Source organism: Psychromonas sp. SP041, assembly GCF_000470315.2.
GTDB lineage: Bacteria > Pseudomonadota > Gammaproteobacteria > Enterobacterales > Psychromonadaceae > Psychromonas.
Map to the genome: position 1 here is coordinate 1 of NZ_CBRF02000038.1, position 48,009 is coordinate 48,009.

Sequence of the window (48,009 nt, forward strand, 5' to 3'; positions counted from 1 at the left end):
ATAATTGCCATCGTTAAACTATCTTTTATAAATGCGTGTTTTTGCATTTAGGAGGTAGTTTATTATGACTCAATCTCGCCAATCACAAGTATCATTATCTGATACACCTTATTACCACTGTATTTCGCGTTGTGTTCGCAGAGCTTACTTGTGTGGTGAAGATAAATACACCGAAAAATCCTTTGAACATCGCCGTCAGTGGGTTGTTGAGCGAATGCACTACCTCGCTTCTCTTTTTAATATTGATATCTGCGCTTACGCTATCATGTCCAACCATTATCACCTCGTACTGCACATAGATGAGCAACATAATGAAAGCCTAACGCATGAAGAAGTTTGTGAGCGTTGGTGTCAACTCTATTCAACACCTGTATTAGTTGAGCGTTGGCAATCCGAGCAAACCACTTCAGAAGCAGAAAATAAAGCCGCATTAACTATTATTAATGGGTGGAGAGGGCGATTAGCTGATATCTCATGGTTTATGCGCTGTTTAAATGAATTCATTGCGCGGAAAGCGAATAAAGAAGATGAGTGCTCAGGTCGATTTTATTCGCTGCCATCCATGGCGCTCACCTTTCAGGCCAGCTAAAGCTGTTCTAATTTGTTCCCTACAAATTAGTGGGAGGGAAGATTCAAGTCTCAAGCATTACTAGACGAAGATGCGTTATTAACCTGTATGGCCTATGTCGACCTAAATCCAATTCGCGCCAAAATGGCGGTTAGCGTTGAAACATCAGAATATACCTCCGCTTATGAGCGCCTATTACCTTGCAAAAAAGCTGGTGTTGCTCAGCAACAAGAAAAGCCACTAGAATACGCTTTTACTAAAAAACTTTTATTTGGTTTCGTCGGTGACGAAAATGAACAATCAACTCAAGGTATTCCATTTTCATTATTAGATTATATTGAGTTAGTGGATTGGAGTGGCCGTATCATTAGAGAAGATAAACGTGGTGCGATTTCAAGCCAACGTCCAAGAATACTCTCCACTCTTGGTTTAGATAATGATACTTGGTTATCACTAGCAAGTAGTTTTGGAAAAGATTATCACGGAGCGGTGGGCTCTTTAGAAGCATTAGCTGCTTATGCAGGTAACACAGGCAAACGTTGGATAGCCAGTAAAAACCAATTACGGCTGCATTAAGTCGCGTATTTTTATTTAAAACAAAATAAACACATTATTAGCAGCGGCTAACATCAGTCATACCTGAAAAAGCCATTATTTGCGTAAAACCTTTCTTAATTTATGATTTTCTGCTATCAAAATTTTTAGATTATCGTTTTAATAATGGAAATAGGATTATTTTTGATGGTTTAAGTCGATGGATGTCCGCATTTTTCCAGCTTGTAATATGAGGCGAGTGAAAGTATATGGGTATCTATGAGTTTTAACTGTATTGCTCTCATAAATAAATTAATTGAAGTTATTAGCAGTCCAGGTTTATAAATTAGTAAGTCGGCATGGCATTAATCAAGTGATTGTGGGAATTGAATCTCAAAAAATCAATATATTAAGGCTCTAAATGATCATGAGAATAATGATAATTAAAAATAAAGCATGTGTAAGCTTCAAGAATATTAAAAAATTATTAATAATAATTTTTTTAAGTTTAATTAGTACGAATAGTTTTGGAGACAGGATGAACTTAAATGATTTTTTCGATAAAAATACAACATTACTAATTAATGCAATATATAAGTTGGATAGAAATCAAGCTAATGATTTTATTAAAAATGGAATAGATTTAAATGTTCATGGTCATGAAGGTATAACTCCTCTTTTCTGGTTATTAATAAATGGCAATTATAATAGTATAAAACTTGCTCTCGAACTTGGTGCAGATCCTAACTATAAAGCTATTGATGGTCGACATACAGTTCCTTCAATTGCTGGTTCTAAAAATGATGATATTTTAAGTTTGTTGCTTGAATTTGGAGGTAACCCTGATGCATTAGATTTAGATGGTTATCCTGCAATTTTTTCATCGATTAGTATCGAAAATTGGGAACAAATTAATATATTAATTAAAGCTGGTGCTGATTTAAATAATACTAACAAGTCTAATGAAAATACCCCTCTTTATGCTGCTTTATTAAATAAATTTGAGATAAGCTATAAACTAATCGAAATAGGTGCTTCCTATAGAAACGCAAGTACTAGTGGAGGCACTATCGCTAATAGAATAGACCAAAAGCTTTCAAAAAATCTTCTTAGCCCTAAATTTAAAGCTTATGGTTGGGCCATTAAAACAAAAGAACTTTTGATTAGTAAAGGTGTTAGGTTCCCTCCATATCCACCGAAAGAAGTACGTGAAAGAATAAAGAATGGCCAATCTATTAATTAAATTAATAGATTATTTTATTAGTTGTAAAGTGCGTTAAATATGCGCCAGCAGTAGGGGGAAATTGGGGATTTACATAATAGTAAAGTTGAACAACCATAATTTTTACTGATTTAAATTTTTAAACTATCTGTTATTAATGCTTTTTGTATGTTGGAGGTCGTTTTTTATGACTCAATCTTGTCAATCATAAGTTTCGCTTTCAGATATCCCTTATTACCACTGTATTTCTCGTTGCGTTCGTCGTGCTTATTTGAACTAATTAAAGCTGGATACCCATAACTATTAACCTTATTTGCTAGTCATACTGGCAAACGTCAACATATTCCATACCTAAAAATTAGTACAGCAATCATCCTTTGTTTAATCCCAAACTTTACCGTTAGGTAGCGAACTCTTTCCATTAGTATTTTGATTTGCTAGCAATGAAAATAGTATTATGACGTGAGTGAAACTTTTTGGATGTCCAAGGTTTTTAAGGTGTCAAGTTTAGAAGTGTTTCATGGACTGAAACTAGCATAGAGCCTATACCAGTAGTACCTAAACCTGTTGAATTTTTAGGAGTAAAACTTGAAATGTCCTCCGTATTTTACAGTGGTTGGAAAAGTACTCTCGCTGTAGATAGTTTTCCTGATAGTACTGTTTTGGGCGGGGCTTATGGAACACCTATTGGAGTTTCGTTAGTTCCATCAAAAGGAACAATAGGAACCTTTGGACTATATGAATCACATTATGAACAGGTTGTAACAACAATCGAAAAACAAAATATATATTATGATCGTTTCTGTATAAATGGTAATTGGACAACATTAGAACCATCGGAAGTAATAATTGATAAAACTATAGAAATAATTGAGGTACAGGCTCCAGATACTTCATTTGGTATTTCTCATAGTAAAAGCGGTAACTAATATAGTTGGAATACCTTTTCCCGTTCCATAATTAAATTAAGGAGGTTATATGAAATTATTATTTTTAATCTTTTTATTAATGAGCCATTTAAACTCATATGCTAGTGTTGTTAAAGACTCTAATATCTGTGTTGAGGTTAATCAATTAGACAAATTACAAAATATTCAAGGACGGTTATCAAGCTTTATATTTGGCGTAAAAAGAAATGAAAGTGAAATTGCTTGGATAGCGAAAGTGCAAAATAAATTACTTAATGGAAAAATGAGTAAGGGATTCTATTTAGATTCACTGTCTTGCATCTTAACTCTAAAAAAAACTAATTCTCGTTTTAAAGAAGATAAAAACTTGGATGTTGTTCAAGTAGATTTATTTTTTGGTTATGCTAATAGTATAAAAAAAAGGTTTGATGTAACTGCGGACAAAAGTGATATTTATTATTTCTTATTTGATAACATTTATACTGATGACTATATTTTGAGCTATAGCGTAATTAGAGCGTTAGGTGTTTTTTCAACACCAAGATCTGCAGATACTCTTTTTCAATATGCCTTAGATAAAAATAACAGACTCACCAATAGAAAATTAGCTATGAATTCTTTAGGTTATATAGGAAGTAATTACTCCAAAAAAAATTAGAAGAAGCAAAGAAAATACTTAGCGCTCGTTCAGGAAAAGATAATGAAAATATTTTGAAATAAATCTTGTCTAAAACTCGTTTACACTAAATGTTGTTATTTGAGATAATTAAGTATTAGATAGCCATAAACTTTAACGACTAATATTTTCAGTTCTACCTTTTAATCATGTAGTTTTTTACATGCTAAGAAGTAATTGTTATGGCACAGTCTCGCCAATCTCAAGTTTATTCATTATTTACTTCTATTTATAATATATCCCCAAAGCTCAATTTACTTCACTTGTTCTATGATATAAAGTTTATCTAATTTAGTTATTTGGTTTATGGTTTTTAAAGTGGAGTTGATATAGATGGAAATTCATTTTTATCCAGGACAAGATCTTCTGGTTGTTAACAAGGATGGCAGTCGCTTTGCGCGGTTTGAAGCTATGGGAGGGCCTGCCAAAATTGGTAATGATCCTTATATGGCAGAAGAGCCAACTTGGCCAGGCCAATATATAATAGATAAAGCAGAAGCTTATCGTACTCCAACTTGGTCAACCTCGAAATTAGTTTGGGGAACAAAGTTAAGAGATATGCCTTCAAAGTTGGATGTTTGGTATGCATTACCGAGTGGAAAATGGGGTAGTTTGAATCAACTATTTGGAGGTAACGTCCGTGATGATATTATGGACATGTATAAAGAATTATATGGAAAAAGAAAAGTACCTGACACATGGGTTTTCAATGACTTTGGGCCTATTGCAATTCGTTGGTTTAAAGATCTTAATGGTAATAAAATACTAGATGGTAAAGAAACACTTTCAGGTCAAATGTTTCATACTACACCAAATAATGAAGCCGAAATTGCACTAAAAATGCCTGTTCGCTTGATACCTTCACATGGTTGTATACACTTAAAACCAAACGATCGTATTCGATTATTCACAATCGGAGCGTTTAAACGAGGAACTTCTTTTACGGTGCATAAATATAATGAACGTTACAAAAAGATTTAGTGGATATATCCGCGTAATATTATTCTCAACGGTGATTTTTTTCACTATAAATAGCTGTGTTATAGCTAATTCTGACTTTACTTCTCCGCTCGGTGAAAAAATTAATACAGAATTAGACAGTGTTAGTGTTTCTTTAAACTCCACACTTGGCTGGATATTAGGCGGTTATATAGAAGAGAAAGATGGTAATAACCTACCATATATAAGCCTTATACCTAATAACGGTACGGCTTCAAAACATTGGCCTCTAGATGAAGGATACGCATCTCAACTTTTTGAAAGAAAAGGTAAATACTATGCACTACTTTCTACTGGTAAGACTCTAAAAATTAATAATCTAGGACTATCTTTAGCTGACTTTCAATTTAAGCCTAACTCATTAATTATAACACAAGAGCCTAAATTAGTAGCTTGTACTAGAGTTGGTAGAACTAAATTAAGTTCATCAAAAATAGCAAGTTGTTATCAAATCGATAGAGCTTGGGATACGGATGTGTATTGGACACGTATGGACATTACGCCTGACGTCTGTGATGGGAATTTAAAAGTATTAGTAGGTGTAGATAAAAAACAAAATTGGGAAGTTATGACTTTAAATTTAGAAACAGGAAAAGAACTATCTAGTAAAAAAGTGATTAAACCTGAACTAGGGGCTGCCGTTTGTCAGTTGTAACCAAAGTAAAACAAAGTAGTGGAAGCCATAAACTTTGACGACTGACATTTTCAGTTCTATCTTTTTGGCATGTAGTTTTTTACATGCCAAGAGGCCATTGTCATGACACAGTCTCAACAATCGTAAATATCGTCATCAGATACCTCTTATTACTATTGTATTTCACGTTGAGTTTGTCGTGCTTATTTGTACTTACGGCCCTTTTATATAAACTTAGGTGTCGAATCATTGCTACCTCGTACTTCAATCAATGAACTGCATAACAACATACTCAGTTATCAATAAGCTTGCGAACGATGATGCCAACTTTACTCAACACCTGTTTTAGTTGAACGTTGGCAAAAAAGCAGACTACATCGGATATCGAAAAAAACTGCACTCAATATCATTAATGGTTGGAGAGAGTGGTTAGTTTATATTTCATGGCTTATGCGTTATTTAAATGAATTTATTACGCAGAATGGGAAGCCATCTACAATTATTTCAAACCATTCTATATATCTCAAAAGATGGCTCTTTCTCTTTTGTTTTTGAACAAATACCTTCCTGGTCATTTAAGTTAAATATCTAGTCTTTTGCATTAGTACTGATTACTGAGTAACTTTTACATGGTCACTTCTTAATATCAGTAGAAAATACAATATTCTCTTTTTAAGGATATTAACCTTTCATCTAAAGACTAAAATAAAGCTGTTATTTATCAGCCTCTTATGATTTTTATGAGTCTGTTTACAAATGTGGCATGGCTTTCGCAACGTTAAAAGAGAATAACAAGTATTTAGGGATGTTTATCTTAGCCACTTTCATTAGTAACGTTGATAGACAGTTGTATAACCCTATTGTTAGCATGAAATCATATTATACATTCTGTAATTAAGGAGATTTAAAATGGCTACACCAAAAGCAAAAACTCAAGAGTCACAACAAAAAATCGAAGAAGCATATCATTTAGCTGAAGAAGCGACTTCTGAAGCCGTTCACTCTTTAAAAAATAAAGCGCAAGAATCGTTAAGTGAAGGTTCTGAAAAAGTTAAGTCAGTGACAAACCAAGCTGAAAATATCATTAAAGAGCGTCCACTATTGAGCATCGGTTGTGCATTTTTAGCCGGATGGGCGGTTTCGAAATTGATAAAATAAATGAAGTCACCGGAGAGGTTTTATGATGGAAAATAAGCAAAATATGTCGAATCAAAATAAAACCTCTCAAGGTACTCAACAAGATGCTTTGTTAGATAATGATCAGTTAAATGAACAGTTAAATGAACAGTTAAATGATCAAGAGTCAGATAATGAATCGTTAGACAGTCAACAGTTAGGCTCTGAAAAGTTAAGTAATGAAAATGTAGATGCAGAAGTACCACATGCAGATACGTTCAATACTGAAAGTTTAGGCGTTAAATTTGATGAAATAACGGATGTATTTAACAAGCTCTCAAAAATAGCGCAAGAAGCTGGTCAGTGGTCAGAATCCACCATCAAACTGTTTTTTATTGAAATATTACGCAACGTTGAAGCAGCTAAACGTTTTGCAGTTTGCCAGCTTTTATTCATTCCTTTGCTGATTCTTTTTATATTTAGCATCTGTATCTGCATTGGGATTATTGCTTATAGCTTCACCTCTAATTTATTAATTGCAGTTGGCATGTTTTTATCTGCAATGGGGTTAGTGTTGGTCGCTCTAGCTTACTGGCAAAAATATTTAATGCGATTCTTTGGTTTCAAAGCAACGATTGCTCAATTAAAGGAGGGCGCTGATGTCATCTCTAAAGCAGCTAAATCATTCGATTAACTTAACACGGTTGGAAGGTAAAGATTCAGCGAGACAGTGTGAATTGAAGCTTAATTTATTGCTACACACCGTTAGAAAAAAAACACAAAAACATCCTTTTGGCGTGACGATTGGAGTAACCATCGCGACTGCTTTGCTCGCGAGATATCGAACGAAAATCAGATCTTTATATCCTATCGCTTCTTTAGGTTTAAATTACTTTAATCAACATTGTAGTTCCAATAGCACCGTTCCAAAAAGTAACGAGTAAACCAACTCTGCAAAGCACCTAAAGATAACGTGTTAAACATAGGTGCTTAAATAAAAGCGCTTAAGTAAAAAATATTAGGTAAAAATTAAGTAAAACGAACATTCTAATTAACCGCTTTAAGCGTTTAAGTTTGATAAGTTCTGATCTGCTCACCCAAGTAAAGCTAAATTAAACAAAGCTAAATTAAGCAAAGTTAAATCAAGCAAGGTTAAATCAAGTAAAGTAAAAATGGAGTAAATAATTTGAAGGACAAGCAAAATAACGATCAAATAAATGACTCCTCCTCTGCAGTTCAAATTAATGACGGTCAAGCTACCAACCCCAAAATCAGTTCATCTGAAAAACCATCTACAAATGAAAGTGAATCCTCTATTGATTCACAAGAATCAGCTACTGAACAAGATAAGTTAGATATAAAGCAAGATAATAAAGATAGAAAAACCTTATATAGCATTGGTTTTTGGTTCTTGTTTATTATCGTTCTTATTGGCTGTATCTACTTTGGTAAGTCTATATTATTACCCGTCATGGTCAGTACGTTTATTGCGCTGTTATGTAGCCCATTAGTTAATTATTTAGAAAAAATTGGCATTCCCAGAACAGTAGGGGTGTTGAGCGTTATCTTTTTGATTGTTGGTCTTTTATTTGGCGGAGTAGCAGTATTAACTGAGCCTGCTCAACAGTGGTGGTCGAAGCTTCCAGAGTTAGTGAAAGATATTTCACAAGAAGTGACTAATGCAACCAACAACGCAGGCACAAGTTCAGCATTAAATGAGGCAATTGTTAGTAGTTCTAATGTCGGTGAGTTTCGAAGTACAACCGTCGTTTCATTGGTTAAAAGTATTGCAGTAGCAACACCGACTGCTATTACTCAATTAATGATTTCGCTCTTTATGGCGTATTTTATGCTCAGTTATGGACGTTCTTTGTTTACTGGTTTTTTAATGCAATTTGACCATCTATCTAACAAGCGTAAAACAGTGGAATTGGTCAGAGTGATCCAAAAAGATCTCTCTCGTTATATTGGGACGGTGACGTTAATTAATATTGCGTTGGGTATCGTTGTTGGCTGTGTTTTCTTTATATTTGGTGTTGAAGACCCCTTTTTATGGGGAACATTAGCAGGCATTATGAACTTTGCGCCTTATTTAGGTCCACTCATTTCTATGATCTGTTTTGGTGTTATTACTTATGTTCAATTTGATTCAATGAGTTATGCATTCATTATTATTTCGACTTATTTAGTGATTAATATGGCTGAAAGTCAATTTGTTACACCTACTTTATTAGGCAGAAGGTTTAACTTAAATCCGTTGGTTATTTTTATGTGGTTAATTTTATGGGGATGGTTATGGGGTAGCATGGGGATGTTACTTGGTGTGCCATTACTCGTGTGCTTAAACACTTTATTAGAGCGATTAGATATATTTGGAAGAAGTCATTTAGTGCTGAGAGCAAGATGATTTAAGGCAAGTATATGTGATTGAAAATATTGAGTGCACTCAATTATTAAGTGCATGCAATATTTTAGTTATCCTAACTTTATAATGATTGTTAGTTAAGTCACTTCATACTTATCGAGTTTATTGTAGAGCGTTTTCACACTGATACCGAGCTCTTGAGCTGTTTTGGTTTTATTACCTTCATTGTTATCTAAGGTATTAACAATCGCTGCTTTTTCAATTGCGACTAAAGCAACACCAACCGGCACTAATGCGTTCAATGTTGAATCTTCACCGGTTACTTGAAGAGAATCAGAAACAATATGTTCTTCTTTAATGACATCATCAGACAGAATAAATGCTCTTTCTATCGAGTGTTTTAATTCTCTTACATTACCAGGCCAATCATAAGCTGCAATTTTATCTAATGCTGCTTCTAGAATAGTTTTCGTTTTGACTTCTTTAGCATTTTGATGAGCAATAAAATGTTTTGCTAAACCGACAATATCACTACCTCTTTCTCTTAAAGGCGGCACATTAATTGGGAAATGAGCTAAACGAAAGTACAGATCTTCTCTTAGTTCTTGCTCATCAATCGCGGTTTGAGGATCGCGGTTGGTTGCTGCAATAATACGTGTATTCGCTATATGTACAGTTTCTCCGCCAACACGACGATATTCCCCTGTTTCCAATACTCTTAATAATTTTACTTGATGTTCAATAGGCATTTCAGTAATTTCATCAAGAAACAAAGTGCCTCCTTCAGCGCGCTTAAAGACACCATCATGCGGTTTGTCAGCGCCAGTAAAAGCACCTTTATTATGACCAAATAATTCACTGTCCACTAAGTCTGGACTGATTGCTCCACAGTTAATGGCAATGAAAGGATATTGGCTTCGGTCACTTGCTTGATGAATGGTTTGGGCAACGAGTTCTTTACCTGCTCCACTTTCCCCAATAACAAATACAGATGCATCGGTTTTTGCCACGCGGCGTAGTGTTCTATATAACCTATGCATTGGGCTTGAAGAGCCAATTAATAAACCAAATTGGTCTAAATCGCTGGTGGATACTTGTTGTCCAACTGTACTTTTAGGTAAGTTGGATTGTCGTACGTCTTGTAATGTTTCAGCTAAGATTTCTATATCAACCGGCATGCGATAATGAAATATTGCCCCTAATTGCATTAATTTATCTAAATTAGGGTTAGGAGCACCAGAACTGATGATAATTAAATCCATTTCATTCAAGGCTTCAAGCTTAGATAGTGCTTGATAATCTTCAGAGCTAAAGTTGTTTACGCCAATAATTGCAACGGTAGGTGCTATGGTTTTGATCTCTGAGATCCAATCTTGGCTGGCCTCTAGCTGAATTGTATTGAACTGGGCTAATTCAGGATTATTTAATATAGCTTGGCGCAATGAGCTATTTTGGATGCTTAATAACAAGCTTAATTTATGCATTAATTGCTCTCACGATAATGAATTCATCATTTAATTTTTCAGGTGGGGAAGTTCATAATCGCGATGAATTTGAACTTTGTCAAATTTATAACTTATTACTATTTATTTGATATGCAGGAAGTCGTTTGTAAAGTAGTGTTCAGCCTATGTATGAAAAGAGGGGGCGTTAGGTAGAGCGGTATTATATTTTTTAAAAGTAGATTAAATAGACGTTTATTTATTGGTCTACATTATTCTCTTGAGAGTTATTGTTGATATGTGCGGCGATGTTTATATTATCGTTATACTAATCTGGGTAATAAATGGCTAGATAATGACTTAGATTGGTATTAAATATACTCGTCACCATTCAAGATGCAAAAATCAGAAAATCGTAAGGGAAATAAACTCTAGACATAGAAGTAAAGATCTAACGGGTTAAACCGAGACTTTATAACACTTTATAACATTTTATAACAGCGAAGGTGGTTGCCTAACGATTTGTTCTACGGGGCGCCAATACGACAACCAATACTGCGTTGTCACATTCGATAAGGACTCGCATTGTCATCATGTTACGAGTTGATACTATTTATTCGACGCCACAAAGACCTTAAGTGACGATGGCAATACGGTTATTTCAATATTTTGAGCGCGATAGTTTTCACCGTCTATAACATATTCTATTTCATGATCTGCAGAGATCGCTATCTTCTTACCGTCACAATATTGAAACTGATTTGCCTTATCTTGCAACCCTAAACTAGAGGCCGCTAAATCAGATAGCGCAATCACTGTTTCGGTAAATGAATCCGTATTATCTAAATAAGTCATGTGTAACTTACCGTCATCTGGTTCTGGTGCATCGCCACCATGTGCTAATAAAGTACTGAATGGGGCGGTATTAGCGACCATTAAGCTTTGAACATTTAAATCTTGGTATACTTTGTCATTAATTTTAATACTTAACTGTTGCGATTCACTTGAAACCACTGCATTAAAAAAACCATTTAAATAAGCAAACTGCCCATTTTCATTTTTATTCTCTCTGTTTGCAGACGAAATCATTTGCTGTTCAAAGCCAATGCCCATGGCTAATAACATCAATTGTTCATTACATTTTGCCGTATCAATCGTGCGAACTTGTTCAGATAAAATAGCGTTACAAGCTGCATTCACCGGAGAGTATTTTGCTGCTAACCCGTAAAGTACATGACATAAAGCGTTTGTGGTCCCAAAAGGGACAATCCCAAGCACTATATCTGATTCAATAAGTTGGCTTGCCACTTCAGTTACCGTACCGTCTCCACCACACACAATCACTTTATTTGCACCTGTTTCTTTAGCTTGCTTGGCGAGTTCAGTTGCTGAAATGTGTGGCATCGTTTCTACTATTTTTAAACGATGCTTTGTACTTAACTGTCGAATTAATTGCTGTTTATATTGTTGCCATTTACCGCCACCTGAAACAGGGTTAACAATCATCCACGTTGGCTCGGGTAGTTTTAATTTTTGTTGTTTACTAATTGCACTCAGTACTTTGTATTGTTTCTTATTTAAGTTCGCTGAGCTGCGAATAGAATGAATTTGAGTTAATGCTTGATCAACACTTAATGCAGGATCTCGACTTAACAAATAAGCGGCCATCACAAAGACAGATCGCCCACGACCTAAAGCACAATGAATAACTACAGAACGAGATTGTGATAGCTGTACATCAATCCAATAAAGCACATGGCGTAGTTTATGTAAAGAAGGGGCTTTGTGGTCTAACACTGGGATCGTTAAGTAATCAAAATGTTTATCTGTCATTGCACTTTCTAAGCCAGCGAATTCTGCTGTGACATCTACAATACAATCAATATTTTTTGACTTTAAATACGCTAAATCAAATGATAATAAACGTCTTGAAAGGTACAAATTATTGGTTATTTTTTGTATTGGTGGAACCTCATCATTCTTTCTTGCCCACGCGTTATAAGCTTTAACGCCAAGTAGAAAAGGGATGAAAGCCCATTGGATCCACCATAGTATTTTTCCGTCACTATTTTTTCTAAAAATAGAAGGAGTATCAAATAAATAAGCAAGGCTTACAATTGCTAAAGAAAGGGCTACCCATGAAAATAATATTTTCAGTATTAGCAGCGGAATAAACCAAGCTAACGCTAAGCTTAATAGCGAGCCAAATAGGTAATATTTAGTAATAAACATGGGATTTCCTTAGCGAATAAATTTAGTAAATAAATAAGAAAGGTAGCTGTGAATAAAATAAGGTTGGTATTAATAACGCAGCCTGAGTGATGTAATATTAGATCGCCATTTCCTCAATATATTCCTCCTTTATATTTTGTCTCTTTTACTTTTTTAGGGAGTTCAAGTTAATGCTGTGAATGTTTTAGATTTAAAAATGAAGAATGATAGAAGAAGGAATAATTTATATTATTTATTCGATCTTCTATTTATGGCAGATTTTAATTTATGACGAATATTAACAATCTTTATCGTCTGCACTAAGTGTGTCTTTTATGCCTTCACACGTATCTTCAATACTATTGCCAATATCAGTTGATGCATCATCAATCTTTTCGCCTACTTTTTTTGTAGAGCCATCAGTACAACCACTAAGGGCTAATACTAAACCTGAAATTGCTGCAAAGTGTCTATAAGATCTTATCTTAGTCATTTTGTTCTCCTACTATTTCTAGCGTTTTATTACATTGGCGACAATCGAGACAACAAACAACACTGCAAACAGATAAAATATGATTTTAGCAATACTAGCGGCTGCGCCAGCGATACCACCAAATCCGAATACAGCTGAAATTAAGGCAATCACGAGAAATAAAAATACCCAGCGAATCATGTCATCTCTCCTTACTTATATGGGGTGTTATATACGTTATAAAAGTACATTAAAAAAATAAGGCGAATATTGATTATTTAATGACTTCAAGTTTATCAATAACCTTAGATACATCTTCAGTATTACGCGCCATATTCATTGCCAAGTCGTGTTCTGTATCTGATATCACTTTACCGGTTAACAGTACAACGTTATTGGTTGTGTCTACTTCAATATCCATTGCGCTAACGTCTTCAGCCATCAACAATCGTGTTTTTAACACCGTCGTGATTTTGGCATCTGTTAATGCAGACAATGCTTTATCATCCAAGCCCGCTTCGTTATTTTTGTCTAAAATAGATAAGTCATTCTCTACCTTTTCGACGCCATCTAACCCTGCGATTAATTCGCCAGCTAATGATTTTTCGATGTTGCTGTCAACGACGCCAGTTAAGGTAACGACACCACTATGGACATCAGTATTAATATCGAATGAGTTTAAGTTAGTGTTTAACAATAATGTTGTTTCAGCTTTCCCATCTATCCACGCATCAAGAGATTCATTTTTCCAACTTTGTTGATCTGCTAATGTAATAGTTGATGAAGTCAGTAGTACAGTTGAAAGGGCAATTGTTTTTATGCTCTTCATATTGTTTCTCCTTTATTTGATGTGTATTAAGTATATTGCCATTACTGTGCCAGTTTTTTATCTTGTTGTTTTTATTGGTTATTTTTATTTTAATGAAAAATAAAAAGCGTAAAGTGTGAATTATTTACAGAGTGAGAATGTAATAATGATTTGGTTATTAAGTGGAGACGGGAGTATTGAGAGTGTTAACTAATACCAAAAGAATTAATAAGGTGATCATTCTTGCTGGTTAAAATCACCCCTAACTACGTTCTGAGTTTTGAAGTGAGAACAACTATCTTCTACAACTCACGCCTTATTAGTGTTAATTTTTCCTGCACAATTTCTGATCACTTATTTAATTCCATTGGTATAAATGGTTGTTATGTTTATGATATTAATAAATTAATATTATTTTTTTTGAAAATATTAGAGATAAAAGAGACAAACCATTATTGGTTTACCTCTAGATTTAATGGTTTTGTTAGGTTTATTTATAAAAAAGAATCTCTTATTTTATATTGTTTCAAACAACCATCATTTTATCTTGGGCTAAGATCTTTACCTGATGTTGCTTGATAAAGTTGTTCAAAGTTTGGAATGGCTTCTTCCCAAATTGGTTTTTGTTTGCCTAAATATTCGGATACAGCATCAAAAAATAATCGTGTTCTAACGGGGAGATCGCGATGTGGGTAAACAGCATAGATAGGGTAGTAATCCAGCAATGCTAAGTCGGTTAATATAGGAATGAGTAAACCATCTTTAATTTCGTTATTAACAAGGAATGCTGGCGTAATGAAATAGGCACTACCAGATAGTGCTTTCATTAATAGAACATCTGCATCGTTGCTTCTAAAAACACTTTTCATTTTTTGCTCTGTTTGCTTCCCATCCTCATTTAAATAGCTAATTTCTTCCATTCTCGAAGCCGCAGTAGCAAAGGTTGCTGCTGGTAAGTCAGCTAAGTCTTCTATTTTAGTGGGGAGCCCATAACTTTTAATAAATTCTGGAGCCGCTAAAATGAGTAAACGATTACGCGCGATAGGCCTTGCGATTAAAGAAGAATCTTTAGGTTTACCGATGCGAAAAGCTAAATCGAAACCTTCTGAAATGATGTCAACAACGCGCTCGTCTAAACGCATTTCAACTTCTACCTGTGGGAAACGTTTTTGAAAGTCATTAATGACTGGCTGTAAATAACGGCGTCCAATAATAGATGAGCTTGCTATCTTCAATACACCACGCGGTTCTTGGTGGTAATTTTCAGCTAAACGAAGCGTATCACCCAGTAAATCACGTATCTCAATGGTTTTTTTGACCATTTCGGCACCCGCAGCCGTTAAAGAAAATGAGCGAGTGGAACGATTAAGTAATCGTACACCTAATTCATCTTCTAAACGTCCTATCTGCTTTGAAACGACTGAACGGTCTATATTCCTAGCATCTGCCGCTTTAGCAAAAGAGCCTTGCTCAACGACTTCAAGTAGCATTAATAGTCTACTGGTGATGTCCATTTTTGATCCTTAATAGGGTTTAAATGATATCGTTAATCATTATAAAGTCACTTTTTTAATCTTTATTGGTGCTATTTTGGCATTAATGAATTTAAAAAACGATGCTTTTTTTGCACTAGTTTGTTCCGTAAAATCTGCGGCAATTAGAAAAGGAGCGTCATCATGAATAAATATTTAATTGCTGCAATTTTTAGCGTGGCAAGTCTTACATTAATCGGTTGTGTAGAAGAGCCAAGTGAACCTGCAAGTCAAAGACCTTTACAGGCAATAGATGTTGCTGAAGTGTTAGTAACTCCGACTCAAAAATGGCATACCTACACCACGCGTTTAGAAGCACCTGAACAAGTTTCATTAATGCCGCGTGTCTCGGGTGTGATAGAACAAGTCTCATTTCATGAAGGTGATCAAGTCAAACAAGGTGACTTGTTATTTAAATTAGACAGTCGTCCTTTTACTGCGGTAGTGGCAGGGCTTAAAGCACAAGTGAACAGTGCACAAGCTGCATTACAACAATTACGAAGTGAAGCACAACGTGCTGTTCGTTTGGTTCAACGTAAAGCAATTTCAACAGAGCAAGCTGAGTCTCGCGCTTCTGCATTACGTCAAGGTGAAGCGCAACTCGCGTCACTAAAAGCAGACCTTAGCGCTGCACAACTCGACCTAGAATTTACTGCGATACGCTCTCCGATCGATGGTGTTATCTCTCGTACTAATATTACTCGCGGTAACAATATTTTAGCGGGACAAACGGTACTAACGTCAATTGTTTCAAATAAAGAAATGTATGGTTATTTTGATATTGACGAACGTACTTGGAATAGTTCATTTGACGATGTAACGGCGGCAAGCCATCAACAAGTGGTGATGCAAAAAGTCGGTCAAACTGATTTTCCTTATTCTGGTTATATTAATTTTATCGATAACCGTATCAATTCATCGACAGGTACTTTACGTGTACGCGCGGTGTTTGATGAAAAAAATAAAGGATTGCGTGCGGGTTCTTTTGCACGCGTTAGATTGGCTGCAAATGAAGTAACAGATCAAGTGGTTATCCCTTCACGTGCTATCGGTACTGATTTAAAAAATAGCTTTGTACTGACTGTCGGTGAAAATGATGTGTTGCAATACACCTTAGTAGAATTGGGTGAACGTTACGGTAGTTTACGTGCGATTACGTCAGGCTTAAAAGCGGGTGATGTGATTGCAGTGAATGGTCCTGCTCGTGTCGGTCCTGGTATGCCAATCAAACCAAACTCTGTGAATATTGATAGTGCTGGCGTGGCTTTTACATTATCAGCTGTAGATGAGCCGTTAACGGCAAGTACTAAGGAATAATAATGAAGTTTTCACATTTCTTTATACAACGCCCAATATTTGCGGCGATGTTATCTTTGGTTATTTTGATTGCTGGTGGTATTTCTTTATTCCAACTACCCGTCAGTGAATACCCTGAAGTTGTACCGCCTACAGTGGTTGTTACAGCAAATTACCCTGGTGCAAACCCAACGGTAATCGGCCAAACCGTTGCAACACCGTTAGAGCAAGAAATTAACGGTACTGAAAACATGCTGTATATGTTTTCTCAAGCAACCAGTGACGGTCGTATGACATTAACCGTTACCTTTGCATTAGGTACTGATTTAGACCGTGCGCAAGTGCAGGTACAAAATCGCGTAAACAGTGCATTGCCACGTTTGCCTGAAGAAGTGCAACGTTTAGGTGTAGTCGCCGAAAAATCATCGCCAGATTTAACCATGGTGGTGCATTTATATTCACCAGAAAAAACACATGATACGGCGTACTTATCTAACTATGCTGATTTAAACGTTAAAGATGAAATTGCACGTTTACCGGGTGTCGGTGATGTTCGTTTATTCGGTGGTGGTAAATACTCAATGCGTATTTGGTTAAATCCAGATGCATTAGCAGCACGTAGTTTAACGGCTGGTGATGTGGTTAGCGCATTACGCTCTCAAAACCAACAAGTTGCTGCCGGTAGTTTAGGTGCGCAACCGATCTCTAGTGACAGCCAATTCCAAATATTATTAAACGTTAAAGGCCGTTTAAATAGTATTGAAGAATTCGAGCAAGTTATTATCAAAGTTGGTGATGAAGGTCAGTTAACGCGTTTATCTGATATTGCACGCGTTGATTTAGGTGAAGATAGTTATTCATTACGCGCTGAATTAGATAACCAACCTGCATTGGCGATGCCTGTGTTTCAACGTCCAGGATCTAATGCCATTGAGTTGTCAGATCAAGTGCGTGAAACCATGGCGCGTTTATCTAAAGATTTCCCTAAAGGTGTTGAATACGACATCGTTTATGACCCAACCGTCTTTGTACGCGGCTCGATTGATGCGGTAATTGCAACCTTATTGGAAGCGATTGTATTGGTTGTTATCGTTGTGATTGTATTTTTACAAACATGGCGTGCGTCTATCATTCCATTAATTGCGGTACCTATTTCATTAATTGGTACGTTTGCGGTGATGCAATGGTTAGGTGTGTCGATTAATACACTGTCACTATTTGGCTTAGTACTGGCGATAGGGATCGTGGTCGACGATGCGATTGTGGTGGTCGAAAATGTTGAGCGTAATATTGAAAAAGGGCTATCACCTCTAGAAGCAACACGTGTTGCCATGAGCGAAGTGACTGGGCCTATTATTGCGATTGCATTAGTATTGAGTGCGGTATTTATTCCGACGGCCTTTATTACCGGGTTATCAGGTCAGTTCTATAAACAGTTTGCGTTGACCATTACTATTTCAACGATTATTTCAGCGTTTAACTCATTAACATTATCACCTGCTTTAGCGGCATTATTATTAAAACCGCATGATGCAAAACCAGATTTCTTTACACGTTTATTGAATAAATTATTTGGTCGTTGGTTATTCGAACCTTTTAATCGTGTCTTTAATCGTGGTGCAAAAGGTTACGAAAAATTAGTTAAAAAATTAATACGCATGTCTGTTATCGCAATGGTTGCTTATGTTGTATTGCTTGGCGGTACTATCAAGCTATTTGATACCGTACCCGGCGGTTTTATCCCACCGCAAGATAAGCAGTATTTAGTGGCGATTGCGCAGCTGCCCGACGCTTCAAGTCTTGACCGCACACAAGACGTATTAAAAGAGATGCAAGAGATTGCTTTGTCAGTACCGGGTGTTGCGCATACTGTTGCTTTCCCTGGTTTATCGGTTAACGGGTTTGCTAATACGCCTAACAGCGGCATTGTATTTACCACACTTGAAAGCTTTGATAAGCGTACTGACCCTAGCCAATCTGCGATGGCGATTGCAGCTGAATTAAATAAACGTTTTACTGCTATTGATGAGTCGTTTGTAGCGGTATTCCCGCCACCACCAATTCAAGGTTTAGGTACAACAGGTGGTTTTAAACTACAAATTGAAGACAGATCAAACAAAGGATTTGATGCGTTATTTAATAGCCTGCAAACGGTGATTGGTAAAGCACAGCAAGATCCTGCGTTAATGGGACTTTACTCAAGCTTCCGTATTCAAGTACCGCAAATGGATATAGACGTAGACCGTGAGCAAGCGCTTATTCAAGGTATTCCATTGGATGAAGTTTTTGATGCATTACAAATCTACTTAGGGTCTGTGTATGTAAATGATTTCAATTTATTTGGGCGTACTTACCAAGTGAATGCGCAAGCTGATGCAGATTATCGTGTCGATCCTGAGCAAATTCTTAACTTAAAAGTACGTAATCGTGCCGGTAACATGGTGCCACTAGGTTCTGTATTAACCGTAACACCAACTATTGGCCCAGATAGAGTAATGCATTATAACGGTTACCCAAGTGCTGAGCTGAATGGTAGCCCTGCACCTGGTTATAGCTCAGATCAAGCGCAAAAAGCGATTGAGAAAGTACTAGCCGATACGTTACCAACGGGCATTGAATACGAATGGACGGAAGTAACTTATCAACAAGTACTTGCGGGTAATACCATGGTTTATGTTTTCCCATTAGTGGTGTTGTTAGTGTTCATGGTATTAGCGGCGCAGTATGAAAGTTTACGTTTACCATTAGCGATTATTTTAATCGTACCGATGACTATTTTCTCTGCATTATTAGGCGTGTGGTTAGTGGGTTCAGATAATAATATCTTTACGCAAATTGCCTTGATTGTATTGGTGGCCTTAGCCTCTAAAAATGCCATCTTGATGATTGAATTTGCAAAGGATCAGCATGACTCTGGTTTAACACATCTTGAAGCTATTTTAGCGTCATGTCGTATGCGTTTACGTCCAATACTAATGACGTCAATTGCCTTTACAGCAGGTGTTGTACCGTTAATTCTTGCTACAGGTGCAGGTTCGGAAATGCGCCACGCAATGGGGAATGCAGTATTCTCAGGCATGATAGGGGTCACTATCTTTGGTCTATTATTCACGCCAGTGTTTTATATGCTAGTGAGTAAAACGAAGAATGATAAGGCACAAAAGAGTCTTGATGATCACAGCAATATTGAGAAAAAAATCAATGTTGAGGAGAGAAATAATGCTTAAGTTAGTCAAATGCTTAAAGCCTAAAATTGCCTTATCTACTGTCTTAATCGCAACCATTTTGTCTGGTTGCGCGAGCCAAGTGAATACAAAAGATGAACAAGAAAAGGCTTATACTTTTATCGATAAAAGTAGCCTTGTTGAGCGATTAGCCGGTGAAGATGAAATCAACTGGTGGAGAAATCTTAACTCGCCACAATTGAATCAGTTGATTGATGATGCATTGTTAATGAACCATGATTTACGCACAAGCCAATTACAATTACAAAGTACGTTAGCGCGTATTGGTGTTGAAGAAGCTAAATTTCTACCGCAAGGTGGTGTAGTGGCTGGCGCGCAAAGAGGTGATGTTATTGAGACAACACCTCGTCAATCAAGTGCATATCTATCATTAACTTGGCAGTTAGATTTATTTGGACGAATCAGTGCGTTAGTTGATGCCGCAGAAGCATCAGCAATGAGCCAAGCTGAACAACGTCGTTTACTGCAGATAGAGGTCGTTTCTTCTGTGGTAAAAGGTTATGTCAGTTATCAAGGGCACCAACGTAAAAAACAGATCATTCAGCTACAAGTTGAAGCGTTAGAACAAAGTGTCAATGTACTAGAAGCTCTTTTTGAAGAAGGGTCGGCTAATGAACTTGACCTTAATCGAACGCGTGCGCAACTTAGTCAACAAGAAGCATTATTACCTGCAATCGCTTATGCAGAATACAGTGATTTATCGACCTTAGCGGTATTAACAGGACAATTAACCAGTGCGGTTAGCTTGCAAAATGAACAGGGGATTTTTGATTTACCTTTTCGAGTGGCATTAGCGGAGCCTAGTAATGCCATTGCACTACGTCCTGATATTAACGGTGCTTTATATGAATTTAGTCAAGCAAACTCATTAAGCGTAGCGGCAAGTAAAGCACTTTTGCCAGAGGTGAGTTTAAGTGCTTTTGCTGGTGTATTAAGTTTAGACAGCTTAGGGTTGTCTACCTCGAATGGTCAATGGCAAGTGACACCACAAATTGAATGGTCACTATTAAGTTACCCTTCATTGTTGGCAGAACGTGATGCACAAAAATACTTGAGTGAAGCGGCATATAGTGAATACCAACAGGTTGTTTTAAAAGCAATAAGCGAAAGTGAACTTACTTTACAGCGCCTTGTTGAACAGAGTTCACTACAACGTTACGCAGATCAACGTTATCAATATTCAAATCGTGCATTCTTACAAGCTGAAGCCATGTATGAAGAAGGGCAATTGCCTTACTTAGAGTTATTAGACTCACGTCGCGATCTGTTAAGTGCTGAAGAGAATGATGTTGATTCGACGATTTCATTGTTGCAAGCTAAAGTGAATGCTTATCAAGCATTTAACGGCCGCTGGAGCTACGCGTTGGAAACCTTTTAAAGAGCTGAATTAGAAATGGCAAAGACTGATACTGTAAACCTAGATACGCTAAATCTGACTAATGTAGACTTAAGTCTTCCACAGATGATGCGAGCGATTGTATTGATTGAACCTAATGAATCCATTTGCTTGTCTGAAACAACATTGCCGGTGCCTGAGTGCTGCGAGAATGAACTGTTGGTCAAGGTTGAGTATGTCGGGTTAAATCCAGTTGATGCAATACTGTCTAAATCCGGTTTTTGTCAGTGGCAATACCCTCATATTTTGGGGCTAGACGCCGTCGGTATTGTCGTCAAAGCGCAAAAGGGTGTTTACCCTAATGTTGGTGACAGAGTGATGTGGCATGCCAGTATGAGTGAGCAAGGGGCTTTAAGTGAATACACTAAAGTCCCCAATTTCGCCGTCTCGGTTGTGCCCGATGAAGTTGATGCAATGACCGCTGCTGCTTTACCTTGCGCTGGTATGACCGCGCTTATTTCACTTGAAAAATTACGTGTAACCGCTGGCGAAACCATTCTGATTGAAGGTGGAGCTGGATCAGTAGGGCAGTTTGCTATTCAGTTTGCAAAACAACGTGGTGCGGATGTGTTTACCACCGCCTCTAAGCGTAACCATAAATTGCTTAAGCAGCTGGGTGCCGATGCGGTTTTTGATTACCACGATCCTAAGTTATGCGAAAAAATTCGTCGAGAATTAGGGCCGCAAGGATTTGATGCGGTATTAGATTCAGTTGGTGGTGAATCAACGATTCGCAATATCGAATTGATGCGCTTTTGTGGTCGAATCGCATGCCTAAGACCGTTACCCTACTTCGAGCAAGATCTTCTTGATCGAAAAGGTCCAACGATCAGTATCGTATCTTTAGGAGGGGCATGGCTAGACAATAGTTTATGCGCACAACAAAAAATGGGGTTTATGAGTAAAGTGATGTTGGATAGCGTTACTAAAGGTGAAATTCAAACCCCAACACTTCAACCAATCGAGTTTGCAGCTAGCCATATTAGCGATGCTTTGAACCGCCAAATTGATGGTACTTTTACTGGTAAACAAATAGTTAAAATAAGTAACTCGCTAAGATTCTAAAGTTAGTTTTAGCCTTTTATGAAGGATGAGAACTTCGCTATTTAAAGCCTCATCCATCAAACACTCTCTTCATTTAAAATTAAATAAAGTCCTCACAGCACTATTTCTTGGGTAATAAAATACTGCATATAAACAGTAAACAACCAGCGACTACAATACTTGGACCTGACGGTGTGTCGTATTGAAAAGAGCCAAATAACCCTAGACCGACACTTAATGCGCCAATTACCATCGCGATTACCGCCATGCTTTCCGGTGTACTTGCAAAGCGTCGTGCAGTGGCAGCGGGGATAATCAATAATGCCGTCACTAACAACATACCTACGACCTTCATCATAATGGCGACAATCAATGCAATTAAGCCTAAAAATAACCAGTTAATACGGTCAACAGGTAAACCTTCCACTCGTGCTAAATCTTCATGAATTGTAATTGATAACAAAGGCTTCCAAATACAAATCAAACCTAATAATGCCGCGCCGCCTGCACCATAAATCCAGATAAGGTCAACATAACCAATCGCAAGAATATCGCCGAAAAGGTAACTCACTAAATCTATTCTGACATTATCCATGAAAGCTAATGCAACTAAACCCAATGAGAGTGCGCCATGGGAAAAGATCCCAAGTAGCGTGTCGCTAGCTAACTGTCGTTGGTATTGGCTGAAAAAAAGCAAAATAGCCAACAATTGGCAAATGATCAAAATACCCAATGTTAAATTGATGTGTAAAAGGAAACCCAGTGCGACACCTAATAAAGCCGAGTGCGCCAACGTATCACCGAAATATGCTAAACGTCGCCATACAACAAAAGAGCCAAATGGTCCTGCAACGAGTGCGACGCCTAAGCCTCCTAATAGCGCCCTTACTAGAAAATCATCCATTACAGTTATGTTCCTTATTGCTACAGCCATGTTCGTGGTCATGTTGATGTTGTTTATCATGAACATAAATAGCCAAATGCCTAGCAGCATAAGGGCCGAATAGTGCAGTATAAGCCGGATCGTTTACGACAACTTCAGGTGTGCCAGTACAGCAAATATGGCGATTTAAACACAGCACTCTATCCGTTGATGCCATCACTAAGTGGAGATCATGTGACACCATTAAAATGGCACAATTACGCTCAGTTCTAACGCGGCTAATTAAATCATATAGCTCAACTTGACCGTGAACATCGACCCCTTGTACTGGTTCATCTAGTACTAAAATGTCAGGTTCTCGCATTAAAGCTCGCGCCATCAATACTCGCTGTAATTCACCACCTGAAAGGTTTTGTAAAGGAGAATCAATAACATGCTGAGCACCAACGTCTTTCAATAACAGATTAAAGTCACACTGTTTAGCACATTTAGCGAGTGCTAAAAAACGCTTAACCGTGATTGGAAATGTAGGGTCTATGTGCAGTTTCTGAGGGACATAACCTAGTGTTACACCATCAGCCATTTTTACCTGGCCAGTGGTTGGTTTTTGTAACCCTAAAGCAACGCGTAATAGAGTCGTTTTACCTGCACCATTAGGTCCAACCACTGTCATTATTTCACCTGCATGCAGCTGTAAATTGACAGACTCAAGTAGCGAATTATTATTTAACGTTAAATTTACGTCAGTTAAAGTAAGTAAAGGGGAATTCATTGATTAACCTTTCTAACGGCTGAGCTAGAAAGCCTTTGTATGGTTTTTATTATCACTTTTATTGTACTTTTCATGTTTTAATTATCGGTCTTCGTGTTTGAAGTTATTGTTGACAGTATAAAATGTTATATTATAACATTACAATTATCAACTACCTTAAAGGATTAAACATGAAAAAGTTCGTCTTAGCATTGTCATCTATTTTAATGTCAATGTTAGTACTGCCAATACAGTCACTAATGGCAGCGGAAAACCCACAAGTTGTGGTTAGTATTAAACCGATACACTCACTCGTTAGTGCTGTTATGGAAGGCGTTGCAACACCAACTTTATTAGTAAAAACCGGCTCGCCACATGCGTATACATTACGTCCATCGGAAGCGAGAGCATTAGCTAATGCTGATTTAGTGGTTTGGGTAGGGCATGAGTTAGAAAGCTTCCTTGAGAAACCGTTACAAACAGTCGCTAAAAATGCACAAAAATTAGAATTATCAGAACAACTAAAGTCCTCATTACTAGCCACTCGAAATAGTGGTGAATGGCAGCATGAAGATCACGAAGAACATAAAGATCACGACGAACATCATGAAGAGGGTACCGAAGAGCATTCTGGTCACGACGAACATCATGAAGAAGGTATTGAAGAGCATAAAGACCACGATGAACATCATGAAGAAGGTATTGAAGAGCATTCAGATAACGATGAACATCATGAAGATGGTGCAGAATCGCATCATGAACATCATCACGGTGCAATGGATTTACACCTTTGGCTTGACCCTAAGATCGCTCAAAAAATTGTTATTGAAACAACCAACATGCTGGTGGAGTTAGACCCTGCTCATGCACTCCAATACCAGTCTAATGCAATGAAATTAAATGAACGATTAACTTCACTTGATCAACAATTAAAACAAACATTGAAACCAGTTAAAGCCACTCCTTATTTAGTTTTTCATTCAGCATATCAATATTTTGAAACTGCTTATGACTTAAATGCAATAGGTTCCGTGACGATTGATCCTGATAGAAAACCAGGGGCAAAAGGGATCAGTGAAATCCGTAAGAAAGTAAAAGATTCAGGTGCTCGTTGTGTATTCAGTGAACCTCAATTTCAGTCAAGTTTAGTGACGACTATTATTGAAGGTACTGGTGCTAAAACAGGTGTGTTAGATCCATTAGGTTCAGAGATTCCAGAAGGGCCTGAAGCATACTTCACTTTAATTAATAACCTAGCGAATAACTTAGTCATTGGCTTGAAGTAATTAAGTTGCCAAAAAAGACCTAGTTATAATTAGGTCTTTTTCGTTGTTATTCGACGATATCAATTAAATTAATTAACATAAATACTTCTTTACTGTTACAGTAACATTTTAAATTATCCTAAATTAAGCATGTTATTTATTATGGCTCTCAATAAAAAAAAGACACGTCCATCCCTTAAAGATATTGCAGAGCTCGTTGGTGTGACAAAAATGACAGTAAGTCGTTTTTTGAGCAACCCTCAATTAGTCTCAGAAAAAACACGTATAAAAATAGCCAAAGCAGTAGAAGACAGTGGGTACATACATAATCGTGCTCCTGCTATGTTGTCTAAGGCATCAAGTAAAGCTATTGGTATATTACTTCCGTCACTTTCAAATCAGGTCTTTTCTAATTTTACTCAAGGTATCGAATCAATCACTAATATGAGGGGGTATGAAGTATTAATTTCCCATTTTGGATATGACTTAGAAATAGAAGAGCGAAAAATAGCTAGCCTACTTTCCTATAACATTGACGGTATCATCTTAACCAGCACAAACCATACTCCTAGAACGTTGAAAATGTTAAAAACCGTTGGAATTCCTGTTGTTGAAACAATGGAGCTTTGTAAAAATCCTATTGATATGAATGTCGGTTTAGACCATGAATTTGCAGCTTATACGGCTACGATGGAAATGGTGAAAAGCGGTAAACGACAAATTGCATATTTTGGTGCACGTTTAGACAGCAGAACAAAATTACGAATGAAAGGTTACGATAAAGCCATTGTTGAATGTGGCCTTAAAAAGAATCACTTTTTAACTCATAAACATTCTACTTTCACATTAGGCCGGGAGTTATTAAGCAGAGCATTAGATGAATGTTCTGATTTAGATGGAATCTTGTGCACAAATGATGATATTGCAGTCGGGACAATATTTGCCTGTAATGAACGAGGTATTTCCATCCCAGAAACTATCAGTATCATTGGTTATAATGCCTTAGATATAGGCCAAGCAGTGAGCCCTCGACTAACCAGTATTTATACTCCGCGTTATGAGATAGGTGAAACCAGCGCATCAATTTTACTGGATGCTATCGAAGGTAAAAGAGACACCAAAAAAATCTATGATTTAGGGTTTAATATAAAAAAAGGTGACTCTTTCTAGGTCTATTCATCTTTAATAAACCGCTTTGATACAAAAAATATTAATAATTCCATATAGAATTGTTAATTATTTTTATGCTATTTTATTAAAGAATTCGATACGATGATGATTATAAGCGTATGATTTTAAGGTTGCTTTTAATTTGAAAGTAAATTTTAAATTATTAGGAAATAACAATACTGAGAATGCTACTTCAACTTTATAACCTCTCTTTCCTCTCGATTATCTTTTATATAATAATGGTTACCGCAGTACATTTCTTTACGTTTTACTGTAGGGGTTATAACTATCCTCGGTAGCTTTCTATTCATAAAAAAACATATTATTGGCTTATTATTTACATTAAAAATAATAAACGCCTTTTGAACAACATCAAAAATTCTACGTAGATCAAATTTCTCATAACCAATTCTCTCCTTTTTATAGGCTATTGAGACATAAATTAGACATGGATCTTATTTATGTCATTTCTGTTGATTATAGGTATTTTTAAAAATTTAGTTACTGGTAACATGTTATCGGTAACTTAAAAGGTAATTGAAAAATAAGTAGTCATTAATCAAAAATTTATAGGACTTCGAATGATAGCTTTTACATACATGATAGAAAAAACGATGAAGGCAATGGAGATATTTTTAATGATATTAATGTCTGTGATGGTAATTGCTGTTGTATGGCAAGTATTTACTCGATTTGTTATTAATTCGCCTTCTACTTTTACTGATGAGCTGTCTCGATACTTAATGATATGGGTTGGTATCTTTGGTGGTGCCTATACTTTTGCTATTAAACGTCATTTAGCATTAGAAATGTTAATGCCAAAATTGAATGAAAAAAATCAGCATTGGTTGCACATCTTCATTAATTTACTAGTGATTTTATTTTCCTATACGGTGTTAGTTTACGGTGGAAGCTCAATCGTAAATGCCACACTTGCTTACAATCAAATCTCCCCAAGCTTAACGTTATTTGGAAACGAAATTCCAGTCGGTTACATATACTTAGTCTCGCCCATTTCAGGCTCACTTATGATTCTTTTTGGTGTTTACGATATTGCAAAATCATTCCAGTCAATAACCTTAATTAAGAAAGGGTAATAACATGACCTTAATCGATATCTTGTTCACTGAAAATTATATTGCTCACATGCCTGATGCTGTATATGACTTGTTGCCTGTCGTCATGCTTTTTAGTTCTTTACTTATATTTTTGGTTATTGGGGTTCCAATTGCTTTTTCTATTGGTTGGTCAGCTATTTTAACCATATTTTTATCATTTCCATTAGATAAGGCTGCAGGGTTAACCTCTCAGCAATTACTTGGCGGATTAGATAATTTTGGTTTATTAGCACTTCCTTTTTTTATTCTGGCCGGGAACTTGATGAATAGTGGAGGAATAGCCAAACGATTGATTAATTTTGCAATGATTTTAGGGGGAAAATTACCTGGTTCATTGTGTCATGTGAATGTTATTGCGAATATGATGTTTGGTTCCCTATCAGGCTCTGCGACTGCAGCCGCTGCAGCCGTCGGCGGTATTATGGGGCCACTACAAAAAGAAAAAAATTATCCTGAAGATTTCTCTAGTGCTGTCAATATTGTTTCATGTCCTACAGGGTTATTAATACCACCATCAAATGTTGTTATTTTATATGCTTTAGTAAGTACATCCTCTGTTCAATACTTATTTCTAGCAGGTTATATCCCAGGATTATTAATGGGTTTAGGTATTATGATTGGGATCATGATATTTGGTAAAATATTCAAAGTGCCACAACAAACAATCGTATTAGAAAAGCCCGTCTTAACAATAATTATTGAAGCCATTCCTAGTTTATTCATGGTTGTTATTATCATGGGAGGAATTGTAGGAGGTATTTTTACTGCAACAGAAGCATCCGCTATAGCAGTGATGTACAGCTTAATATTAGGGTTTGTTTATAAACAAATAAAAATAAAACACTTACCAAATATATTAATTAATAGCGTAATACTAACTTCTATTGTGTTACTTATGATTGCAACCTCTTCTGCTATGTCTTGGGCAATGGCAAATGCTGATATACCTGCTGCTATCTCGGCATTTGTTCTCGCTTTCTCGGAAAACCCGATCATCATCCTTTTACTTATTAACGTTATTTTATTAGTCGTAGGAACATTTATGGATATGTCTCCGGCCATACTTATTTTTACTCCTATTTTATTACCAATCGCAGTACATTTGGGTATCGATCCAATTCATTTTGGAATGATCATGATATTCAATTTATGTATTGGTATTTGCACTCCTCCAGTTGGTGCAGCCTTATTCGTAGGTTGTAGTGTGTCTGGAGTCAAGCTAGGTAAAGTTGTACCTAAACTCTTACCTTTATTTTTAATCATGATATTAACCCTCGGAATTGTTACTGCTATTCCTGAATTGTCTCTTTGGTTACCGAGACTTGCTGGATACAAAGGCTAGTAATAACAACTAATTTTACTTTAAGGAAAAGACATGAAAATTTTAAAACAGTTTACTTTAGGTGCTGCAACGCTTGCTATTGCACTGAGTGCAACAACAATGAATGTAAGCGCAAAAACATTAAAACTGGCACATGCAATGCCACTTGAACATCCCGTTTCTAAATCATTGGCTTGGTTTGCTGATGAAGTTACCAAACGATCTAATCTGCGTGTAAAAGTTTATCCTAACTTAACGCTTGGTAAGGAAGAAGCAACATTGCAGATGGTACAAAATGGTACTTTGGCATTTACTAAAGTAGGCGGTGGGCTGACTGCTACTTTCTCAAACCAATATAAAGTATTGTCTTTACCTTATTTGTACAAAACGGTTGAAGAATCTAAAAGAATTTTAAGTGGTCCAATTGGAGATGGAATTTTAGAATCATCAGAAAAAGATGGATTTATCGGACTTGCGTTTCTATCAAGTGGTTCAAGAAGTTTTTATTCGAATACTAAGATTGAAAAACCAGCCGATCTAAAAGGATTAAAAATTCGCGTTCAAAACTCACCTATTGATATTGATACAATGAAAGCACTAGGTGCGAGCCCTGTTCCTATTTCATCTGGAGAAGTGTACTCAGCGTTACAACAAGGTGTTGTTGATGGTGCAGAAAACGATATTCCAACCTATTTCTCTACTCGCCATAATGAGGTTGCTAAGTACTACTCTTCAGATAAACACACTTCAATTCCAAACGTATTAGCAGTATCAACGGATATCTGGAAAACGCTTTCTCCAGAAAACCAAAAAATAATTAAAGAAGTGGCTAAAGAATCATTAGCCGTTCAAGACAAATTTTGGGATGAATATGTTGATATGGCCAAAGTTAAACTAGTAGAAAGTGGTGCTGAAATACTGACTGCTGATATTCCTGCATTCCAAAAATCAGTTCAACCAGTGTATGAAAAATTCAAGAAAGATAACCCTAGCTTGGTTTCTTTATTAGAAACAATTCAAAACGCAAAATAGTCAATTTAATTCATTCGAGGAGTAAATAAGAAGATGGGGTCATTAACAGGTAAAAAAGCTTTTATAACTGGTGCTGAGCAAGGTATTGGTAAAGCAGTCGCGGAACAATTAATAGATGCTGGCTGTGATGTATATATTCATTATTTTATGGGTGAAGAGGGACCTAAGGAATTGGTTAAATTAGCAGAATCTAAAGGTCAAAAAGCAAGTTCTGGTTATGCAGATTTAACTGATGCTGAATCAGCTAATGAATGTATTACTAATGCCGCTGAGTTTTTAGGTGGAATGGACATCTTAATTAACAACGTTGGCGGCATTATTGCCCGTAAATGGTTAGGGGAAATAACACCTGAATTTTGGAAAACCGTGATCGACGTTAATATGACGACCATGCTTAATGTTACTCAATCGGCGCTACCATTTTTAAAAGAAGCTTCAAATGGCGCGAGTATTGTTAACCTCGCATCTTTAGCTGGACGTTCTGGTGGGCATTCTGGGTCTTTAGTTTATTCAACAACAAAAGGCGCAGTGCTGACTTTCACTCGTTCTTTAGCTGCTGAACTTGGTGAATTTGGTATTCGAGTCAATGCAGTTGCACCAGGATTAATATTAGGTACGCGATTCCATGATCAACACACAACAAAAGAGTCTGCTAATGCAACTGTTGCCGGTATTCCTGTTGGTCGAGCTGGAACACCTGATGATGTAGCGAAAACGATCATTTTCCTTGCATCGGAATATGATGGCTTTGTTTCAGGTGCGACAATTGATGTCAATGGTGGCGTATACCGCATGTAATTAATGTGGGTTAATACTAAGTATTAGCGTAGCCATTTTTATAATGGTTACGCTATTAGAGGAATCAAAATGATTAAATCAAAAATTATTCATCCCGAATTAATATCGACTTTAGCTAAGTGTGGGCATAAGACAAAAATATTGATTGCGGATAGTAACTATTCTTTTGTCACTAACTCTTCACCTAAAGCGATCATTATTTATTTGAACCTATCACCTGGAATGATTAACGCGACGGATATTTTGGATGCATTACTTACTGAAATTAATGTTGAGTCGGCCATTTTGATGGATACACCTGCTGATTTTAATCCTGAAATATATCAAGAATATAAAGATAGATTATCGCTAGAAGTTGAATTTACCTCATTAGATCGGTACGCATTCTATAACACGGCAAAATCAGATGATTTATTACTGGTGATAGCGTCAGGTGAGAAAAGAAGATTTGCTAATATAATATTAACTGTTGGTGCCATTAAGTAGTTTTATGGATATAAATTTCAACGCTAAAGTTTAAAAAATAAAATATTAAATTCATTTTTATAACTAATGATGGAGGGAAAATATGAGCACTAAAACATGTTTTTACTGTGATAAAAATGAAGTGTTAGATAGCCTAATGATTCATATTGGTGAGTTAAGTCATTCTAATCTTTATTTAAATTTAAATCAGTCACATTTAGGGCGCGTTATTGTTGCATCAAAAACACACATAAAAGAAATATTTGAACTCTCAAAAAGTGAAAGGGACGGGTTTATGGAGGATGTCGCATTAACCAGTGAAGTGCTTCAAGCTATTTTTTGCCCTGATAAAATTAATTACGCTATCTATGGCGATATAGTTAATCATTTCCATATGCATATTGTCCCTAAATATAAGGATCAAAAGAATTGGGGAAGCCCATATAATGATGACTTTCCCATTTTTTTAAGCGATGAAGAAAACAAAAAATTAATAGATAAAATAAGAACAAAATTAGAAGCATGAACATATAAGCTTTATATTTTTGAGAATACTAATGCTTAATTTTAATCTCATTAAGATAAAAAATTATTGCTCTTATTGAGCATATTACATCAACTCATTAACAGTCTTATCGCCATATAAAGTGCATAAATGCAGTGAAGGAGCATCTTCTCGAAAGCTTATCCTTTACCGTTTTTGTGTCTTTACTTGAAATTTAGTTACGGGTAACATGTTATTGGTAACTTATTGCAAATTAGCTTTATCTATTATTTGTAGTAAGTATTTTAAATAGGGTATAGGTCCCAGAATGAATGAAAAGAAAGTTGGCCATGTCTTTATTGTGATGGGCGTTTCCTCAACAGGGAAATCAACAATAGGTGAAAGTTTAGCAAAGAAAATGAACGCTAAATTTATTGATGGTGATGATCTTCACCCCAAAGCAAATATTCTTAAAATGTCTTCAGGCCTTCCATTGAGTGATGAAGATCGAAAGCCGTGGTTGGAAAGAATCCGTGATGCTGCTTTTAGTATAGAAATGAAACAAGAAACGGGTGTTTTAGTTTGCTCTGCTTTGAAGAAAAAATATCGCCAACAAATATGTGATGGTAATAACCATATTATTTTCTTACATCTTCATGGGGACTTTGATTTAGTCAAAGAACGAATGAAAGACAGAGCAGGGCACTTTATGCCGATTAAACTACTTAAAAGCCAATTTGAAACACTAGAAATGCCTCAAGAAGACGAAGTTAATGTTATTCATATTGATATCGATGGTACTCAAGAAGAGGTGGTGTTGCGTTGTGTTAATGCTGCGCTATTGTCTATTTCAAAAAGCAATCAATGAGTTAAGAATTATATTAATAATGTTTCATCATAGGTTAAAAAGGCGAAGCATTACATTTTCAAAAAATTCAACTAGTTTAACTATAATCAAAGGTTATTTATGAATAAGGTTATTGAACAGGTCACTAAAAACATTGCAGAGCGAAGCGTCATCAAACGTACTGAATACTTAACTCGTGCACAAAACCTCGCATCATTAGGTAAAGAAAGAGCCAATTTAGCGTGCGGTAATTTAGCGCATACTGTTGCATCGTGCGGCGCTAGCCAAAAATCAACCATTCTAGATTTCACTAAGGTAAATGTTGGTATCATCACTGCTTACAATGACATGCTTAGCGCACACCAACCTTATAAAACCTACCCCGATCAAATTAAAACCGCTTTACAGAAAGTTGGCCATAGTGCGCAGGTTGCTGGCGGTGTGCCTGCTATGTGTGACGGTGTTACACAAGGTCAAACTGGAATGGATTTATCTTTGTTTTCTCGTGATTTAATTGCACAAGCTACTGCGATCGGCTTAAGCCACAACACCTTTGATGCCACTCTATTATTGGGTGTTTGCGATAAAATAGCGCCAGGGCAAATAATGGGGGCACTTGCTTTTGGGCATTTACCTGCTGCATTTGTACCATCAGGCCCAATGCCAACCGGTATTAGTAATGAGCATAAAGTAAAAGTACGACAACAGTATGCTGCTGGTGAAGTGGATAAAACCGCATTACAAAAAATGGAAAATGAAGCTTATCACTCACCGGGTACATGTACTTTTTATGGCACTGCGAATACTAACCAATTAGTATTTGAAGCGATGGGGCTAATGTTACCAGGATCTGCTTTTCTACCACCTAATTCAGCATTACGCCATGCGTTAACCGATACGATTGCAACACATATGGCTAATATTACTTACGGCTGTAAAAACTATCGTCCTATATCAGAAGTAATCGATGAGCGAACAATGGTTAATGGATTGGTTGCTTTATTGGCCTCTGGTGGTAGCACTAACCATACAATTCATATGATTGCGATTGCAAAAGCTGCAGGCTTAACAGTTACTTGGGATGATTTTGATCAGCTATCTAAAGTCGTACCGTCTTTAACTATGCTTTACCCTAACGGTCCTGCCGATATTAATGCCTTTCAGGCTGCTGGTGGAGTCCCTACATTAATGAAGCAGTTATGTGATAGAGGCTTGTTAAATATGGATGCTAAACCAATATATGGAACAATGCGAGATTACTTAACTCATCCTATTTTGGAAGAGGATCGGGTAATATTCATTGATGCAGTTGACTCTAAAGACAAGCAAGTGATTTCAGCACCTAATGAAATGTTTAGCCCTCAAGGCGGTTTAAAAGTATTGGACGGTAATCTTGGAAGAGGTGTTATTAAAATTAGTGCCGTCGCAGAAGAAAACCGCTTTATTGAGGCGCCAGCAATGGTCTTTGAATCTCAACATGATGTAGAAAAAGCGTATCAAGCAGGTTTATTTAATCATGATGTTGCTGTTGTCGTTCGTCATAATGGACCAGCAGCAAATGGTATGCCTGAGTTACATAAACTGATGCCAATTTTAGCGAATGTAATGAAAAGTGGGTATAAAGTTGTTCTAGTTACAGATGGCCGTTTATCAGGAGCGTCAGGTAAAGTACCTGCTGCAATTCATATGACGCCAGAAGCGCAGTATGATGGACCACTTAGTCGAATTAATAATGGTGATATTATTCGTCTTGATGCAAACAATGGTGATATTTCAGTTAAACAAGATATTAGCCAGCGTATACCTTTTCATCCAGATTTAACAAGCCAGCAATTTGGTGCTGGTCGTGAGTTATTTTCGTTATTTCGAACCGCTGTCTCTAGCGCAGAAGATGGTGCTACTATTTTAAATTAGTATTAAAAATAATACCCCCGTTACCTTTTAAGGTAACGGTCCATAGAGCAAACTGTGAAGAAAAAATTTTCGTTGTTAGAAAGTGACGATTTAATCCGTTAGATCTTCCTTTTTCTGTCTAGGATCTATTCACTTCAGAGCTTTCTAAGTTTTGCTCCTTGAACAGTAATTTGCTTTTTTCTTTTAGAAAATTAAAAACTATTTCATCGGGTAATGTTTATAACCTAATTCAGATGAAATATTCTTTCCTGCTTGTTGTAATAAGTTTACATAATGCGACATGCGCTGTTCATCGAAGCGAATGGTAGGGAATGAAATTGATATGCCAGCAATCACAGTACCGAATCTATCAAATATTGGTGCTGCAATACATCTTAAACCAGGTTCTTGTTCTTGGTTATCTTCTGCGTAATGCTGTTCTTGAACCACTTTTAATTCAGATAATAATTGGTTTGTATTTTCTAATGTTTTTTCAGTGTGTTTAATAAATTTTACATCGGATAACGTCTCACGAACAAAAGCTTCGTCTCTACCTGCCAATAAGACTTTACCAATTGCCGTACTATAAAGAGGGTTACGACGACCAATTTTTGATTGCATTCTTAAACTGTAATTAGAGTCAATTTTATGGATATAAATAATTGAATTATCGTCTAGTGCACCTAAATGTAATGCTTCATTTGTTTGCTCTGATATTAAACGCATCTCTTTATCCGCCAAGCTAATTAAATCTACATATTCTAAAGATTTAGCTCCTAATTCGAATAACTTTAGTGTCAGAGAGTACTTGTCTGCTTGATCTTCTTGAGTGACATAGCCGAGGGTTTTCATCGTTTGTAGGAATCGATAAGTGGTTGCTTTAGACATCATTAAACGTTGTGAAAGCTCTGATACACCAATATTTTTTTGCTCACCTAATGCTTGTAAAATACTAAATACTTTTAATACCGATGAGACAGATTCTGGTTGAGTTGGTTTATCCATTGCTTTTCCTTATCGTTTTTATTTGTGCACATCATAACCTGAGTTAATTTTCAGTGCAGTATTTTTAAAAAGCCTTTTTAAAAATTTGAAAACCTTAATCTCGAAAGGAATAATCTTGAAAGGAATAATATTGAAAGGAATAATATTGAAAGAAGTTATATTTGAAAGAAGTTATATTTGAAAGAAGTTATATTGAAAGAAGTTATATTGAAAGAAGTTATATTTAAAGGAATCGTATTTAAAAGGAATGACATTTAAAAGAAGTCGTACTTGATGAATAATTCTTGATATATATCTAAATTTATAAAACGATGTTTCATAAATAATTGTAAGTGATTTTTTTCTACGTATATTGGTGTGAGTTGTGACAGAGATAATGATCTTTAACTAAATTAATAGCAGCGTCGCTGTAGGAGATACCATGAAAATAGCGTTAATGATGGAAAATAGCCAAGCAGGTAAAAATGCAATGGTGTTAAATGAGCTAAAAACAGTTGTAGATCCGCTTAATTATCCTGTTTATAACGTCGGTATGAGTGATGAAAATGATCACCATTTAACCTATATACACTTAGGGATTATGGCGAGTATTTTGATTAATGCTAAAGCCGTTGATTTTGTTGTTGCTGGTTGTGGTACAGGTCAAGGCGCGATGATGTCTTTAAATATACATCCTGGTGTTGTTTGTGGTTATTGCTTAGAACCTTCCGATGCATACCTATTTAACCAAATTAACAATGGTAATGCATTGGCGTTGGCCTTTGCTAAAGGGTTTGGTTGGGGAGCAGAATTAAATGTGCGTTACATTTTTGAAAAAGCGTTCACGACAGGCGAGCGTGGACAAGGTTACCCGTTAGAGCGCGCGGCTCCGCAGCAAAGTAATGCAAGTATTTTAAACGATGTTAAAGCTGCAATAATGAAAGATAACTACTTAGACACATTAAAATCGATTGACCAATCATTAGTTAAAACAGCTGTATCAGGCGAGCGTTTCCAACAATGCTTTTTTGAACATTGCCAACATGATGAGATTAAACAATACGTACAATCATTGTTAGCTTAGTGTTATTTACATCGTTTTTTTAACTTAATTATAATTATTTTTAACTTAATCATCATTAAATAATTCAAAGCCGATATTTTCAATGCATGTAATAGAAACTATCGGCTTTATTGATTAATGTGTATTTTCTTGCTTAAAAGCCAATGCAACGGCTAAAGATTGTACCAAACATAATGAAGCCGATTGAGATCGAAACTCATCAACTTTACCTTCATTCACCACAAAACAGACATCGCTATAAGCAGCTAATGGGCTAATTTGACTGTCAGTTATAATGATTTGTTGTGCGCCTGCTTTTGCGGCCGCTTTGCTCAACATGACCGTTTCTTCTGCGTACGGGCTAAAACTAATAGAGAGTACAAGATCGTTCTTACCAACCATAGATAACTGTTCATTAAACATACCTCCTAACCCATCGATTAAAAAAGCACGACATTCTGCATGGCGTAATGCATAGGTTAAGTAAGTTGCGATACTGAAGGATCGCCTTAAGCCGATAATATAAATATTGTCAGCCTTACTGAGCATATCAACTGCCATCTCTAGTTGCTGTTGCGATGTTTGAGTCGCTAATTGATGCATTGCCTGAGAATTTACTTGAGCGAACTGTTGTAAAATATGTAAAGGTTTTCCACGTCCAGTCTGTTCGGGCTCATGCTCTTTTAATAATCTAGCACGGTCGGTATAGCTTGCTGTTTCTTCGATTAAGTCTCTTCTAAATAATTGTTTTATTTCATTAAACCCGCTGAATTCAAAGGCTTTAGCAAAGCGAATTAAAGTAGAAGGCGGTACGTCTGCTTGTGTTGCGATGACTGCTATCGTATCAAAAGCTAAGCTGTTGTTATTGTCTAATACATAAGATGCAACTTGTTGTAGCCGCTTACTTAAATCATCGTAGCGAGAACGAATTTGCTGTTGTAGTTGGACAATATTTTTGGCTACCGGCATCTTACTTTCCTTTGTTTCACTTTATTAACATTCATTTCATATCGGCGTATTTATTAACCTGATTATTAATCTGAGTATAGAGATAGTTAGTCTTCATTCCTAATAGTTGAATATATTATTTCAATATTTATATTAAATGAAATAAATAGTTCATTTTTGTTTATTATGTCAATAGCTCTTTTGTGCCTTGTTATTACTGGACTTTTTATGATTGCTCTTACTGTTTAAACGTCTTAATTCAAATGCCCATCACACTTACTTTAATTAGAGTGAAATAAAGTTTTCATTTTGATTGAAAGTGAAACATTTATTTCATAGTATGGCGTCATGGTTAATAAAAGAACGCTTTCTGAGTAATTAATCGCACTAGGCTATCTACTTTTTACCAACAATACACCAGCGAATAAAAGAGCCGTAAATAATGGAGCACAACATGATGGAAGCTAAAAAAAAGAAACTTGACCTGATTTGTATGGGTCGTGTTGCCGTTGACTTTTATGGTCAGCAAATTGGTGCTCGACTCGAAGATATGGGGTCATTTTCAAAATATTTAGGTGGTTCATCAGGTAATGTCGCTTACGGTACCGCGCGCCAAGGTTTGAGGTCTTCGATGTTAGCGCGTGTTGGGGATGAACATATGGGGCGATTCTTAAAAGAAGAGTTAGAGATGGTTGGTGTTGATACTCGCTACCTGATCAAAGATAAAAACCGATTAACCGCATTAGTGATATTGGGTATTAAAGACACTGAAACATTTCCACTGATTTTTTACCGTGATAATTGTGCTGATATGGCGATCACTGTTGATGATGTGAATGAAGAATACATTGCATCGGCACGTTGTTTAGCGATAACGGGCACTCACTTATCTAACCCACAAACGAGAGAAGCGGTACTAACAGCTTTGAAGTATGCACGTCGTCATGGTGTAAAGACTGCATTAGATATCGATTATCGACCTATTTTATGGGGGCTGACCTCATTAGGCGATGGCGAAACACGTTTCATTGCCTCAGATTTAGTAACTCAACAGCTTCAAGAGGTGCTGCATTTATTTGATTTGGTCGTGGGAACTGAGGAAGAGTTTCATATTGCGGGTGGTTCAACTAATACATTAACAGCACTGAGTAACGTTCGGTCAGTTAGCCAAGCTGAATTGGTGTGCAAACGTGGCCCATTAGGGTGCTCTGTTTTCTCCGAAAGCATCCCCAACTCACTTGATGAAGGGATAACCATTGAAGGTGTACGCGTTGATGTTTTAAATGTACTTGGAGCCGGTGATGCTTTTATGTCTGGATTATTACGTGGTTACTTGAACGACGAAGGCTGGGAAAAATCGTGTGCCTACGCAAATGCATGTGGGGCTTTAGTTGTCTCTCGTCATGGTTGTGCACCTGCTATGCCATCAAAAGAAGAGTTAGACAATTACTTAAGCCGAGCTGAACAAGTGCCTCGCCCAGATTTAGATCCTGAATTAAATCATCTACATCGTGTTACGACTCGTAGAAAAAAGTGGGATGAACTGTGTGTATTAGCGTTTGATCACCGAAGCCAGTTAGTGGATATGGCCAAGGAGTTTGGTGCTGATCTTGGACGAATTCCAGTATTAAAAGAACTAATTTTTAAAGCAAGCCGAGCTGTCTCTGAAGATCTTAATTTAACGGGGAAAACGGGCATATTATGCGATAGCCGTTTCGGACAATCAGTGCTTAATGAAGCGACTGGCAGTGATTGTTGGATTGCTCGCCCAATAGAGCAACCGGGTTCTCGTCCTTTAACGTTAGAGCACGGCAATATTGGTTCACAATTAGTGACTTGGCCATTAGAGCATATTGTTAAATGCCTGATTTTTTGCCATCCAGATGACACGTCAGAAATGCAAACGGCACAAGAAAAAACCATTAAAGAAGTGTACGAAGCGTGTTGTTTATCTGGGCATGAATTGTTGTTAGAAGTTATTTTACCCAAAGATCTCCCTCATAGTGATGTGCATTACGTTCAATTAGTCGCGCGTTTCTATAGTTTGAATATCAAGCCAGATTGGTGGAAGTTACCGCCATTAAATAGCATTTCGTGGGCGCAAGTGAGTGCTTTAATTGAAGCCAATGATCCCCATTGTCGTGGTGTTGTATTACTGGGGTTAGATGCACCAGCAGCGCAATTAAAAGAAGGCTTTAATGTTGCTTCTACATGTAAGTGGGTGAAAGGTTTTGCGGTAGGGAGAACCATATTTTCTAAACCATCGCGTGAATGGTTAGCCAATCAAATTGATGATGACATGCTAATTCAACAAATTAAAAGTAATTACTGCACCATTATCAGAGCTTGGCAGCAACGTAGTTTAATAGCAGAGAAGTTAATAGCAGTGAAGTAAATCGCTGCGAAGTGAATAGCAATCAAGTAAATAACAGATAAACATTACTGAGTTAGATCTACCCATATTCTCCATCATTAGTTTTTAAGGAAGTAAGTCATGGAAACGGTTCAAAATTTTATTAATGGTCAAATCACTACAAGCAATAGCCAACGTTTTAGTCCGATATTTAACCCTGCAACAGGCGAGCAAACAGGCCAAGTCGTGTTGAGTGATGAACTAGAAACAGCAGCGGCAATTACATCTGCAGAGCTGGCTTTTCCTCGTTGGGCAAAAACGTCTCCCTTAAAACGATCGCGTGTGATGTTTGCTTTTAAAGCCTTATTAGAAGCGAATAAAGATGCATTAGCGCGTTTGATTTCTAACGAGCACGGTAAAGTTTTCTCAGATGCGATTGGTGAAATTACACGTGGGTTAGAAGTTGTTGAATATGCTTGTGGTATTCCTCATCTTCAAAAAGGTGAACATTCAGCGAATGTAGGAACAGGTGTCGACAGTCATTCATTGATGCAACCGCTAGGGGTTTGTGTTGGTATAACACCTTTTAACTTCCCTGCGATGGTGCCAATGTGGATGTTCCCTGTGGCGATTGCGACGGGCAATACCTTTGTGCTTAAACCTTCTGAGAAAGATCCTTCTTTAGCATTACAATTAGCCGCTATGCTCAAAGAGGCGGGGTTACCTGATGGTGTGTTTAATGTGGTTAATGGCGATAAACAAGCAGTTGATGTGCTACTTACAGACCATCGTGTACAAGCGGTTAGTTTTGTAGGCTCAACACCCATTGCTGAATATATTTATAGCACCGCCTCTGCGAATGGAAAGCGTTGCCAAGCATTAGGTGGCGCTAAAAATCATTGTTTATTAATGCCAGATGCCGATCTTGATATGGCGACGAATGCGATCATGGGCGCAGCTTATGGGTCCGCTGGAGAACGTTGTATGGCGTTATCCGTCGTTGTGGCTGTGGGCGATGAAACCGCTGATCAACTTATCGGTAAACTAAAAACACAAATACAAGCAATGCGAGTAGGGCCTGGGATCGTGGATGGTATAGAAAACGATATGGGGCCTGTTATTACTGCACAGCATAAAGCTAAAATTTGTGATTTTATTAGTGAAGGTGAAACTCAAGGTGCTTCATTGTTAGTCGATGGACGTTCATTAACAATTGATGGATATGAAGCAGGGTACTTCGTCGGTCCTACATTATTTGACAATGTCTCACCTGAGATGACTATTTATCAAGAAGAAATTTTCGGTCCTGTCTTAGCCATTGTGAGAGTACCAAACTACCAAACCGCTCTTGAGTTAATTAACCGAAATGAATATGGCAATGGTACGGCTATTTTTACTCGCGACGGTGAAACTGCACGCGAATTTAGTGAGAATGTTTTAGCTGGCATGGTGGGAGTGAATGTACCGATCCCAGTACCCATGGCTTTTCATAGTTTTGGTGGATGGAAGCGTTCAATATTTGGTCCATTAAATGTGCATGGCAGTGATGGTGTACGTTTTTATACTCGAATGAAAACGGTCACTAGCCGCTGGCCTGCTAGTGTTCGTTTAGAAGAACATGGAAGCAGCTTTACGATGCCAACTATGTAGCTCTTATAAACAGAATAGGCTCATAGCTTAAAGTAAAAAGAACATATCGTCCCCCATTGCAGGTCTCTAATAAAACATTATTGAGGCCTGCTTTTTTGTACCTTTTCAGTCTTATTCTTCAAATTTAAAGCAGGTTTTCATTATGATGATTGTTTCCGATCCTTGGTTTTATGCAACCGCTATTCCTGCTGTTTTCATCTATGGAATAGGTAAAGGTGGCTTAGGGGGCGCATTAGGTATTATTGCCGTTCCTTTAATGGCTATCACTATTGAACCAACACAGGCTGCTGCCATTTTATTACCTATCTTATGTATTATGGATTTTTTTGCCGTTAAACAACATTACCGTAATGCTAACCGTAAAATATTAACACGCATGTTACCGGGATCAATTGTGGGTGTGGCATTAGCCGGCTTATTTTTGAGTGTGATATCAGAGTCGGGCTTAAAGTTAGTCATTGGCGGTTTATCATTAGCATTTTGCTTACAGTATTTTCTCATGGGAAGCCCCAACAAGGGTAAAGACGGTATTATTCGTGCTTGGTTTTGGAGCATGATGAGCGGATTTTCTAGTACGGCATTACATGCTGGTGGCGGACCTGCGAGTATTTACTTGCTGCCACTAAAGCTTGATAAAATAGTACTCATTGCCAGCATGGCGGTGTTATTTGCTATTGTTAACTTGTTTAAACTCATTCCTTATACTTTATTGGGTGAGTTTGATCATACTAATTTGATGACGTCACTGGTATTAATGCCATTAGCACCGATAGGGGTAAAAATAGGCGTTTGGTTATTGCATCGAGCGAGCCAAGCCTTGGTATATCGTTTGTGTTATCTCTTTTTATTTCTATCTGGGTGTAAATTATTCTGGGATGGCGGATATGCTTTATTTTGATTAGAGCTTACTTCAGTTCTAGCCTACTTTAATTAGACCTTATTCGATTAAACCTTTATTCAATTAAACTCTTATTCAATTAAACCCTTATTCAATTAATTCTGCTTCAACTAAAGTCTGTTTTAATTAGCCCTTATTTTCATTAAAAACCGTTTTAAGCCATTCTATTGTTACTTTTCTTTATGTTATCGGTAGTTTATTTCATCAATATTATACTACTTGCTCTTTTTATTGCTCTTATCTCATTTTACTCAATAACAAGAGTGCAAATGTTCCGTCCTTTTCAACTGCTATTGAACCCTACCTTAGGAGCCTATTTAAGGGGATAAGACCTTTTTATTCTTACGAATACCGTTTCTATTTATTAGTTAATGTAATAACACAAATCATCCCACCTTGTTTCTTTTTCTTCTTTTGAAAATATTTTTCTATTTTAGTGTGCTTTGTGATCAGAGCCTTTTAAAGTGTGAGCTTGTTAATGTATTTCATCAATTATGACGTTTTTGATGATTTACATCAATACATGGTCGTATTTTGTTCGTTTTTAGGGGCTAAACAAGGTTTTTTGATAAGAATCATCATTTAAATCCGACTTGGTTAACATTTATATAACAAGCTTCTTTTAAGCTATAGCTTAACTAGATTTGAAAGATTAGTATGAAAACCACTCTTAATTGGAAATAATTTTTCATTTTAAATTTGAGATTTAATCCCATTAATAGTTTACGAAAAAAAGTAGTTATATTCGAAAGGAAAAATGGCTTCTAATAATTAATTTAGCACTTAGTGTTAGAGATTATTAGAAGCGATTATTTCTAATCTAAAAGTACTATCAAGGAGAGATTTGATGAAGAAGTTTAAATTATTAACGGCGGCTATATTCTCGATGGCAATTGCTGCGCCATTGGTTTCTATGTCTGCTGTTGCAGAACGTTATGTCTTAATTAGTCATGCGCCAGATTCTGATAGTTGGTGGAATACTGTTAAAAATGGGTTGGCATTAGCGGGTAAACAAATGGATGTGACCGTTGAATACCGTAACCCACCAACAGGTGATCTAGCCGATATGGCTCGTATAATACAACAGGCTGCTGCTTCTAAACCAGATGGCATCATTACAACTCTTGCTGATTTTGATGTACTGAGTGGGCCAATCAGAAATGCGGTTGACCAAGGCATTAACGTTATCATTATGAATTCAGGTACACCTGAACAAGCACGTGATGTAGGTGCATTGATGTTCGTAGGACAACCTGAGTACGATGCTGGTTTTGCTGCAGGTCAACGTGCTGAAAAAGATGGCGTTAAATCTTTTGTATGTGTTAACCATGCTATTTCTAATGCAGTAGTGAGTGAGCGTTGTCGTGGTTTTGCTGACGGACTAGGTGTAGATCTTGGTAACTCTATGTTAGACAGTGGACAAGATCCTTCTGAAATTAAAAACCGTGTATTAGCTTATTTAAGTGCGAATCCTGATGTTGATGCCATTTTAACGTTAGGTCCTACAGCTGCTGGACCAACACTTTTAGCATTACAAGAAAATGGCTACGCAGGTGATATCTACTTCGGTACGTTCGACCTTGGTGAAGACATTGTTAAAGGTATTAAATCGGGTGTAATTAACTGGGCTATCGATCAACAACCCTTCTTACAAGCTTACTTACCTATCGTTATCTTAGCGAATTACGACCGATTTGGTGTTTTGCCAGGTAATAACATTAACTCTGGACCTGGTTTTGTAACTAAAGAAGGCTTAGAGCTCGTTGAAAAACATGCAGGAGAGTACCGTTAAACTTTAATCTACTATTTTAATTAATTTGGCCGGCGCCCTTTTAGGGGCGGCCTTTTAACCTCAAGCACTATTCTTAATTTTAAAATTTAGAGGTCTAAGATGACAGAAACTACTTCAACCCCACCAGTAAGCACCGATAAACCGGACGAACGAGTTAAAACAAGATCGAGTTTTCGACAAGCGCTAATCAGACCTGAATTAGGCGGCATTTGTGGAACAATCTTAGTGTTTACTTTCTTTTTATTAACCGCCAGTGACTCAGGTATGTTTTCTGCCTCTGGTGTTATGAACTGGTCTATCGTTTCTTCACAATTTATCATTATTGCCGTCGGTGCATGTTTATTGATGATTGCAGGTGAATTTGATTTATCTGTCGGTTCGATGATTGGGTTTAGTGGGATGTCAATTGCCTTACTCTCGGTCGTATTTGGTTTACCGATGTGGATGGCTATTATTGCTACTTTCATTTTATGCATGGGAATTGGTGCATTAAGTGGTTGGTTGGTTATTAAAACAGGATTGCCTAGTTTCATCGTTACCTTGGCTTTCTTATTTATTCTTCGTGGTTTAACTATTTTCGCGGCTATTTCTACGACTAACAAAACGATTGTTGGCGGCATTAAAGACGCAGCAGAAGGGGATTGGCTTGCGCCTTTATTTGGCGGAAAAGTACTTACGGGGTTATTTCAATGGTTGGGTGATAACGGTTGGATTGAAACGTTCGAACGTGGTTTCAAAAAAGGCCAGCCCGTTGTTGATGGTATTCCAATGTTAATGGTATGGGCTGTCATTCTACTTATTTTTGGTCATTGGTTACTCACTAAAACAAAATTTGGTAACTGGATCTTCGCTTCTGGTGGTAATGCACAAGCCGCAACTTATGTTGGTGTGCCAGTTAACCGCGTTAAGATCTTAATGTTCATGTTTACTGCTTTCTGTGCATGTGTTTTTGCTACATCACAGGTGATTGAATTTGGTTCTGCAGGGGCCGACCGTGGTTTATTAAAAGAGTTTGAAGCGATTATTTCAGTGGTTATCGGCGGTGCGCTACTAACAGGTGGTTATGGTTCGGTTATCGGTGCTGCATTAGGTGCGATTATTTTCGGTGTTGTACAACAAGGTTTATTTTTTGCGGGTGTAGAAAGCTCTTTATTCAGAGTGTTCCTAGGTGCCATCTTATTATTCGCAGTAATACTTAATACTTATATTCGCCGTATGATCACAGGGGAGAAATAACATGAGCGAACCTATTATCGAAATGAAAAAGATAGAGAAGCATTTTGGCTCTGTTATTGCTCTCTCTGGTGTTTCACTTAAAGTAATGCCTGGTGAATGTTTGTGTTTATTAGGTGATAATGGTGCAGGTAAATCAACATTTATCAAAACCATGGCTGGTGTACATAAACCGTCGGTTGGTGAAATATATTTTGAAGGTAAATCAATGGATTTTGATTGCCCCCGTGATGCGATTATCGCAGGTATTGCAACGGTGTATCAAGATTTAGCGATGATCCCATTAATGTCTGTAGCACGTAACTTTTTCATGGGTAATGAACCAACAAAGAAAATCGCAGGCATTAGCTTTTTTGATCATAAATTAGCAAATGAAGTTACTATGAAAGAGATGAAAAAAATGGGTATCCATCTACGTTCAGCAGACCAAGCCATTGGTACATTGTCAGGTGGTGAGCGACAAACGGTTGCGATTGCTCGTGCTGTATATTTCGGTGCTAAAGTACTGATTTTGGACGAACCGACTTCTGCATTAGGTGTACGTCAAACGGCTAATGTACTCGCTACGATTGATAAAGTACGTAAGCGAGGTATTGCAGTGGTGTTTATTACTCACAACGTACGACATGCAATGGCAGTTGGTGACACCTTTACAGTATTGAATCGTGGTAGAACATTAGGCTCAGCACGAAAAGGTGAAATAACCTCTGAAGAACTACAAAATCTAATGGCTGGTGGTGCAACATTAGCGACATTAGAAGGTTCATTAGCGGGGACTATTTAACTTACTCGCTTTTTCACCTTACTTTTAATAAATGATATCCAAACTGGTTTGACAGGTTTGGATATCATTTATTAAATCATCACGATCTTAACTCACCACGATCTTAACTCCTTGCCTTGATAAAAAGCATACATTGCTACTGAATTCTTATTTCACCTTCCAATACTCTCATTTTTAAAACTAATCCGTATTTCTGTTGTTAATACAGAATCATTCTATTTATCCACATGACAAAGATTTTATTTTTTATTTTAAGTTGTTGTTTTTAAGGTTTATTAGCGTATTGTTGAGTTAATTTTAACAAATTAAGATATTCCGTATTTCCACCGGAAATACGGAATGATTCTTTATAATAAGCTGTTAGGTTTCTATCGTATGTGGCATAAATTTTTGTTTTTAATATTTATACTTCCTTCTATTTGTTATGGAGAAAATAAGATGGATTGGCTATTTGATCAAGCACGTAACGTTGCGACTGTAACAACTAAACAGGTGATGTATGAGAATTTGCCAGTTTTAAGTGTTGTGCATTATGAAGATGATGATTCTTGGGCGTTTACTTGTGGTACAACTAATGAGTCTGATGATTTAATGTTGGTTAGTATGGAGCAAGTTGTTGATACTGATCCTACTTTATCATCGATTGCAGATTTACCGCCTGGATGGAGTGCATATCGAGAATCAGTAAATCATAAGTGGGTTCGTTCCATAGATGAGTAAAACCTAACAAGGGCATTTAAACGGAACTAAAACAGTGGGTTACGTTCCGCTTCGCTTCACAGTATAACCCACAATTTTAGTCCGCTTAATGCGGCGTTGAGGCTGTAGAATTTCTCCGAAAAGAACGTTTTCACGTTCTTTTTTTATAATATCTCATTGTACAAAAAACAACCTTGATTGAACTGTCCCTCTGTGATCTAATAGTTATTATTCGCTCAGAGATAAACATGATGGCTAACTACAAACCTGACTTATCTTGCCAAAGTAAATTCATTCCGATTGATTTCGCACAGCAAATTATCCCCGGTACTTTTGAATATGCACTTTCCCATATTGTGGACAAACATCTTGATTTAAGTTCATTTGATAAATGGTATGACAACGACAAAGGTGGCGCCGCAGCTTACCCACCGTCAGTGATGTTGAAGATAGTTCTGTTTGGTTATTCACGTGGGTTAGTTAGTAGCCGACGTATTGCGAATGCGTGTGAAACCAATATTACCTTCATGAGTTTATCTGGTGATGAGCAACCTCATTACACTTCTATTGCTAGTTTTGTCGCTAAAATGAAAGACCAAATTGAACCACTATTTACTCAAGTATTAATGATATGCGACCGTGAGGGATTGATCGGCCGAAACATGTTTGCCATCGATGGATGTAAAATAAGATCAAACGCTAGCAAAGAATGGAGCGGCACATTCAATGAACTTGAACGTAAACAAGCGAAACTACATAGAGCAAGTCAACGTATACTTGCACGCCATCAAGCACAAGATGGGTTGAGTGAAGATGAAATATCACATGATTTAAAACAGCAGGGCAAGCTTGATAAAAGTGCTAATAAAATTAAAGCATTTTTAGCAATGAATGAAGAAAAGTTAGGCAGTCGTAAGACGCCTGTGAAAAGTAATATCACCGACCCAGATAGTGCGAAAATGACCACCAGTAAAGGCACTATTCAAGGCTACAATGGCATTGCCATTAACGACGATAAACATCAAATCATCTTACAAGCGCAAACATGGGGTTCAGTTGGTGAACAACAAACCTTAAAACCTGCCATCGAACAGCTGCAAGCACAACTTA

Annotated in this window: 44 protein-coding genes; 34 read left to right on the forward strand and 10 right to left on the reverse strand. The window is 36.9% G+C overall.

The annotated features are described in order from the left end of the window. Positions 1–64 precede the first annotated feature (64 nt). From SP041_RS21255 to SP041_RS17115, 11 genes are all read left to right on the forward strand, one after another. Positions 65–589 (forward strand): transposase, encoded by a 525-nt coding sequence (locus SP041_RS21255; protein WP_240791494.1) that lies wholly within the window; start codon positions 65–67, stop codon positions 587–589. 87 nt (positions 590–676) lie between these two features. Next, positions 677–1,144, forward strand: coding sequence for a hypothetical protein (locus tag SP041_RS21260; protein WP_240791495.1), 468 nt, complete (start codon positions 677–679; stop codon positions 1,142–1,144). Positions 1,145–1,640: 496 nt separating this feature from the next. After that, entirely contained in the window at positions 1,641–2,345 is a 705-nt protein-coding gene (locus SP041_RS17075) for an ankyrin repeat domain-containing protein (protein WP_025565604.1), read from the forward strand. Positions 2,346–2,917: 572 nt separating this feature from the next. Continuing rightward, positions 2,918–3,253, forward strand: coding sequence for a hypothetical protein (locus SP041_RS17080; RefSeq protein WP_025565605.1), 336 nt, complete (start codon positions 2,918–2,920; stop codon positions 3,251–3,253). A 49-nt stretch (positions 3,254–3,302) separates the two neighbouring features. Next, positions 3,303–3,890: a HEAT repeat domain-containing protein gene (locus SP041_RS17085; RefSeq protein ID WP_025565606.1), complete on the forward strand. Its 588-nt coding sequence runs from the start codon at positions 3,303–3,305 to the stop codon at positions 3,888–3,890. Between the two features lie 351 nt (positions 3,891–4,241). Further along, the gene (locus tag SP041_RS17090) at positions 4,242–4,889 is read left to right on the forward strand and encodes a L,D-transpeptidase family protein (protein ID WP_025565607.1); all 648 of its coding nucleotides are present in this window, start codon (positions 4,242–4,244) and stop codon (positions 4,887–4,889) included. Next, positions 4,867–5,562: a hypothetical protein gene (locus tag SP041_RS17095; protein ID WP_025565608.1), complete on the forward strand. Its 696-nt coding sequence runs from the start codon at positions 4,867–4,869 to the stop codon at positions 5,560–5,562. The genes SP041_RS17090 and SP041_RS17095 overlap by 23 nt, the downstream gene beginning before the upstream one ends. 888 nt (positions 5,563–6,450) lie before the next feature. Then, entirely contained in the window at positions 6,451–6,699 is a 249-nt protein-coding gene (locus SP041_RS17100) for a hypothetical protein (protein ID WP_025565609.1), read from the forward strand. 25 nt (positions 6,700–6,724) lie between these two features. After that, entirely contained in the window at positions 6,725–7,351 is a 627-nt protein-coding gene (locus SP041_RS17105) for a hypothetical protein (RefSeq protein WP_025565610.1), read from the forward strand. Then, the gene (locus tag SP041_RS17110) at positions 7,317–7,601 is read left to right on the forward strand and encodes a hypothetical protein (RefSeq protein ID WP_025565611.1); all 285 of its coding nucleotides are present in this window, start codon (positions 7,317–7,319) and stop codon (positions 7,599–7,601) included. Before SP041_RS17105 ends, SP041_RS17110 begins: the two co-directional genes overlap by 35 nt. A 242-nt stretch (positions 7,602–7,843) precedes the next feature. Continuing rightward, positions 7,844–9,064 carry an AI-2E family transporter gene (locus tag SP041_RS17115; RefSeq protein WP_025565613.1) on the forward strand — a complete coding sequence of 407 codons (1,221 nt, stop codon included), beginning with the start codon at positions 7,844–7,846 and terminating at the stop codon, positions 9,062–9,064. Positions 9,065–9,159: 95 nt separating this feature from the next. On the opposite strand, the gene SP041_RS17120 is transcribed toward SP041_RS17115, so the two are convergent. The 6 genes from SP041_RS17120 to SP041_RS17145 all read right to left on the reverse strand — a co-directional run bounded on the left by SP041_RS17120 (position 9,160) and on the right by SP041_RS17145 (position 15,469). Next, positions 9,160–10,506 carry a sigma-54 dependent transcriptional regulator gene (locus SP041_RS17120; RefSeq protein ID WP_025565614.1) on the reverse strand — a complete coding sequence of 449 codons (1,347 nt, stop codon included), beginning with the start codon at positions 10,504–10,506 and terminating at the stop codon, positions 9,160–9,162. 567 nt (positions 10,507–11,073) lie between these two features. Continuing rightward, complete coding sequence (locus tag SP041_RS17125) at positions 11,074–12,696, reverse strand: diacylglycerol kinase family protein (protein ID WP_025565615.1); 1,623 nt, start codon at positions 12,694–12,696, stop codon at positions 11,074–11,076. Between the two features lie 277 nt (positions 12,697–12,973). Then, positions 12,974–13,168: a hypothetical protein gene (locus tag SP041_RS17130; RefSeq protein ID WP_025565616.1), complete on the reverse strand. Its 195-nt coding sequence runs from the start codon at positions 13,166–13,168 to the stop codon at positions 12,974–12,976. 18 nt (positions 13,169–13,186) lie between these two features. After that, positions 13,187–13,348, reverse strand: a complete 162-nt coding sequence (locus SP041_RS17135; RefSeq protein WP_025565617.1) for a DUF1328 family protein — start codon at positions 13,346–13,348, stop codon at positions 13,187–13,189. A gap of 73 nt (positions 13,349–13,421) precedes the next feature. Then, entirely contained in the window at positions 13,422–13,976 is a 555-nt protein-coding gene (locus SP041_RS17140; RefSeq protein ID WP_025565619.1) for a BON domain-containing protein, read from the reverse strand. A gap of 521 nt (positions 13,977–14,497) precedes the next feature. Beyond that, a complete protein-coding gene (locus SP041_RS17145) occupies positions 14,498–15,469 on the reverse strand; it encodes a LysR family transcriptional regulator (protein ID WP_025562652.1) in 972 nt (323 codons plus the stop codon). A gap of 162 nt (positions 15,470–15,631) precedes the next feature. On the opposite strand from SP041_RS17145, the gene SP041_RS17150 reads away from it, so the two are divergent. Genes SP041_RS17150 through SP041_RS17165 form a run of 4 tightly spaced genes read left to right on the forward strand, consistent with a single transcriptional unit; the run spans position 15,632 to position 22,489 of the window. Further along, positions 15,632–16,804, forward strand: coding sequence for an efflux RND transporter periplasmic adaptor subunit (locus SP041_RS17150; protein ID WP_025562651.1), 1,173 nt, complete (start codon positions 15,632–15,634; stop codon positions 16,802–16,804). A gap of 2 nt (positions 16,805–16,806) precedes the next feature. After that, on the forward strand, positions 16,807–20,010 hold the full coding sequence (locus tag SP041_RS17155) for a multidrug efflux RND transporter permease subunit (protein WP_025562650.1): 3,204 nt from the start codon (positions 16,807–16,809) through the stop codon (positions 20,008–20,010). Then, positions 20,003–21,406, forward strand: coding sequence for a TolC family protein (locus tag SP041_RS17160; protein ID WP_025562649.1), 1,404 nt, complete (start codon positions 20,003–20,005; stop codon positions 21,404–21,406). Before SP041_RS17155 ends, SP041_RS17160 begins: the two co-directional genes overlap by 8 nt. A gap of 15 nt (positions 21,407–21,421) precedes the next feature. Further along, positions 21,422–22,489 (forward strand): zinc-binding dehydrogenase, encoded by a 1,068-nt coding sequence (locus SP041_RS17165; protein WP_051368410.1) that lies wholly within the window; start codon positions 21,422–21,424, stop codon positions 22,487–22,489. Positions 22,490–22,589: 100 nt separating this feature from the next. On the opposite strand, the gene SP041_RS17170 is transcribed toward SP041_RS17165, so the two are convergent. Both SP041_RS17170 and znuC read right to left on the reverse strand, forming a co-directional pair. After that, positions 22,590–23,372, reverse strand: a complete 783-nt coding sequence (locus SP041_RS17170; RefSeq protein WP_025562647.1) for a metal ABC transporter permease — start codon at positions 23,370–23,372, stop codon at positions 22,590–22,592. Beyond that, a complete protein-coding gene (znuC, locus tag SP041_RS17175) occupies positions 23,365–24,123 on the reverse strand; it encodes a zinc ABC transporter ATP-binding protein ZnuC (RefSeq protein ID WP_025562645.1) in 759 nt (252 codons plus the stop codon). The genes SP041_RS17170 and znuC overlap by 8 nt, the downstream gene beginning before the upstream one ends. A 170-nt stretch (positions 24,124–24,293) precedes the next feature. Between znuC and SP041_RS17180 the strand changes: the two genes are divergently transcribed. The 10 genes from SP041_RS17180 to edd all read left to right on the forward strand — a co-directional run bounded on the left by SP041_RS17180 (position 24,294) and on the right by edd (position 34,516). Further along, a complete protein-coding gene (locus SP041_RS17180; protein ID WP_025562644.1) occupies positions 24,294–25,388 on the forward strand; it encodes a zinc ABC transporter substrate-binding protein in 1,095 nt (364 codons plus the stop codon). A 141-nt stretch (positions 25,389–25,529) separates the two neighbouring features. Then, positions 25,530–26,537 carry a substrate-binding domain-containing protein gene (locus SP041_RS17185; protein WP_025562643.1) on the forward strand — a complete coding sequence of 336 codons (1,008 nt, stop codon included), beginning with the start codon at positions 25,530–25,532 and terminating at the stop codon, positions 26,535–26,537. A gap of 581 nt (positions 26,538–27,118) precedes the next feature. Then, entirely contained in the window at positions 27,119–27,634 is a 516-nt protein-coding gene (locus tag SP041_RS17190; RefSeq protein WP_205961218.1) for a TRAP transporter small permease, read from the forward strand. A gap of 49 nt (positions 27,635–27,683) precedes the next feature. Beyond that, the gene (locus SP041_RS17195) at positions 27,684–28,997 is read left to right on the forward strand and encodes a TRAP transporter large permease (protein ID WP_037047792.1); all 1,314 of its coding nucleotides are present in this window, start codon (positions 27,684–27,686) and stop codon (positions 28,995–28,997) included. Between the two features lie 33 nt (positions 28,998–29,030). Further along, positions 29,031–30,008 (forward strand): TRAP transporter substrate-binding protein, encoded by a 978-nt coding sequence (locus tag SP041_RS17200; RefSeq protein ID WP_025562640.1) that lies wholly within the window; start codon positions 29,031–29,033, stop codon positions 30,006–30,008. A gap of 33 nt (positions 30,009–30,041) precedes the next feature. Continuing rightward, a complete protein-coding gene (locus tag SP041_RS17205; protein ID WP_025562639.1) occupies positions 30,042–30,806 on the forward strand; it encodes an SDR family NAD(P)-dependent oxidoreductase in 765 nt (254 codons plus the stop codon). Between the two features lie 69 nt (positions 30,807–30,875). Further along, positions 30,876–31,292 carry an RbsD/FucU family protein gene (locus SP041_RS17210; RefSeq protein WP_025562638.1) on the forward strand — a complete coding sequence of 139 codons (417 nt, stop codon included), beginning with the start codon at positions 30,876–30,878 and terminating at the stop codon, positions 31,290–31,292. Between the two features lie 82 nt (positions 31,293–31,374). After that, positions 31,375–31,797: an HIT family protein gene (locus tag SP041_RS17215; RefSeq protein ID WP_025562637.1), complete on the forward strand. Its 423-nt coding sequence runs from the start codon at positions 31,375–31,377 to the stop codon at positions 31,795–31,797. Positions 31,798–32,083: 286 nt separating this feature from the next. Continuing rightward, positions 32,084–32,623, forward strand: coding sequence for a gluconokinase (locus tag SP041_RS17220; protein ID WP_025562636.1), 540 nt, complete (start codon positions 32,084–32,086; stop codon positions 32,621–32,623). A gap of 99 nt (positions 32,624–32,722) precedes the next feature. Then, positions 32,723–34,516: a phosphogluconate dehydratase gene (edd, locus tag SP041_RS17225; protein WP_025562635.1), complete on the forward strand. Its 1,794-nt coding sequence runs from the start codon at positions 32,723–32,725 to the stop codon at positions 34,514–34,516. Between the two features lie 198 nt (positions 34,517–34,714). Here edd and kdgR read toward each other — a convergent pair whose 3' ends face one another. Then, a complete protein-coding gene (kdgR, locus tag SP041_RS17230) occupies positions 34,715–35,500 on the reverse strand; it encodes a DNA-binding transcriptional regulator KdgR (RefSeq protein ID WP_025562634.1) in 786 nt (261 codons plus the stop codon). A 421-nt stretch (positions 35,501–35,921) separates the two neighbouring features. Here kdgR and SP041_RS17235 point away from each other — a divergent pair, with 421 nt between their 5' ends. After that, a complete protein-coding gene (locus SP041_RS17235; RefSeq protein ID WP_025562633.1) occupies positions 35,922–36,563 on the forward strand; it encodes an RpiB/LacA/LacB family sugar-phosphate isomerase in 642 nt (213 codons plus the stop codon). 114 nt (positions 36,564–36,677) lie between these two features. Here the strand turns inward: SP041_RS17235 and SP041_RS17240 are convergent, their stop codons facing one another. Then, positions 36,678–37,511 carry a MurR/RpiR family transcriptional regulator gene (locus SP041_RS17240; RefSeq protein ID WP_025562632.1) on the reverse strand — a complete coding sequence of 278 codons (834 nt, stop codon included), beginning with the start codon at positions 37,509–37,511 and terminating at the stop codon, positions 36,678–36,680. Positions 37,512–37,944: 433 nt separating this feature from the next. Between SP041_RS17240 and iolC the strand changes: the two genes are divergently transcribed. The 8 genes from iolC to SP041_RS17280 form a co-directional block, all read left to right on the forward strand. Further along, on the forward strand, positions 37,945–39,885 hold the full coding sequence (gene iolC / locus SP041_RS17245) for a 5-dehydro-2-deoxygluconokinase (protein ID WP_240791496.1): 1,941 nt from the start codon (positions 37,945–37,947) through the stop codon (positions 39,883–39,885). 99 nt (positions 39,886–39,984) lie between these two features. Beyond that, a complete protein-coding gene (locus SP041_RS17250) occupies positions 39,985–41,493 on the forward strand; it encodes a CoA-acylating methylmalonate-semialdehyde dehydrogenase (protein ID WP_025562630.1) in 1,509 nt (502 codons plus the stop codon). Between the two features lie 142 nt (positions 41,494–41,635). Next, the gene (locus SP041_RS17255; RefSeq protein ID WP_240791497.1) at positions 41,636–42,391 is read left to right on the forward strand and encodes a sulfite exporter TauE/SafE family protein; all 756 of its coding nucleotides are present in this window, start codon (positions 41,636–41,638) and stop codon (positions 42,389–42,391) included. 847 nt (positions 42,392–43,238) lie between these two features. Further along, positions 43,239–44,183, forward strand: coding sequence for a sugar ABC transporter substrate-binding protein (locus SP041_RS17260; protein WP_025562628.1), 945 nt, complete (start codon positions 43,239–43,241; stop codon positions 44,181–44,183). A gap of 99 nt (positions 44,184–44,282) precedes the next feature. After that, the gene (locus tag SP041_RS17265; protein WP_025562627.1) at positions 44,283–45,419 is read left to right on the forward strand and encodes an ABC transporter permease; all 1,137 of its coding nucleotides are present in this window, start codon (positions 44,283–44,285) and stop codon (positions 45,417–45,419) included. Between the two features lies 1 nt (position 45,420). Further along, entirely contained in the window at positions 45,421–46,200 is a 780-nt protein-coding gene (locus SP041_RS17270; RefSeq protein WP_025562626.1) for an ATP-binding cassette domain-containing protein, read from the forward strand. Between the two features lie 438 nt (positions 46,201–46,638). Next, complete coding sequence (locus SP041_RS17275) at positions 46,639–46,920, forward strand: hypothetical protein (protein WP_025562625.1); 282 nt, start codon at positions 46,639–46,641, stop codon at positions 46,918–46,920. 230 nt (positions 46,921–47,150) lie between these two features. Continuing rightward, positions 47,151–48,009: transposase (locus tag SP041_RS17280; RefSeq protein WP_137297965.1), on the forward strand; the 859-nt coding region annotated here is incomplete at its 3' end.

What these genes read in the sequence shown, in the direction of transcription:
- SP041_RS17105 (WP_025565610.1), top strand. Translation starts at nt 6,725, where the DNA reads ATGGAAAATAAGCAAAATATGTCGAATCAAAATAAAACCTCTCAAGGT.
- SP041_RS17200 (WP_025562640.1), top strand. Translation starts at nt 29,031, where the DNA reads ATGAAAATTTTAAAACAGTTTACTTTAGGTGCTGCAACGCTTGCTATT.
- edd (WP_025562635.1), top strand. Translation starts at nt 32,723, where the DNA reads ATGAATAAGGTTATTGAACAGGTCACTAAAAACATTGCAGAGCGAAGC.
- SP041_RS17235 (WP_025562633.1), top strand. Translation starts at nt 35,922, where the DNA reads ATGAAAATAGCGTTAATGATGGAAAATAGCCAAGCAGGTAAAAATGCA.
- SP041_RS17215 (WP_025562637.1), top strand. Translation starts at nt 31,375, where the DNA reads ATGAGCACTAAAACATGTTTTTACTGTGATAAAAATGAAGTGTTAGAT.
- SP041_RS21260 (WP_240791495.1), top strand. Translation starts at nt 677, where the DNA reads ATGGCCTATGTCGACCTAAATCCAATTCGCGCCAAAATGGCGGTTAGC.
- SP041_RS17190 (WP_205961218.1), top strand. Translation starts at nt 27,119, where the DNA reads ATGATAGCTTTTACATACATGATAGAAAAAACGATGAAGGCAATGGAG.
- iolC (WP_240791496.1), top strand. Translation starts at nt 37,945, where the DNA reads ATGATGGAAGCTAAAAAAAAGAAACTTGACCTGATTTGTATGGGTCGT.
- SP041_RS17255 (WP_240791497.1), top strand. Translation starts at nt 41,636, where the DNA reads ATGATGATTGTTTCCGATCCTTGGTTTTATGCAACCGCTATTCCTGCT.
- SP041_RS17270 (WP_025562626.1), top strand. Translation starts at nt 45,421, where the DNA reads ATGAGCGAACCTATTATCGAAATGAAAAAGATAGAGAAGCATTTTGGC.
- SP041_RS17155 (WP_025562650.1), top strand. Translation starts at nt 16,807, where the DNA reads ATGAAGTTTTCACATTTCTTTATACAACGCCCAATATTTGCGGCGATG.
- SP041_RS17170 (WP_025562647.1), bottom strand. Translation starts at nt 23,372, where the DNA reads ATGGATGATTTTCTAGTAAGGGCGCTATTAGGAGGCTTAGGCGTCGCA.
- SP041_RS17265 (WP_025562627.1), top strand. Translation starts at nt 44,283, where the DNA reads ATGACAGAAACTACTTCAACCCCACCAGTAAGCACCGATAAACCGGAC.
- SP041_RS17240 (WP_025562632.1), bottom strand. Translation starts at nt 37,511, where the DNA reads ATGCCGGTAGCCAAAAATATTGTCCAACTACAACAGCAAATTCGTTCT.
- znuC (WP_025562645.1), bottom strand. Translation starts at nt 24,123, where the DNA reads ATGAATTCCCCTTTACTTACTTTAACTGACGTAAATTTAACGTTAAAT.
- SP041_RS17205 (WP_025562639.1), top strand. Translation starts at nt 30,042, where the DNA reads ATGGGGTCATTAACAGGTAAAAAAGCTTTTATAACTGGTGCTGAGCAA.
- SP041_RS17080 (WP_025565605.1), top strand. Translation starts at nt 2,918, where the DNA reads ATGTCCTCCGTATTTTACAGTGGTTGGAAAAGTACTCTCGCTGTAGAT.
- SP041_RS17260 (WP_025562628.1), top strand. Translation starts at nt 43,239, where the DNA reads ATGAAGAAGTTTAAATTATTAACGGCGGCTATATTCTCGATGGCAATT.
- SP041_RS17095 (WP_025565608.1), top strand. Translation starts at nt 4,867, where the DNA reads ATGAACGTTACAAAAAGATTTAGTGGATATATCCGCGTAATATTATTC.
- SP041_RS17110 (WP_025565611.1), top strand. Translation starts at nt 7,317, where the DNA reads ATGTCATCTCTAAAGCAGCTAAATCATTCGATTAACTTAACACGGTTG.
- SP041_RS17140 (WP_025565619.1), bottom strand. Translation starts at nt 13,976, where the DNA reads ATGAAGAGCATAAAAACAATTGCCCTTTCAACTGTACTACTGACTTCA.
- SP041_RS17165 (WP_051368410.1), top strand. Translation starts at nt 21,422, where the DNA reads ATGGCAAAGACTGATACTGTAAACCTAGATACGCTAAATCTGACTAAT.
- SP041_RS17220 (WP_025562636.1), top strand. Translation starts at nt 32,084, where the DNA reads ATGAATGAAAAGAAAGTTGGCCATGTCTTTATTGTGATGGGCGTTTCC.
- SP041_RS17275 (WP_025562625.1), top strand. Translation starts at nt 46,639, where the DNA reads ATGGATTGGCTATTTGATCAAGCACGTAACGTTGCGACTGTAACAACT.
- SP041_RS17160 (WP_025562649.1), top strand. Translation starts at nt 20,003, where the DNA reads ATGCTTAAGTTAGTCAAATGCTTAAAGCCTAAAATTGCCTTATCTACT.
- SP041_RS17150 (WP_025562651.1), top strand. Translation starts at nt 15,632, where the DNA reads ATGAATAAATATTTAATTGCTGCAATTTTTAGCGTGGCAAGTCTTACA.
- kdgR (WP_025562634.1), bottom strand. Translation starts at nt 35,500, where the DNA reads ATGGATAAACCAACTCAACCAGAATCTGTCTCATCGGTATTAAAAGTA.
- SP041_RS17195 (WP_037047792.1), top strand. Translation starts at nt 27,684, where the DNA reads ATGCCTGATGCTGTATATGACTTGTTGCCTGTCGTCATGCTTTTTAGT.
- SP041_RS17120 (WP_025565614.1), bottom strand. Translation starts at nt 10,506, where the DNA reads ATGCATAAATTAAGCTTGTTATTAAGCATCCAAAATAGCTCATTGCGC.
- SP041_RS21255 (WP_240791494.1), top strand. Translation starts at nt 65, where the DNA reads ATGACTCAATCTCGCCAATCACAAGTATCATTATCTGATACACCTTAT.
- SP041_RS17250 (WP_025562630.1), top strand. Translation starts at nt 39,985, where the DNA reads ATGGAAACGGTTCAAAATTTTATTAATGGTCAAATCACTACAAGCAAT.
- SP041_RS17180 (WP_025562644.1), top strand. Translation starts at nt 24,294, where the DNA reads ATGAAAAAGTTCGTCTTAGCATTGTCATCTATTTTAATGTCAATGTTA.
- SP041_RS17100 (WP_025565609.1), top strand. Translation starts at nt 6,451, where the DNA reads ATGGCTACACCAAAAGCAAAAACTCAAGAGTCACAACAAAAAATCGAA.
- SP041_RS17145 (WP_025562652.1), bottom strand. Translation starts at nt 15,469, where the DNA reads ATGGACATCACCAGTAGACTATTAATGCTACTTGAAGTCGTTGAGCAA.
- SP041_RS17210 (WP_025562638.1), top strand. Translation starts at nt 30,876, where the DNA reads ATGATTAAATCAAAAATTATTCATCCCGAATTAATATCGACTTTAGCT.
- SP041_RS17085 (WP_025565606.1), top strand. Translation starts at nt 3,303, where the DNA reads ATGAAATTATTATTTTTAATCTTTTTATTAATGAGCCATTTAAACTCA.
- SP041_RS17125 (WP_025565615.1), bottom strand. Translation starts at nt 12,696, where the DNA reads ATGTTTATTACTAAATATTACCTATTTGGCTCGCTATTAAGCTTAGCG.
- SP041_RS17090 (WP_025565607.1), top strand. Translation starts at nt 4,242, where the DNA reads ATGGAAATTCATTTTTATCCAGGACAAGATCTTCTGGTTGTTAACAAG.
- SP041_RS17135 (WP_025565617.1), bottom strand. Translation starts at nt 13,348, where the DNA reads ATGATTCGCTGGGTATTTTTATTTCTCGTGATTGCCTTAATTTCAGCT.
- SP041_RS17130 (WP_025565616.1), bottom strand. Translation starts at nt 13,168, where the DNA reads ATGACTAAGATAAGATCTTATAGACACTTTGCAGCAATTTCAGGTTTA.
- SP041_RS17075 (WP_025565604.1), top strand. Translation starts at nt 1,641, where the DNA reads ATGAACTTAAATGATTTTTTCGATAAAAATACAACATTACTAATTAAT.
- SP041_RS17185 (WP_025562643.1), top strand. Translation starts at nt 25,530, where the DNA reads ATGGCTCTCAATAAAAAAAAGACACGTCCATCCCTTAAAGATATTGCA.